The sequence below is a fragment of the Clostridium sp. TJA038 genome (assembly GCF_058310255.1).
The window spans coordinates 115,344-173,014 of the sequence record NZ_JBZEFA010000001.1; the positions used below are offsets into that span (position 1 = coordinate 115,344).

43 protein-coding genes (2 of these 43 cut by a window edge) are annotated in these 57,671 nt (G+C 27.2%); 34 read left to right on the forward strand and 9 right to left on the reverse strand.

Going from position 1 to position 57,671, the window contains the following annotated elements; all coding sequences use genetic code 11:
- The 4 genes in view from nadD to AC4FQV_RS00610 are tightly spaced (at most 22 nt apart) and all read left to right on the forward strand, a layout consistent with a single transcriptional unit that may run on beyond the window.
- Positions 1–420, forward strand: the 3' portion of a protein-coding gene (nadD, locus tag AC4FQV_RS00595; RefSeq protein WP_491139402.1) for a nicotinate-nucleotide adenylyltransferase. It extends 186 nt beyond the left edge of the window; only the last 420 of its 606 coding nucleotides appear in the window; its start codon lies beyond the left edge, outside the window; its stop codon occupies positions 418–420.
- Positions 421–424: 4 nt separating this feature from the next.
- Complete coding sequence (gene yqeK / locus AC4FQV_RS00600) at positions 425–991, forward strand: bis(5'-nucleosyl)-tetraphosphatase (symmetrical) YqeK (RefSeq protein WP_491139401.1); 567 nt, start codon at positions 425–427, stop codon at positions 989–991.
- Positions 992–1,013: 22 nt separating this feature from the next.
- Complete coding sequence (locus tag AC4FQV_RS00605) at positions 1,014–2,312, forward strand: LCP family protein (protein WP_491163758.1); 1,299 nt, start codon at positions 1,014–1,016, stop codon at positions 2,310–2,312.
- The gene (locus AC4FQV_RS00610; protein ID WP_491163762.1) at positions 2,309–3,211 is read left to right on the forward strand and encodes an RluA family pseudouridine synthase; all 903 of its coding nucleotides are present in this window, start codon (positions 2,309–2,311) and stop codon (positions 3,209–3,211) included. The genes AC4FQV_RS00605 and AC4FQV_RS00610 overlap by 4 nt, the downstream gene beginning before the upstream one ends.
- Positions 3,212–3,238: 27 nt before the next feature.
- Here AC4FQV_RS00610 and AC4FQV_RS00615 read toward each other — a convergent pair whose 3' ends face one another.
- Positions 3,239–4,558: a serine hydrolase gene (locus AC4FQV_RS00615; RefSeq protein ID WP_491163766.1), complete on the reverse strand. Its 1,320-nt coding sequence runs from the start codon at positions 4,556–4,558 to the stop codon at positions 3,239–3,241.
- A 188-nt stretch (positions 4,559–4,746) separates the two neighbouring features.
- Between AC4FQV_RS00615 and AC4FQV_RS00620 the strand changes: the two genes are divergently transcribed.
- The 8 genes from AC4FQV_RS00620 (at position 4,747) to AC4FQV_RS00655 (ending at position 15,555) form a co-directional block, all read left to right on the forward strand.
- Positions 4,747–5,433 (forward strand): helix-hairpin-helix domain-containing protein, encoded by a 687-nt coding sequence (locus AC4FQV_RS00620; protein WP_491139396.1) that lies wholly within the window; start codon positions 4,747–4,749, stop codon positions 5,431–5,433.
- Between the two features lie 46 nt (positions 5,434–5,479).
- On the forward strand, positions 5,480–6,511 hold the full coding sequence (gene selD, locus AC4FQV_RS00625; protein ID WP_491163771.1) for a selenide, water dikinase SelD: 1,032 nt from the start codon (positions 5,480–5,482) through the stop codon (positions 6,509–6,511).
- A gap of 18 nt (positions 6,512–6,529) precedes the next feature.
- Positions 6,530–7,921 carry an L-seryl-tRNA(Sec) selenium transferase gene (selA, locus tag AC4FQV_RS00630; protein ID WP_491139394.1) on the forward strand — a complete coding sequence of 464 codons (1,392 nt, stop codon included), beginning with the start codon at positions 6,530–6,532 and terminating at the stop codon, positions 7,919–7,921.
- On the forward strand, positions 7,918–9,822 hold the full coding sequence (gene selB / locus AC4FQV_RS00635) for a selenocysteine-specific translation elongation factor (RefSeq protein WP_491163776.1): 1,905 nt from the start codon (positions 7,918–7,920) through the stop codon (positions 9,820–9,822). The genes selA and selB overlap by 4 nt, the downstream gene beginning before the upstream one ends.
- 178 nt (positions 9,823–10,000) lie before the next feature.
- Positions 10,001–10,429, forward strand: coding sequence for an RDD family protein (locus AC4FQV_RS00640; RefSeq protein WP_491139392.1), 429 nt, complete (start codon positions 10,001–10,003; stop codon positions 10,427–10,429).
- A 27-nt stretch (positions 10,430–10,456) separates the two neighbouring features.
- Positions 10,457–11,812 (forward strand): 23S rRNA (uracil(1939)-C(5))-methyltransferase RlmD, encoded by a 1,356-nt coding sequence (gene rlmD, locus AC4FQV_RS00645; RefSeq protein WP_491163778.1) that lies wholly within the window; start codon positions 10,457–10,459, stop codon positions 11,810–11,812.
- A gap of 139 nt (positions 11,813–11,951) precedes the next feature.
- Positions 11,952–13,811 carry a S8 family peptidase gene (locus AC4FQV_RS00650; RefSeq protein ID WP_491139534.1) on the forward strand — a complete coding sequence of 620 codons (1,860 nt, stop codon included), beginning with the start codon at positions 11,952–11,954 and terminating at the stop codon, positions 13,809–13,811.
- Positions 13,801–15,555 carry a S8 family peptidase gene (locus AC4FQV_RS00655; RefSeq protein WP_491139390.1) on the forward strand — a complete coding sequence of 585 codons (1,755 nt, stop codon included), beginning with the start codon at positions 13,801–13,803 and terminating at the stop codon, positions 15,553–15,555. The genes AC4FQV_RS00650 and AC4FQV_RS00655 overlap by 11 nt, the downstream gene beginning before the upstream one ends.
- A gap of 60 nt (positions 15,556–15,615) precedes the next feature.
- Here the strand turns inward: AC4FQV_RS00655 and AC4FQV_RS00660 are convergent, their stop codons facing one another.
- Complete coding sequence (locus AC4FQV_RS00660; RefSeq protein WP_491139389.1) at positions 15,616–16,476, reverse strand: 50S ribosomal protein L11 methyltransferase; 861 nt, start codon at positions 16,474–16,476, stop codon at positions 15,616–15,618.
- 253 nt (positions 16,477–16,729) lie between these two features.
- On the opposite strand from AC4FQV_RS00660, the gene AC4FQV_RS00665 reads away from it, so the two are divergent.
- From AC4FQV_RS00665 to AC4FQV_RS00675, 3 genes are all read left to right on the forward strand, one after another.
- Complete coding sequence (locus tag AC4FQV_RS00665) at positions 16,730–18,487, forward strand: SUV3 family DEAD/DEAH box RNA helicase (protein WP_491139388.1); 1,758 nt, start codon at positions 16,730–16,732, stop codon at positions 18,485–18,487.
- A 12-nt stretch (positions 18,488–18,499) separates the two neighbouring features.
- Positions 18,500–18,787 (forward strand): DUF503 domain-containing protein, encoded by a 288-nt coding sequence (locus AC4FQV_RS00670; protein WP_491163783.1) that lies wholly within the window; start codon positions 18,500–18,502, stop codon positions 18,785–18,787.
- Positions 18,788–18,864: 77 nt separating this feature from the next.
- On the forward strand, positions 18,865–19,260 hold the full coding sequence (locus tag AC4FQV_RS00675) for a hypothetical protein (RefSeq protein ID WP_491139386.1): 396 nt from the start codon (positions 18,865–18,867) through the stop codon (positions 19,258–19,260).
- A gap of 315 nt (positions 19,261–19,575) precedes the next feature.
- Here the strand turns inward: AC4FQV_RS00675 and AC4FQV_RS00680 are convergent, their stop codons facing one another.
- Positions 19,576–20,355, reverse strand: a complete 780-nt coding sequence (locus tag AC4FQV_RS00680; protein WP_491163785.1) for an EFR1 family ferrodoxin — start codon at positions 20,353–20,355, stop codon at positions 19,576–19,578.
- Positions 20,356–20,522: 167 nt separating this feature from the next.
- Here AC4FQV_RS00680 and AC4FQV_RS00685 point away from each other — a divergent pair, with 167 nt between their 5' ends.
- Together AC4FQV_RS00685 and AC4FQV_RS00690 are read left to right on the forward strand one after the other, a co-directional pair.
- Positions 20,523–22,025, forward strand: a complete 1,503-nt coding sequence (locus tag AC4FQV_RS00685) for an ABC transporter permease subunit (protein ID WP_491163787.1) — start codon at positions 20,523–20,525, stop codon at positions 22,023–22,025.
- A gap of 18 nt (positions 22,026–22,043) precedes the next feature.
- On the forward strand, positions 22,044–22,778 hold the full coding sequence (locus tag AC4FQV_RS00690) for an amino acid ABC transporter ATP-binding protein (protein WP_491139383.1): 735 nt from the start codon (positions 22,044–22,046) through the stop codon (positions 22,776–22,778).
- Between the two features lie 42 nt (positions 22,779–22,820).
- On the opposite strand, the gene AC4FQV_RS00695 is transcribed toward AC4FQV_RS00690, so the two are convergent.
- The 3 genes from AC4FQV_RS00695 to AC4FQV_RS00705 all read right to left on the reverse strand — a co-directional run bounded on the left by AC4FQV_RS00695 (position 22,821) and on the right by AC4FQV_RS00705 (position 25,633).
- Positions 22,821–23,126 carry a PadR family transcriptional regulator gene (locus AC4FQV_RS00695; RefSeq protein WP_491139382.1) on the reverse strand — a complete coding sequence of 102 codons (306 nt, stop codon included), beginning with the start codon at positions 23,124–23,126 and terminating at the stop codon, positions 22,821–22,823.
- Positions 23,127–23,351: 225 nt separating this feature from the next.
- A complete protein-coding gene (locus AC4FQV_RS00700) occupies positions 23,352–24,689 on the reverse strand; it encodes a lipid II:glycine glycyltransferase FemX (RefSeq protein WP_491163790.1) in 1,338 nt (445 codons plus the stop codon).
- 266 nt (positions 24,690–24,955) lie between these two features.
- Positions 24,956–25,633: a DUF624 domain-containing protein gene (locus tag AC4FQV_RS00705; protein ID WP_491163792.1), complete on the reverse strand. Its 678-nt coding sequence runs from the start codon at positions 25,631–25,633 to the stop codon at positions 24,956–24,958.
- 220 nt (positions 25,634–25,853) lie between these two features.
- On the opposite strand from AC4FQV_RS00705, the gene AC4FQV_RS00710 reads away from it, so the two are divergent.
- The 5 genes from AC4FQV_RS00710 (at position 25,854) to AC4FQV_RS00730 (ending at position 34,802) form a co-directional block, all read left to right on the forward strand.
- Positions 25,854–27,593: a cache domain-containing sensor histidine kinase gene (locus AC4FQV_RS00710; protein WP_491139379.1), complete on the forward strand. Its 1,740-nt coding sequence runs from the start codon at positions 25,854–25,856 to the stop codon at positions 27,591–27,593.
- Between the two features lies 1 nt (position 27,594).
- Positions 27,595–29,124, forward strand: coding sequence for a response regulator (locus AC4FQV_RS00715; protein WP_491163796.1), 1,530 nt, complete (start codon positions 27,595–27,597; stop codon positions 29,122–29,124).
- 395 nt (positions 29,125–29,519) lie between these two features.
- The gene (locus AC4FQV_RS00720) at positions 29,520–30,488 is read left to right on the forward strand and encodes an ABC transporter permease (protein ID WP_491163800.1); all 969 of its coding nucleotides are present in this window, start codon (positions 29,520–29,522) and stop codon (positions 30,486–30,488) included.
- Positions 30,489–30,504: 16 nt separating this feature from the next.
- On the forward strand, positions 30,505–31,461 hold the full coding sequence (locus AC4FQV_RS00725) for a carbohydrate ABC transporter permease (RefSeq protein ID WP_491139376.1): 957 nt from the start codon (positions 30,505–30,507) through the stop codon (positions 31,459–31,461).
- Between the two features lie 206 nt (positions 31,462–31,667).
- Positions 31,668–34,802, forward strand: a complete 3,135-nt coding sequence (locus AC4FQV_RS00730) for an alpha-mannosidase (protein WP_491163803.1) — start codon at positions 31,668–31,670, stop codon at positions 34,800–34,802.
- Positions 34,803–34,854: 52 nt separating this feature from the next.
- On the opposite strand, the gene AC4FQV_RS00735 is transcribed toward AC4FQV_RS00730, so the two are convergent.
- Entirely contained in the window at positions 34,855–35,349 is a 495-nt protein-coding gene (locus AC4FQV_RS00735) for a DUF308 domain-containing protein (RefSeq protein ID WP_491139374.1), read from the reverse strand.
- A gap of 375 nt (positions 35,350–35,724) precedes the next feature.
- On the opposite strand from AC4FQV_RS00735, the gene AC4FQV_RS00740 reads away from it, so the two are divergent.
- The 5 genes from AC4FQV_RS00740 (at position 35,725) to fabV (ending at position 43,749) form a co-directional block, all read left to right on the forward strand.
- Entirely contained in the window at positions 35,725–37,173 is a 1,449-nt protein-coding gene (locus tag AC4FQV_RS00740; protein WP_491139373.1) for an ABC transporter substrate-binding protein, read from the forward strand.
- A gap of 242 nt (positions 37,174–37,415) precedes the next feature.
- Positions 37,416–38,300 (forward strand): ROK family protein, encoded by an 885-nt coding sequence (locus AC4FQV_RS00745; RefSeq protein WP_491139372.1) that lies wholly within the window; start codon positions 37,416–37,418, stop codon positions 38,298–38,300.
- Between the two features lie 47 nt (positions 38,301–38,347).
- Entirely contained in the window at positions 38,348–40,588 is a 2,241-nt protein-coding gene (locus AC4FQV_RS00750) for a glycoside hydrolase family 31 protein (protein WP_491163805.1), read from the forward strand.
- A 306-nt stretch (positions 40,589–40,894) separates the two neighbouring features.
- Complete coding sequence (locus AC4FQV_RS00755) at positions 40,895–42,373, forward strand: APC family permease (RefSeq protein WP_491139370.1); 1,479 nt, start codon at positions 40,895–40,897, stop codon at positions 42,371–42,373.
- 206 nt (positions 42,374–42,579) lie between these two features.
- On the forward strand, positions 42,580–43,749 hold the full coding sequence (gene fabV / locus AC4FQV_RS00760; protein ID WP_491163809.1) for an enoyl-ACP reductase FabV: 1,170 nt from the start codon (positions 42,580–42,582) through the stop codon (positions 43,747–43,749).
- 50 nt (positions 43,750–43,799) lie between these two features.
- Here the strand turns inward: fabV and ytaF are convergent, their stop codons facing one another.
- Together ytaF and uvsE are read right to left on the reverse strand one after the other, a co-directional pair.
- Positions 43,800–44,402: a sporulation membrane protein YtaF gene (gene ytaF, locus AC4FQV_RS00765; protein WP_491139368.1), complete on the reverse strand. Its 603-nt coding sequence runs from the start codon at positions 44,400–44,402 to the stop codon at positions 43,800–43,802.
- An 85-nt stretch (positions 44,403–44,487) separates the two neighbouring features.
- The gene (uvsE, locus tag AC4FQV_RS00770) at positions 44,488–45,723 is read right to left on the reverse strand and encodes a UV DNA damage repair endonuclease UvsE (RefSeq protein WP_491163812.1); all 1,236 of its coding nucleotides are present in this window, start codon (positions 45,721–45,723) and stop codon (positions 44,488–44,490) included.
- Positions 45,724–46,395: 672 nt separating this feature from the next.
- Here uvsE and AC4FQV_RS00775 point away from each other — a divergent pair.
- From AC4FQV_RS00775 to recJ, 7 genes are all read left to right on the forward strand, one after another.
- Entirely contained in the window at positions 46,396–47,796 is a 1,401-nt protein-coding gene (locus AC4FQV_RS00775) for a glycosyltransferase family 2 protein (protein WP_491139366.1), read from the forward strand.
- 237 nt (positions 47,797–48,033) lie between these two features.
- Positions 48,034–49,104 carry a tRNA 2-selenouridine(34) synthase MnmH gene (gene mnmH, locus AC4FQV_RS00780; protein ID WP_491163815.1) on the forward strand — a complete coding sequence of 357 codons (1,071 nt, stop codon included), beginning with the start codon at positions 48,034–48,036 and terminating at the stop codon, positions 49,102–49,104.
- Positions 49,094–51,040, forward strand: coding sequence for a DNA gyrase/topoisomerase IV subunit B (locus tag AC4FQV_RS00785; protein ID WP_491139364.1), 1,947 nt, complete (start codon positions 49,094–49,096; stop codon positions 51,038–51,040). Before mnmH ends, AC4FQV_RS00785 begins: the two co-directional genes overlap by 11 nt.
- A 13-nt stretch (positions 51,041–51,053) precedes the next feature.
- Positions 51,054–53,996, forward strand: a complete 2,943-nt coding sequence (locus AC4FQV_RS00790) for a DNA topoisomerase IV subunit A (protein ID WP_491163818.1) — start codon at positions 51,054–51,056, stop codon at positions 53,994–53,996.
- An 11-nt stretch (positions 53,997–54,007) separates the two neighbouring features.
- Positions 54,008–54,583 (forward strand): DJ-1 family glyoxalase III, encoded by a 576-nt coding sequence (locus AC4FQV_RS00795; protein ID WP_491139362.1) that lies wholly within the window; start codon positions 54,008–54,010, stop codon positions 54,581–54,583.
- Between the two features lie 196 nt (positions 54,584–54,779).
- A complete protein-coding gene (locus AC4FQV_RS00800) occupies positions 54,780–55,991 on the forward strand; it encodes a M16 family metallopeptidase (RefSeq protein ID WP_491163821.1) in 1,212 nt (403 codons plus the stop codon).
- Positions 55,992–56,002: 11 nt separating this feature from the next.
- A protein-coding gene (gene recJ / locus AC4FQV_RS00805) for a single-stranded-DNA-specific exonuclease RecJ (RefSeq protein WP_491163825.1) crosses the window boundary here: on the forward strand, positions 56,003–57,671 show its 5' portion. It continues 110 nt past the right edge of the window; the window shows 1,669 of its 1,779 coding nt (coding positions 1–1,669); the start codon lies at positions 56,003–56,005; the stop codon falls past the right edge of the window.

Genomic DNA, 57,671 nt, shown 5'->3' on the forward strand with positions numbered 1-57,671 from the left:
GCTATAGAGCCATATAGCTTTTTTTCCATAAATAATTATGAAATAGAGAAAAAAGGATTGAGCTTTACTTATGAAACTTTAAGATATTTACATGAAAGTTTTAAAGAGGTAGAGCTCTATTTCATAACAGGAGCAGATTGTCTTATAAACTTAAATTCATGGAAAAATATAAAAGAGATTTTTAGATTAAGTAATTTAGTTGTTTTTAATAGACCTGGATTTGATAAAATTAATTTATTAAAAAGGAAAGAAGCCTTTGATAGAGAATATTTTACTAATATAGTATATTTAGATTTATTACACATAGAAATAAGTTCAACTATAATAAGGGAAAGAGTTATAAATTCTTTAGAGGTAAAATTCTTTTTGCCACCAGGTGTAGATGAAATAATAAATAAATATAACTTATATAGGAGATAAGAGTATGTGGTCATTAGATAAAATAAATGATTATGTTAAAGAAGAAATTAAAGGAAGTAGATATATTCACACTTTAGGTGTTGTTGAAACTGCTAAGGAACTTGCTAAACTAAATAAAGAGAATGTTTTTAATGCAGAGTTAGCAGCTTTAGTTCATGATGTAGCAAAATATATTCCCATAGAAAAGCAAATAAGTATTTTAAAAGAGCATGGATATGAGTTAGATGAAATAACTTTAAATTCACCTCAAGTTTTACATGGATTTGTAGGTTCTATTATAGCAAAGGAAAAATTTGAGATTGAAAATCAAGATGTTTTAAATGCGATTAAGTATCATACTTTAGGTAGAAAAAATATGAGTACACTAGAAAAAATAATTTATATATCAGATTATATAGAGCCAAGTAGAGATTTTAAAGGTGTTGAAGAACTTAGAAAAACAACAAGAAATAATTTAGATAAAGGTCTTTTAATGGGGTTAGAAAATACTATTTCTTTTGTCATGAAACAAGGCAATTTAATACATCCTCTAACTATAGAGGCTAGAAATTATTTAATACTTAAAAAATAATTTAATATTTGGAGAGAGTTATATGGGAAAAAGTGATAATAATTACGGTGATGTAAGAGCAAGAAAAGGCTTAATAAAGAAAATAATTTTATGTAGTATAATTTTTATTTTTATTTTTTTTATAAGTGTTTTTGGGTATTTTTACATTAAGTATGGAAGTTTTCTAGGAGAAGTTTTTAGTATAGTTAAAGATGTTAAACAAGATGTTATAAAGGTTGAGCAGCCTATTAACGTTCTTTTATTAGGCATGGATATTGGGGATACACAAAACTTAAACAATAAAGAAGCAAAAAGAACAGATACTATTATATTAGCTAATTTTGACCCTGTAAAAAAAGAAGTTAAATTAATTTCAATACCTAGAGATACAAGAGTTAAAATAGGAGGTAAGTCTCAAAAAATAAATGCAGCTTATCCTATTGGGGGAGAGGCTCTTGTAAAAAAACTAGTAGGAAATATGCTAGGCGTTAAGATTGACTATGTTGTTAAAGTTGATTATGAAGGATTTAGAGGCTTAGTAGATGCTATTGGTGGTGTTGATATGTATATAGACCAAGATATGAACTATGATGACCCAGCACAAGACCTTCATATACATTTTAATAAAGGGGAAACTGTTCGTTTAGATGGAAAAAAAGCAGAGGAATTTTTTAGGTGGAGAAAAAATAATGATGGAACTGGACTTGTAAATGGCGATGTTGATAGAATAAAAAATCAACAAAAGTTTTTAAATGCTTTAATAGATAAGGCTTTATCCTTCTCAACCATTACTAAAATAGATAATATAGTTGATGTTTTAAATAAAAACATAGATACTAATATTCCTTTAGATGTTATTGTAGCTTATGGTCTTAAGGGAATAGAAGTTGATAAAAGTAATATAAATATGATAACTTTGCCAGGTGAAGGTAAATATATAGGAAATGTTTCTTATTACATTCCTAACGAAAAGGCTACTAATGAACTAAAAAGTCATTTAAATAGTAGTAATTTAAGTGGAAGAAAAAATGTTATTCCTAGTGCTGCAAGAGGAGAACTTAAAATAAAGGTTTTAAATTGCACTAAAATAAATGGCTTAGCTAAAAATGTTCAAAAACAATTAAATGAAAACGGATATGAAAAAGTTGATATTGGAAATGGAGATTCTATGGAGAAATCAGAAATTTTAATAAGAGATGAAAGTTCTAGAGCCTTTATGGAAAGTGATTTGAAAATAGATAAGATAAAAAATGGAATTTCTTCTAAGTACGATAGTAATGGAAATTATGATATAGTAATATTATTAGGAAAAGATTTTAAAAATTTCGGAGAGATGCAATGAGTATTTTAGAAAGTAAAATAACTAAAGAGTATGATAAGAGGAAAATAAGAGAATTTTTAAAAGAAGAATTAGGTTTATCCTCAAGATTAATAAGAAGTGCAGCTATAGATAAAAGAATTAAGGTAGATAATGTTCCTGTAAAGATGAATTATGTAGTTAAAGAGGGTGAAGAGGTTAAAATTGAACTTTCAAAAAAGGAAAGTCAAAATATTGAGCCTGAAAAAATAGATATAGAAATAGTTTATGAAGATAGTGATATATTAGTTTTAAATAAAAAGCCTTTTATGGTTGTTCATCCTACAAGAAGTCATCCTAATGGAACATTAGCTAATGGTATATTATATTATTTTAAAGAAAGCAATCAAGATTGTATAGTAAGATTAGTTAGTAGATTAGATATGAATACTTCAGGACTTATAATAATAGGAAAAAATCAGTATGCTCATATGGTGCTATCTAATGAAATGAAAACTGATAAATTTCAAAAAAGATACTTAGCTATAGTTCATGGAAATTTAGAAGAAAAAGAAGGAACTATAAACAAGCCAATTTATAGACCACAAGAAGATACCATAAAGAGAATTATAGATGAGAGAGGTCAGGAAAGCATAACTCATTATAAAGTAATAGAAAGCTATGAAGGTGCTGATTTAGTTGAATGTTTATTAGAAACAGGAAGAACACATCAAATAAGAGTGCATTTAAGTAGCTTAGGACATCCTATCTTTGGTGATTCATTATATGGTACTGAAGATGAAGAATTTATATCAAGACAGGCATTACATGCTTATGGATTAGATTTTTATAGTCCAAAAACAAAGAAATTTTTAAGTTTAAGAGCAGAACTTCCTGAGGATATGAAAAATTTAATAAATAGGATAAAAAATAAACAGTTTTAAGATTTTCTTAAAACTGTTTATTTTATTTTAAGAATATAAATTACTATTTTTTCTTCTTTTAAGTCTTTTTATAGTTGATACAATTCTAATTACAAATAATATTAAAATAACTAAGCCTAAAATTCCTAAAAACATATATATTTTTTTAAAAGAGTTTACTTTAAACATAAGCTTTTCGAAATTTGAATAGGTTATATCTTTACTGTTTACAAGATTTAAAGTTTTATAGTTGTTATTTCCAATTACAAGTGTACCAGTAAAGGAATCTGTATTTTTTAAAATATCAGTACCTCTAGAAATTGGCTTATTTGAAGTAACAGAAAAATCTATATTAAAATTTTTTATTATATCTTCCTTAGATAAATTCTCAATTTCAGAATTTTTAAAGGTCTTATATATGTCTTCAGGCACAACTAGGGATAAGGTATTTTTATCATCTATGTAATATTCCTTAACTACATCATCTTTAGAATATAACTTAATTAATGAAAAATTATCAAAACCATAATCTAAAAGTTTTTTTGTATCTTCATAGTACTGCTCTTTAGTGTCATAGCCTAACAAAGTGAGAATTAATTTTCTATTATTTTTTTCTGCAGCACAAGTAAAGGTATGTCTTGATTTTGTTGTATATCCAGTTTTATTGCAAAATATTTCTTTTTTATAATGAGGACTTGTAGAGTGAATTAATTGATTATTGTTGTTAGCCCATAAAGCTTCTCCACTTACTTTGCTTTTTGGCATTTCATAAGAAACTTTCTTTGTTATTTCAGAGATTATAGAATTTTTTGAAGCTTCATTCATTATTAAAGCTAAATCGTATGGAGTGGTTAGGTGATTATCTTCAAAAAGACCACTAGCGTTAACAAAATTAGTATTTTTAGCACCTAATTCAACGGCTCTTTTATTCATAAGTTTTGCAAATTCTTCCTCAGAACCAGAAATGTGTTCTGCTAAGGCAAGAGCAGCATCATTTGCAGATTGTATTAACATAGCGTTTAAAAGCTCTTCTACTTTATACTGATCTCCTTCTTGAAGTCCAACTCTTGTTCCTTCAACTAAAGGAGGATTTTTTCCAACTGTAACAATATCTTGCAAATCTGTATTTTCAACTGTTAAAAGTGCTGTCATTATTTTTGTAGTAGAGGCAGGAGCTAGTTTTTTATTAGCATTTTTTTCAGCTAAAACCTCACCAGTAGTTCCATCTAAAAGAACCATTCCTTCTCCTTTAATTTCAGGTACGTTACTTTCTGAAAATACAGTAGTACTTAAAATTAAAGTAAATATAAAAGCTAGAGATATTATAAATTTAAGATTTATTTTTAAGGTATTAAACTTTATATTCATAGAGCCTCCAAAATTTTAATTTTAATCGCAATAATTATTATAACAATAATTAAGTATATTTTCTATAAATTTGTATTAATTTGGTAGGTAAAAATTGAAAAATTGTCAATAATGTTAAATAAATATGATTAATTTTAATGAAGAAGTTTAAATTTTTAAAAAAAGTTAAATTGAATAAGGGAGGCATTATGAAAAGAAAAGAAAAAATTATAGGAAGTTTATTTATTGCAATTGTATCAATTGTATTTTTGTTTATAGGATATTCAAAAACCTTTAATGAAAAATTAAGTGAGGAAGATAGAGAAGTTTTATTTTTAGATAATGAAAATAATAATGAGGAAATCTTAGAAGAAAATTTGGAGAATAATAGGAATAATGAAAATTTAGAAATAAATGAAGAAGCTTTAGAAGATGAAAAGATAATAGTTGAAATAAAGGGAGAAGTAAAAAAGCCTAACGTTTATGAAATGGATAAAGGTAGTAGAATTTATGACCTTATAGAAAAAGCTGGTGGACCTAATGAAAAAGCAGATTTAAGTAATATAAATAGGGCTTTATACTTAAATGATGGAGAGTGTATAGTTATTAAAAATATAAATGATTTAGAAGAAGAGGATAATTTAAATTCCAATTTAAAAAATAATAATACAAATTTTTTAAAGGAAGGAAATAAAGGAGATGAAGTAATAAATATAAATAAAGCTTCTAAAGATGAGCTTATGAATTTAAATGGAATAGGAGAGAGTAAAGCTCAAGCCATAATCGATTATAGAGATGAAAATGGAAGCTTTAAAAGCATTGATGAAATTAAAGAAATAAGTGGAATAGGCGAAAAAACTTTAGATAAAATAAAAGATAAAATTTCTATAAAGTAATATGATATAATGAATATTATTATTATTTAGAGAAGAGGTGGCGTTTATGGTAGATAGAAGATTAACAGAACTATCAAAGACTTCTGGCTGAGCAGCCAAAATAGGGCCGGGGGCTCTTTCAGATATTTTAAGTAAATTACCAAAGATGTATGATGAAAACTTAATAGTTGGAATAGATACATCAGATGATGCTGCTGTTTATAAATTAAATGATGAAATGGCAACAATTCAAACATTAGATTTTTTCACACCAATAGTAGATGACCCATATACTTTTGGACAAATAGCAGCGGCAAACTCCCTAAGTGATGTCTATGCAATGGGAGGAAAACCTATAGTTGCTTTAAATATAGTTTGTTTTCCTAATTGTTTAGATATGAATATATTAGGTGAAATATTAAAGGGTGGAGCAGATAAGGTTTTAGAGGCAGGAGCAGTAATTGTTGGAGGTCATACTGTTCAAGATGATGAACCTAAATATGGGCTATCAGTTACTGGTATAGTACATCCAGATAAAATTTTAAAAAATTATGGTGCTGAAACTGGAGATATTTTAATATTGACTAAGCCATTAGGTTTAGGAATTATAAATACAGCGATTAAAGCAGAGATGGCCTCTAAAAAAGCTTATGAAAAGGCAGTTTCTGTTATGTCTTATTTAAATAAATATGCTGGAGAGATAATATTAGATTATAATATAACCTCCTGTACTGATATAACAGGGTTCTCACTAATAGGGCATGCATATGAAATGGCAGAGCCTTCTAAAAAAACCTTTAGAATTTTTAAAGAGGCTATTCCTATTATTGAGGAGGCTAAAGAGTATGCAACTATGGGGCTTATACCAGCTGGTTGCTATGAAAATAAAGCATATTTAAATGGAAAATACATCTTAAAAGATGTAGAGTCTTTTATGGAAGATATATTATTTGATCCTCAAACTTCTGGAGGATTATTAATTAGTTGTAAAGAAAAAGACTACATAGAAATACTAAATAGATTAGAAAAATTAGAAGTTGAAAGTGCTATTATAGGGCGTGTTGAAGATTTTAAGGATGCATATATAATAGTAGAATAAGAGTTTTAGGAGGATAACATGAAAAAAGAACTTCTTAGAGCATTACCTAAAGTTGATGATGTTTTAAATAGTTTTAAAGAAGATTTTTTAGAAGAAAAAGGAAGAGATAGAGTTTTAAAAATCTTAAGAGAAATTATTGAAGAAAATAGGAAAGCTATTTTAAATGAAGAAGTTTTTTTTGCTTTAAGCAAGAAGGAGCTTATAGAAAAATGTTACCAAAGATTATTAAAAGGTGAAGAAAGTGCTTTAAAAAGAGTGATAAATGGAACAGGAATTATAATCCATACTAACTTAGGTAGGTCTTTACTAAGTGAAGAATCTATTGAAGCTATGGTTTTAGTTGCATCTAGTTATAGTAATTTAGAATATGACATAAAAAATGGTAAAAGAGGTTCTAGATATTCTCTTATAGAAGATATTTTAAAAGAAATTACAGGAGCTGAAGCTGCTTTAGTTGTAAATAATAATGCTGCTGCTATTATGTTAGTTTTAAATTCTTTATGTGAAGATAAAGAGGTTATTGTATCTAGAGGAGAGCTTGTTGAAATAGGAGGTTCTTTTAGAGTGCCTGAAGTTATGAAATTTTCAAGAGCTAAGCTTGTAGAAGTTGGTACAACTAATAGAACTCATTTGTATGATTATGAAGAAGCTATAACAGAGGATACAGGAGCATTTTTAAAAGTTCATAACTCAAATTTTAAAATGATAGGCTTTACTAAAAGTGTTGATAACAAGGAATTAAGTAAGTTATCAAAAGAAAAAAATATACCACTTATAGAGGATATAGGTAGTGGGGTTTTAATTGATTTGAGTAAATATGGTCTAGAGAAAGAACCTACTGTAATAGAAAGTTTAAAAGCAGGAGTTGATGTAATAACTTTTTCAGGAGATAAAATGTTAGGTTCTGCACAAGCTGGAATTATACTAGGAAAAAAGAAATTCATAGACAAAATAAAGAAAAATCAATTAACAAGAGCTTTAAGAGTAGATAAATTTACTTTAGCAGCCTTAGAAGCTACTTTAAAACATTACTTAAATGAAAAAGAGGCAATTAATAAAATACCTACCCTTAGCATGATGACGTTACCTTTAGAGGAAATATATATGAAATCAAAGAAGCTATATAGTATGCTAATTGATTTAGATAAGTTTTATGATTTATCAATAGAAAAGGGTAAATCAAAAGTTGGGGGAGGTTCAATGCCAGAGAGCCTTTTAAATACTTATTTAATTAAAATAAATTCTAAAAATTTAAGTGATTCTAATTTAGAAAAAAGATTAAGAGGATATAAAATCCCTATAATAACTAGAATTCATAAGGAAGCAGTTTGTATAGACCTTAGAACTATATTAGAAAAAGATTATGAGGTAATATTTAATGCTTTAAAAGAGATAGGTGAAAATAAATGAAGAATGTAATTATAGGAACAGCAGGGCATATAGACCATGGAAAAACAACTCTTATAAAAGCCTTAACAGGAAGAGATACTGATAGATTATATGAAGAAAAAAAGAGAGGAATATCTATTGATTTAGGCTTTACCTTTTTTGATTTGCCTTCTGGAAAAAGAGCTAGTATAGTAGATGTTCCAGGGCATGAAAAATTTATAAAAAATATGTTAGCAGGAGCTACATCTTTAGATGTAGTTCTTCTAATTATAGCCTTAGATGAGGGAATAATGCCACAGACTAAAGAGCATTTAGAAATTTTAGAACTTTTAGGGGTTAAGAAGTCTTTAATTGTTTTAACAAAAAGAGATTTAGTTGATGAAGAATGGGCTAATATGGTTAAGGAAGAAATTAAGGATTACTTAAAGGATACATCCTTTAAAGATTCTAAATTAATAGAAGTTTCTTCTAAAACAAAAGAAGGTATTTTAGACTTGATAAAAGAGATTGACCTTTCTATAGAAGAGGTTGAGGAAAAGGACACAGAAGGTAATTTTAGATTGTCAGTAGACAGAAGTTTTTCAGTTAATGGTTTTGGAACTGTTGTTACAGGTTCAATATTAAATGGAAGAGTTAAAGTTGGAGATTTAATTAAAATAAATCCAAAAGGAACAGAAGTTAAGGTTAGAAATATTCAAATTCACGATAAAGATGTTGATTTAGGAAAAGCAGGACAAAGATGTGCTTTAAACTTGACAGGAGTTAGTAAAGAGGAAGTAAAAAGAGGAGATGTTTTAAGTAATGTTATAATAAAACCTTCTTATATAGTAGATTGTAAGTTTAAATATTTAAATTCTAATGAAAAAAATTTAGTGAACAGACAGAGAGTTAGAGTTTATCATGGCACTTTAGAGGTTTTTGCAAGAATTATAATTTTAGATAAGGAAGAAATTAAACCTGGAGAAGAGGCTTACATACAATTAAGATTAGAAAGTGAAATATGTTCTAAAAAGGGAGATAATATAGTTATAAGAAATTTTTCTCCTATGAAGAATTTAGGAGGAGGAAAAATAATAAACCCCCTAGCTACTAAAACTAAAAGGTTTAAAGAAGGTTACTTAGATGAATTAAGACTTATGGAATGTGGAGATATAGAGGATATAACTGAAAATATAGTTTTATCTTTAAGTGAAAGTTTTCCAAGTTTAAAGGATATATCTAAGGAGTTAGAAAAGGATGAAGTTTTATTAGAAGAAGTTTTAGAAGATTTATGTAAAGAAAAAAGAATAATTAAAATAGAAATGGAAAATCATAAAAGTTATATTCATAACAAGTTTTTTGTTAAAAAATCAAAGGAAATTTATGAGGTTTTAAAGATTTTTCATAAGGATAACTCACTAAAACTAGGTATTAGCAAGGAAGAACTTAGGAGTAAGGCTTTTTTTAATAAAATTAATCAAAAGAATTTTTATGGATTTCTATTTATAATGGAAGATAGAGACATTATAAAGGAAAATAAAAATTTTATCTCATTAAAAGACTTTAATATAGAGCTAACAAAAAATCAAAGTTTAATTAAGAAGAAATTATTAGAAGCTTATAGCAATAAGAAAAATCCTTTTCCTAAGTTTAAAGAAATTATAGAAAATAAATCTTTAGAAAAAGAATATTTTAAAATTTTAAATTTATTAATTGAAGAAGAAGTTCTCATAAAGCTTGAAGAAGATATTATAATTTACAGTGAGTTTTTTTATGAGTTTAAAGAGAGAATAGTTGATTTTATAAAAAAAGAAGGCTTTATAACCTTAGGGAATGCAAAGGATATTTTAGGATTTTCAAGAAAATATTTAGTAAGTATTTTAGAGTATTTAGACAAAATAGGTATAACAAAAAGAATAGAAGATAAGAGAGTTTTAAAGTAATTTTTAATTATAATTATTAAAAAGGATATTATTTCCTATATTAATAATTAAAATGTAATATTTTTGCCATAATAATACATTATAATTAAATAGATTTGATTTACATAATAGAATAAATATAGTATATTTAATTAATGTATTTCAGAAAATAATATTTTAAGGCTTTTAGGAGGATATTATGGACGATAACAAGGTCAAAGAGCAGGAAGAAAATGCTCTAAAAGATAATAAAAAGGACAAAGAAAACATGGATTCCTATGAAAAGGAAGCGGCTTTATTAGAGGAGATAGCTTTAGATACTAATACAATGCCTGTTGACGAAAATATTATAGATAAACCAAAAGAGGACAAAAAAGAAAATAATGGACCTTCTTTTTTTAAGAGAATATTAGCAGGAATTATAGACCAGGCAGTAATATTATTACTATCTTTAGTAGCACTTTTTATAGTGGACTTAGTAATGAGACCTTTTGGTTATAAAATTTCAGCAGAAGGAAGAGTTCCTTTTTATTTTATAATTTTTGTTATTATGAACATTCTTTATAGAGCTATAATGGAAGGCAAAAAATTTAAAGTAACATTAGGTGAAAGAATTTTAAGAAAATAAATAATTTATTAGTAAGGGAGACAACTAATGAGAAAAGGTAATGAAATAGAATTATTAGTAGAGGGAATAGAGTTCCCTGCTAAAGGATTCGGCTTTGTAGATGGATTAAAAGTTTATGCTAAAAATACCTATCCAGGACAAAAAGTTTTTGGTAGGGTAACTAAAAAGAGAAAAGAATATGCAGAAATTAGAGTTTCTGAAGTGAGAGAAAAAGCAAGTTATGAAGAAGAACAAAAGTGTCCACATTTTGGAATATGTGGTGGATGTTCATCTCAAACAATTCCTTATGATAAACAGTTAGAACTTAAGGTTCAACAGGTTAAAGACTTATTTAAAGAGGCTGAAGTTTCAACTGGTGAATTTTTAGGAATAAAAAGTAGCCCTGAAAGATGGGAATATAGAAACAAAATGGAATATACCTTTGGAGATGAAGAAAAAGGTGGAGAACTTACCTTGGGGATGCATATGAAGGGAAAATCCTTTGGAATAGTTAATGTTGATAAATGTGTATTAGTTGATGAAGATTTTAGAAATATCTTAGATACAACAGTTAAATATTTCAGAGAAAAAGAATTACCTTTTTATAAAATAATGCCTAGAACAGGATATTTAAGATATTTAGTAGTAAGAAAAAGTGTTAAAACAAAGGAAGTACTTGTTAACTTAGTTACTACAACTCAAATTGATTTTGATTTAACAGAGTTTACTAATATCATAAAAGGACTAAATCTAAAAGGAAATTTAAAATCAATAATACATACAGAAAGTGATGCCTTATCTGAAGCTGTTATACCAGAGAAGGTAAATATTCTATATGGTGATGATTTTATAACAGAAAATCTTTTAGGATTAAATTTTAAAATATCTCCATTTTCATTTTTCCAAACAAACTCTTTAGGTGCTGAGAAATTATATAGCATAGTAAGAGATTTTATGGGAAATGCTGATAATAAGGTAGTATTTGACCTTTATTGTGGAACAGGAACAATAGGACAAATAGCAGCTAGTAAAGCTTCTAAAGTTATTGGAATTGAATTAATAGAGGAAGCCGCTATGGCAGCTAATGAAAATGCTAAATTAAATAATTTAAGCAATTGTAATTTTATAGCAGGAGATGTAGGAGAGGTCATAAAAACTATTAAGGATAAACCAGACATAATAATTTTAGACCCGCCAAGAAGTGGAGTTCATCCAAAGGCTTTAGATTATCTTATAAAGTTTGATGCACCACAAATAATATATGTTTCTTGCAATCCAAAAACATTAGTAGTTGATTTAAAGGTGTTAGAATCTAAAGGATATAAAGTTGAAAAAACTGTTCTTATGGATATGTTCCCAAATACTCCTCATGTTGAAACAGTAGTTAAATTAAATAAAATATAAAGTTTAAAAGTGATAGTGCTTATGTGCTATCACTTTTTTTATTAAATAATTTATACTTTTATAAATATTATTATTTGTAACATTATTTAATTTATAGAGTAAATTAAAATAAGAACTAATTTAAAAGAGGTGAAAAGTTATAGAAACTTTGCCACAATGTCCAAATTTTTTAAGTGAAGATTCTCCAGATTACTTAGTAGAATATAGAGGTAATTTAAAAGAGGAATTAGAAAAAATACCATATGCCTGTGGTGATGCTATTACAGATACCATAGGAGTTGTATCAACGCCTCCTCAATATTTAAAGCAACTTAGAAAAGATGTACCTTCTATATTATATATACAAACAAGAGTGCCTTATGTTTTACAAGATATATCTCCACAAGAAACAGATAATATAGGAACTATAGTAAATAATCCTTATCTTGGTTTAGATGGTAGTGAGGTCATAGTTGGAATAGTTGATACTGGTATAGACTATCTTAACAAGGAGTTTATGAGAGAGGATGATACTTCTAGAATATTGACTATTTGGGACCAAAAAAGCACTAAAAAACCAGATGATTCTGTTTATGTAGGTTCTATTTTTAATAATGATGATATAAATGAAGCAATTAGAAAAAAAGAAGAAGGATTAGACCCTTACGAAATAGTAGATAGCAAGGATGAAATAGGTCATGGAACAAAATTAGCAAGTATAATAGGGGCAAGAGGATATAATAGAACTATTAAAGGGATTGCACCAAATTGTGATTTTGCAATAGTTAAATTACTTACTTCTCTTAATTATGAAAAGACCTTTAGAGAAAATGGAATAGAAGATGTTCCAGTTTATAATGAAGCAGAGATTATAGCAGGTATAGAATATCTTAAAAATTATGCATTTAAAATGAAAAGGCCACTAGTTATTTGTCTTGCCATAGGATGTACAGAAGCAAGTCATGATGGTAGAGGTCTTTTTTCTAGATATTTAACAACTATAGGTTCAATAAGAGGAATAGCAGTAGTTGCTGGAGTTGGAAATGAAGGAAGCTCACAAGGTCATGCATCTGGAGTTATAGAGCTAGAAAATGGCATGGATAAAGTTGAGTTATCAGTACCTAGAGAAATAAAAAATTTTAGTTTAGCTTTTTGGGTACAAAGACCTAATATAGTTTCATTAAATATTATATCTCCAAGTGGAGAAGAATCTTCATTTATAGATGCTAAAATTTCTTTAGAGAGAGCTTTTAAGTTTATATTAACAGATACTAGTGTAAATATTAAATATTATGTGCCAGATACCTTTACTGGAAATGAATTAATTTATATAGAATTTAAAGATATAAAACCTGGAATATGGACCTTTGTATTAAGAGGAGATTATATAACAAATGGGAGATATGATGTATGGTTAGCACCAAGTTCTTTATTACCAGAAAACACAAAATTTCTTAAACCTAATCCTTTAAATACACTTACTGTTCCATCAACTGCAAGATATGTAATAAGTGTTGCTTATTATAATAGTAATACTCAATCCTTACTTGCAGAATCAGGAAAAGGTTTTAATATTAATGGATGGATAAATCCTGATATAACAACAGCTGGTAAAGATGTGCTTACTTTATTTCCAGGAGGAAGAGTTGGAAAGATGTCAGGTAGTTCACCAGCTACAGCTATAATTACAGGAGTTTGTGCATTATTATTTCAATGGGGCATAATAAATGGAAATGATAGAACAATGAATTCTAGCAAAGTTAGAAGTTATTTAATATATGGAGCTACTAGGATACCAGGACAAGTATATCCAAATGAATCTACAGGATATGGATATTTAGATTTGTATGAAATATTTAAAAATATAGTAGCAGTACCTTTAGCACCTTATAGAAGTTTAAAGGATAATACTTATGATAGTGAAAATAATTATGAGGATTGTAAGGAATATTACTGTGGAAATTTATTAGTTAGAATTCCTAAGGAATTAACTTTAGGAGGTGATTTAAGTGGAATTTAAGTCTACAGCTCCAAAGAATGTTTTTAACAATGAAAATTATTTAAATTATTTAGTACAATATCAAGGTAATATTATAAAGGAGTTTTCAGGAAAAGAGGGAATATATGCTACATTAATAAACAATAGATATGCTATTATAACAATTGATAAAAATTTACAAGAATATGAAAATGATGTATCAATGATTAAATATAAAAAAGAAGATGGAAAGGATGTTGAAATAGACAGTATTACTTATATAAAAAATCCAGAAGGGTATGTTCTTCAAGAAACAAGTCCACTAGAAGCTGCTAATGTTGAATATGTTCAAATACAATCTTATTTTAATTTAACAGGTAAAGGGGTAATTGTAGGGATTTTAGATACTGGAATAGATTATTTAAATGAAGAATTTATGGATTCAGAAGGTAATACTAGAATTTTAGGTATATGGGACCAAACAGTATTAAATGAAAATTCCCATGAGGATAATTTACCTTATGGAAAGTTTTTTTCAGAGGAGGATATAAATAAAGCTATAAAATTAAGTAGAGAGGGAGGAGATCCATATTCTATAGTACCATCAAAGGATGAAATAGGTCATGGAACAGCTATGGCAGGAATAATTGGTTCCTCAGGTAAAAATCCAAGATTAAAGGGTGTTGCACCTGATTGTAAGTTTTTAGTTGTTAAACTTGCACAGTCTCTTTACTATAAAAAGGAGTATGAAATAGAAATTCCCCTTTACAATATAACTGAAATATTTACTGGAATACAGTATCTATATTCTTATTTTTTAAAAGGTTCTAGTAGCATGATTATATATTTACCTCTTGGAACTAATAGAGGCAGTCATAAGGGAACTAGTATGTTAGAAGAATTTTTAGATTCAATATTAATAAGTAGAGGAATTGCTTTAGTAACTGGGGCAGGTAATGAAGGAACTGCTCTTTTACATGGTTCTGGAATAATAAAGGATAATGGACAGGCTACCACCCATGAATTTAATATTGATGAAAATCAAAAAAAGATAATTTTAGAAATTTGGGTACAAATACCTAGTATAGCTTCCATAGAAATAATTTCTCCAACAGGAGGGACAACAGGAATAATACAACCTTTCTTTGGGAAAGGTGATAGATATGATTTTACCATTGAGCGTACGACAGTTTTGGTAAGTTATTATGTTCCAGAAGAAATATATGAAGATTCTTTAATACTTGTTATATTAGATAATGTGCAACAAGGAACTTGGAGCTTAAAGTTTAGAGGACTAAAAGAGGTTGAAGGAAGATATGATATTTGGCTTCCACCAAGAGGAATAAGTAAGGCTACAACGAGAATGATACCTTCTGACCCTTATGGAACAGTAACAGTTCCTGGGACAAGTGCTTCTGTAATAACAGTAGCTGCATATAATCAATTTAATAATACTCAGCTAAATTACTCAGGAAGAGGATTTCAAGATAATTATATAGATATAATAGATGTCGCAGCAGGGGGAGTTAATGCTTTAACAGTTGCACCAAATAATAAAACAACTTTAGCAAATGGAACAAGTGTTGCAGCAGCTATAGTAGCAGGAATTTGCATATTACTTTTCCAATGGGGAATAGTTCAAGGGAATTACCCATATATGTTTTCTCAAACTTTGAAGGCTTTTATTGCTAGAGGAACAAGAAAAAGAAAAGGGGATACTTATCCTAACGCTGAGTGGGGATATGGTATGATAGATATTTTTAATATGTTTAATTTGACAAATTAATTTTTAAATTTAAGTTTAAAAATACTCTAATTTTATATAAAATTAGAGTATTTATTTATTTTATTTTGAAAATATTGCTGTACACCATTCATTTGTTTGAAATTTTTTATTTAATTTAAATCCTTTTCTTTCAACTTTATCCTTAACCCAATCAAAACTCCATTCAACTAAGCCTGAAACTAAAAGTTTACCAGATTTTTTTATGTGTTCATCAATAAAATCCATAAACATAGAGGTTTCTTCTCCTCCTATATTTATAAAAATCCAATCAAATTTTTCATCTAAAATATATTCTTCAGAAAGAACATTACAAACTACTACATCTATATTATCTAAGTTGTTTAAGGAAGCGTTTAAATAAACTTCTTCTTTTACATCTCTTATATCTACGGCTACTATTTTAGAAGCACCTTTAACACCAGCTGCTATTGAAAGTATTCCAGAGCCTGTGCCTAAATCAAGAAGAGATTTTCCTTTGAAGTCTTCATTAACTATAAATTTTAATATATCTTGAGTAGTTTCATGGAGACCAGTTCCAAAGGCACCTTGAGGATTAAAGAAAATTTCCTTTTTTTCTTCAAAATTATCTTTAGGAGCACATAAAACCCAGTCATCATTTAAATGTATTGGGTCTATATAAAATTCTTCAAATTCATTTTTAACTTCCTCTACTAAAGAAGGAGTTTCATTAATTAATGAAGAAACTTCTTCTTTAAATTTTTCAAAATCTATTAATTCTCCATCAAAAGCTACTTTTAAAGAAACTATAACATTTTCCTTTTCTTTATAGCCATATCCAAACATATCTGTTGTTATGTCTAGAGGGGATTCATAATATACATTGAATATATCATTTATTTGAAGTAATTCTATTTTTTCATCAACAAGTTCTTTTGGTACTTTATAAGTAATTATAAACATTTATTTTATCTCCTTATGTTAAATTTTAAATAATTTATAAAAAGATTATAGCATATAGAAAAGAGGATGAGTTTTAATATAGCAATATAAAATATAATTTTATAAAGACAATAAATATTAAAATATAAATTGAAAAGAATAAAATCTATAGATATATAATTTTCTAAAGTTTGAGATATTTATAGAAAAAGATTACAATTAAAATATATATTAGGTGTTAAATAACTAGAATTTTTAACTCGGAGGAATTTTAATGAAAAAAAATACAGCTCAGAGAGAGTATAAAAAATTAGTAGGACAAATAAATCAAATTGAAAATATAGTAAAGCATTCAAAGGTTTATGCACTTTTTGAGCATGAATCAACTTTAAGAAAAAAAATTTTACAACTAAAAGAAATGGAAAATGAGGGCTTAAAGGGTTATCAGGATATTTATGATAGGTATGAAGAATTGTTAGAGAATGTTGGGAAAAGAATATTAGAAGATTACAATAAAAAAAATAATACTAACTTTGATTTTTATGAGGTATTAAGAAATAATTATAATGTGTTTATAAACTCTGGAATAATGACACTTCTTGTAAAACATCATATTCCAAAGCTTATAGAAAAAGAGTTTGATGAGAAATTTCCTAAAAATCCGAAAGAAGAATATCCTAATACGAGAAGGCTTAAAAGAAAGTTTTATTTACATTTAGGGGAAACAAACACAGGAAAAACTTATACAGCTATGGAAAGACTTAAAAAGTGTAATAAGGGAGTTTATCTATCTCCACTTAGAATATTAGCTTTAGAAAATTTTGAAAAATTAAATAATCAAGGGGTTAGGTGTAATCTTTTAACTGGTGAAGAGGAAATATTATTTGAAGAGGCAACACATGTATCTTGCACAATAGAAAAAGCTAATATACATGAAAGATATGATGTTGCAGTTATAGATGAAATTCAGATGATAGATGATTCACAAAGGGGATATGCATGGACTAGAGCTTTATTAGGATTATACTGTAACGAAATACATATATGTGGTGCTTTAAATGCTAAGGAAATATTAAAAGAAATAATAGAAGATTGTAAGGAAGAATATGAAATTATAGAATATCATAGGGATATTCCTCTTATTGTAGAAGATGAAAGTTTTCATCCTAAAAATGTTCAAGAAGGAGATGCTTTAGTATTATTTTCAAAGAAAAAAGTTCTTCAAATGGCTGAGCAATATTCACAGATGGGAATTAAGTGTTCAATAATATATGGAGACTTACCACCAGAGGTTAGAAAGAAACAGTATGAGGAATTTATAAATGGAAACAATAAAATTTTAATAACTACAGATGCTATAGGAATGGGGGTTAATCTTCCTATAAAAAGAATTATTTTCTTATCAATAAGCAAGTTTGATGGAGAACAAATGAGAGAGTTGACTTCACAAGAGGTTAAGCAAATTGCAGGTAGAGCAGGAAGAAAAGGTATATATAACATTGGTTATGTAGCAACTTATAGAGATAACAAGGCATTTATTGAAGAAAGATTAGAAGAAGAAGATGTTAGTATAAAGAAAGCTGTTTTAGGACCTTCAGATGCAATTTTAGAAATTGATAATCTTCCCTTAAATGAGAAATTAGCTCTATGGAGCACAAAAAAATGTGAGGTTCCCTATTACAGAAAAATGGATATAAGTGAATATTTAATAATATTAGAAAGATTAAAACCTTATAAACTTCTTGAGGAAATTCAATGGGAACTTTTAAAAATTCCATTTGATATATCTAAGGATGATTTAATGAATCAGTTTTTAAATTTTGTTGATCAGTTATTTATAAACAATCAAGAGGAATTATTTAAACCTAAATGTTATTCAGGAACTTTATATGATTTAGAAACATATTATCAAAGGGTAAATATGTATTACTCCTTTAGCAAAAGGTTTAATTTAAATTTTGACTTAAATTGGATTGAGGAAGAAAGACTTTCAGTAAGTGAAGAAATAAATAATATTCTTATGAGAATTTAATAAGGTGATTTTATGATGGTTTTAAATTTAAAAATAACTTTAAGAGCTTCTTGGGTACATTCTTTAAAGGAGAAAAGGATGGTTCTTAGGAGTTTAATTCAAAGATTAAAAAATAAATTCAATATTTCCATAGGTGAAGTTGAAAGCCAAGATATCCACAAGACTATAGTAATTGGAATATCAGCAGTTTGTGGAGAGAAAAAGCAAGTAGATTCAACTTTTGAAAAATTAATTAGTTTTATAGAAAATAATACAGAGGCTGAAATTATAAATATAGAAAATGAAAGCTATTTATTTTAAATAAATTTAAAGATAAAAAGTATAAGCTATTTAAGATAGGAAAGACTAAAATAAAGAAACTTTAGGAGGAATTTATTATGAGTTCATATGAAGTTACAGAAAATAATTATATTTTAGTTATGCCAGATGGAAATGTAGTAGGCTTTGAAGAAACAGATAGAGCGCAGAGATATATTAATAGATACTACCAAGAACAAATAAGCACTTATTGTGAGAAAGTTGATTATTCTGAGTATGACATGACGGAGTGGAAATCTACAGAAAATATTTGTACTGCTATGGGTGCTTATGAAGGAGTTTGTATATTATATAAATTAGATGAACTTATAGAAAGTATTCAAGAATCTTCTATCTTTGAAGAGGAGAAAAAAGAATTAATATCAAAGCTTTTAAATAAAAATATACAGTTAAATGTAAATGATTATCAGATAGACAACATTTTAGCTAATATAGATGGACATATATATAGTTAATATTAAAAATATGAATATAAATTTAAAAAAGGGATAATATAATAATGTAACATGGAGGAGATTAATTATTATTTCTGCCGAAAGTTACTTTAAATTTTAGTGTATGGCAAGACAAAACTTATAAGTTTTGTGTAAGTGGCGTAACTAAAATAAAAATATAAAGCTTAATTTTATCTTAGGCTTTATAAAGCTTTTTAAGTGTATTTCATTTAAAAAGTTTATCTTAAATAAAAATATTAGGTAATTTAAATTTATTTTTAAATTATTAGGTGTTTTTATTTAAGGAAGGGATAAGTTTTTAAAGCTTATCCCTTTTTATTTTTTTAACAATTCTGAAGTTAAAATATAGGGATTTTTATATCTATTTTTCTTTTTAGTTTTTTTACCTATATTTATACATTGGTGTGGACAATTATTTATACAACCCATGCAATCACAACAATTACCCTTCCAAATAGGTTTCTCATCTATGATTTCTATATTATTATTAGGACAAATTCTACAGCAAATACCACAAGCAGTACAAAATTCATTAGTATTAAATTTTTTATCTTTATTTTTAAATTTATCTTTCCATAATTTGTATAAAATCATATTAAAGAAAATAAGTTTTTCTTTTAAAAGTCTTTCCTCTTTATTAATTATAGAGAGGGAAAAAGTTTTTATTTTAAGTTTATTTGCATCTATAACAAGCTTAGCCTCTTCATAATTTTTAGGATTTTTACCAAATCTTATATAGTTTGAATTTAATAAAAATTTTTCCCCATTTTTTAATCTTAGATTTTTTTTAGAAAGAATTTTATTGATCATAAAAAAGCCTATACCTTTTCCACCACCAGTACATTCAGCAGCAAATATATAAGCTTTTTTATTTAATTTTATCTTAGAAATAAACTCCTCTACCATAGGAGGAATTCCTGAGGCATATATTGGATATACAAATCCTATCAAGTTATTCTCATATTCAAAGTTTCCTTTATAATATTCATCAACTATAGATAAGATTTCACAATTTTTTATATGATTACTTATTTCTTTGGCAACATAAAGAGAATTGCCAGAGGTAGAAAAATAAAATATTAAAGCTTTTTCCATAAATAAAGCTCCTTACTTAAAAATTTATTACATACATTTTAATATTAAAAATACATAATTTCTATACAAAGGACAAATATAATTATATAAAAATTATTTAATGTTGACAATTTTGATAGGGATTCATATAATTTAAAATATATTAAAGGGGAAAGAGGTTTAATCTAATGAAAAAGAAATTAGTGGCGTTATTTTTGGCTATTATTGTTTTAATGATGGCATTTATAGGATGTGTGTCTAAAAATAATAGCAAGGAAGGAAGTAGAGAAAAAGAAACTTTAACTGTAGCTACTTCAGGAACTTATTATCCTTTTACATTCTTAGAAGGGGGAGAATTAAAGGGCTTTGAAATTGACCTTTGGAATGAAATAGGTAAAAAGTTAGGTTATAAAATAGAATTTAAAACAGCATCTTTTAGTGGATTATTTGGAATGCTTGAAAGTGGTAAGGTCGATACCATAGCAAATCAAATAACTGTAAGTAAAGAAAGAGAAGAAAAATATTATTTTTCAGTTCCATACGTTTATAGTGGAGCTCAGATTATAGTTAAAAATGGAAATGATTCAATTAAATCCTTTAATGATTTAATTGGAAAAAAAGTTGGCGTTGATTTAGGTAGTAATTATGAAAAGATAGTTAAAGATAAGGATAAAAATAATGAGATAAAAATAATTACATATCAAAATACAGATGCAGCTTTTAATGAACTTTTACTTGGAAGAATTGATGCAGTTGTTATAGATAGAGTTTCTGCTATAGCTGCAATAAAAGAAAAAGACTTAAATCTTAAGCTAGCAGGAGAGCCAATAGATAAAATAGAAAATGCATATCCTTTTGTTAAAGATGAAAAAGGAGAAATCCTAAGAGATAAGGTAAATAAAACCTTAGAGGAATTTAGAAAAGATGGAACTTTAAAAAATATTTCTGATAAATGGTTAGGAATTAATGTAACTGTTCCTAATAATGAAAGTGGAGGAAGTATTTTAGAAGGAAATGAAAGTAACACTTTATCCTTTGACTTTATGTACTCTTTAAAATTAATACCTATGCTATTTAAGGCTGTTAAGGTAACTATTGCTTTATCAGTATTTGGAATGTTATTAGGTCTAATAGTAGGTGTAGTTTTAGCTATTATAAGACTTTACAAGATTCCTGTAATAAAGCAATTAGCTGAAGTTTATATCTCATTCTTTAGAGGGACACCTCTCTTAGTTCAATTATTTTTACTTTATTTTGGTATACCTCAAATAATACCACCACTTCAGAATATGAGTGCGTTTACAGCTGCTTTAATAGGATTAGGATTAAATGCTTCAGCTTATGTAGCAGAAGTTTTACGTTCTTCAATAGATGCCATAGATAAGGGACAGATGGAAGCTTGTTTATCTTTAGGTATGACGAAGGGGCAAGCTTTAAGAAGAGTAGTTTTCCCACAGGCTTTTAAAATAGCAATACCACCTTTAGGTAATATATTTGTAGATACTGTAAAAGGTTCCTCTCTAGCATTTACTTTAGGTGTTGTTGAATTATTAGCTAAAGCACAGATGGAAGCCTCTGCAAGTTATAAATTCTTTGAAAGTTATATAGTAGTTGCTTTAATGTACTGGGTAATTATAGGATTTTTCAATTATCTACAAAAGCTTCTTGAAAGAAAACTTTCTGTTTATTAAAAGGGGGATTAATTTATTATGATAAAGGTTAAAAATCTTAAAAAAAGTTATAAAAATTTAGAAGTTTTAAAGGATGTTAACTTAGAGGTTAATAAGGGGGAGGTTGTTGTAATAATTGGTCCCTCAGGTTCGGGAAAGTCAACTTTTTTAAGATGCTTAAATTATTTAGAAGTCCCAGAAAAAGGTGAGATTACTCTTGGTGAAGTTAAAATAAATGCAGAAAAAGCAAGTAAAAAGGAAATTAATCTTTTAAGGAAGCAATCAGCAATGGTTTTTCAACATTATAATTTATTTAATAATAAAACAGTTTTGCAAAATGTTACTGAAGCATTGATTGTAGTTAAAAAGATGAATAAAAAAATTGCAGAAGAAATTGCAATTGAAAGTTTAAAAAAGGTAGGGATGGACAGTAAAAAAGACAGTTATCCTAAAACTTTATCAGGTGGACAAAAACAAAGAGTTAGTATAGCTAGAGCTATGGCTATAAATCCTAATGTTACTTTATTTGACGAGCCAACTTCAGCCTTAGACCCAGAGTTAGTTGGAGAAGTATTATCTGTAATAAAGGATTTAGCAAAAGAGCATAAAACAATGATAATTGTAACTCATGAAATGAGTTTTGCTAGAGATGTAGCAGATAGAGTTGTTTTTATGGAGGGTGGAGTAGTTATAGAAGAAGGAACACCTAATGAGATTTTCAAGAAACCTAAGAATGAAAGAACAAAACAGTTTTTAGAAAGGTTTATAAATTAAAAATAATGGAGTTAGTTTAATATAAGCTAACTCCATTATTTTTTATTTTATCTTTTTAAATAATTCAAAGGCTTTATTAGTTGCTTCTTCTAGTATTTCATCGCCTTCTTCTGTAAGACTATAATATTTTCTAATTTTACCCTCTATTAATCTATCTTTTCTTAATAATAAGCCATCTCTTTCCATATTATGCAAAATAGGATATAAAGTGCCAGGGCTCATAGAGTAACCATGTTCTCTAAGTTCCTCAATCATTTTTGAGCCGAAAAAAGGTTCGACTTTTGCATGATGTAAAATATGAATGTGTATAAAACCTAAAAATAATTTTCTTAAAACTTTATCCTGCATTATGGTCATCTCCTATAAATAAATATATACGATATCGAAAATAGATTGATAAATTTATATCTTAATTATATTATACTATTTAATTATTCTAAATTAAAATATTAATATTAATGATTAATTTTTAAAATTTATATAAAAATATAGCTTAATATAATTAATTTAATAAATTATAATTTTTAAGAGGGCTTTAAGACAGAGAAAAAAGAGTGCTAATTAGCACTCTTTTTATTGTTTTTTATTCATTAGTGCATTTCTTATCTTTTTAAATTGTGGAAATGCCTTTTTATAAAGATTATATATTCCGTTATCTATAACAATATCAAACTCTCCAATAAATTCTACAAAGTTTCCATTAAATCCTTTTTTGAATTTATAAAGTCCGTATAATGGGTTTTCAGGATTTAAATCTCCTGATACTCCTCTAAAGTCATAAAGGTCGCAACCTAAATCAATAGAATCGCAAATCATAGACCATTGCATTGCAAAGTTTGGCATTGTATCTCTTAGGATATTTTCTGAAGCACCATAAAGATACCATGCTTTATTTCCATAATATAAATAAATTGAACCAGATAAATAAATTTCTTGTCCTTTAAAAGGTTCAATATCAGATATTTTCTTTTTAAATCCTTCTATTTGTCTTTCTGCTTCTTTAAGTCTCTTATCTTGGTCTGTTATTTTCTTTTCGATTCTTGATTTTTTATCTTCATCACTTTCAGCATCAAGTTTTACTTTAAGTTCTTCTATTTTTTTTATTGCCTTAGTTTTTGCTTCTTCTTGTTTTGAAAGTTTTTCAGAAAGTCTGTTAAAGTCATTTTCATAGCTATACTTAACCATGTATAGTCTACAATGTGGATAAAGATAATCTATCATATCCTTAAAATATTCCTTGTGTCTAACTAGGAAATTATCTCTTTTTCCTGTTGTAACCATGATTTCATGAAATCTATCTAAGACAGCATCATTTAAAGTTTCCTTATCATAAACTTCAACAGATAGTCCTCTTTCTTCAGCAACCTTTATATTATATCTAGTTTTGCTAGAGAATTTTTTAAATACTGCTTTTTTAATATCCATTTTATTTCCTTCAGTAGGAAGAGGTAATCTAAAGACAAAGTTTGGTTGTATAGCTTCAAAGTTTTTGCTATCTGTATTTTTGTATCCTAAACTTTTTAAGAAGTTCTTTATTTCAGTTCCCTCTGCAAGAGCTTCTTCATTTTCTTTTAAATGAATATCTGGGTCTATTGTTATGAAGCTTATATTATTTTTTTTAGCAAAATCTCTTAGATATTCAGTAAATTCTATTAATAATTTTTTGTTGTTGTAGTCACATGTAAAACTTCTTGGAATATATCCCATATATTTATTTATGTATGGTGCTTTTCTTAAAAGTATTGTGGCAGTTATAACTAAGTTATTTTCATTATCATATCCTGCTATAAACTTCTTTTTCCAGTCCTTTTTTAATTCAGCCCAATAAGAAGTTTGAAATATGTGGCCTTTTTTATTAGTTTCATTAAATTTATCAATTTCTGATGAATTTATCTCTACAAATTTATACAATTTAGTTTCCTCCTTAAACTTCATCAGTTCTAAACATATATATACATTAAGACATAATAAGTATATTGTAATATGAAATAATTTTCTGTTCAAGTATAACATTGCTATTATACAGGAATATTAGTGCTTTATGTAAGCTTTGTAAAAATTAAATAATTTAATACTTATATAACTAAAAAACTTGTAAAGTTATTAAAAATTTCATAAAAATTTCTTTGAATAACTTTACAAGTTTTATTTAAAATTAGTTTATAAACTATTTATTTTTAAGCAGTAGCGCTTTGGCTTTCTAAACTTTTTAAAAGATTTCTATTTAAAAACATAATTAAATATGAAACTATGCTAGCCATGAAAAGTACTGTAGTTCCAGGACTTATTTCAAATAGCATAAGGGAAAATAAAAATATAACTATATTACCAATAGAAAGCATAGGTTTAGTAAAAGTTAAAATTACGCTAGCTCTTAAAATTTCCATTGAACTCATTGAAAATCTTGATATTAATACAAAAATGTAAGTTGTAGTTAATAGGGTTAAAACCATTAAAACTATAAATAAACAAGCTAAAGGAAAACTATAGTAAACTGTAGAGAAAATTCTTAAATTAAAGCTTAAAAGGAATATTAAAACAAGTTCTCCACACCACATTAAGGTAGCTTGTTTCCAGTTGTATTTTAAACCCTTAATAAAATCTCTAACTAAATCTAAATCCTTATATTTTACTAGTTTTCTCATGCAATAAAGTAAGGCAGTAAAGCTTGCCCCAAATGGAATTAAGGAAACTAAAAATAAAGGAAGATATGTAGTTATATTACTAAGACCTACAAAAAGGAAAAACAAAATTACTGGTATATTTAATATGCAGAAAAATATATTAAGCATAAAAAACCAAAAGATATAATTAAAAAAACTAAGTATTTTTTCAAGATTAAAAAATTCACTCATTTTTATCACTCCATAAAATAATGTAATGGTTTAAATAATGTAATTATAGTTTATGATAAGTGATAAATAAAAACAATTTAAATATTCGTTAATTCGAAAAGAAACCATAAAAAATACATAAAAACCATAAATTATCATTATTTTATAAGCTTTGCAGATTATAAAGAATGTGATTTAATAAAAATTAACTAAGGTAATTTAAGGGGATGGGGAAAATTAAATGAAGTTTAGTAAATCAAATATTTATAAAAGATTATTTATAACATATACAATAGTTATATTCTCTGTTGTAAGTATTTTATTAATATATTTTTTAAGTAAAACTTCTGAAGAGATAAAAAGAAATAATCTTTATATAAATGATAAGATACTTCAAGATGTAAATGAATCTTTAGAGTATAATAGCAATACTTCAAGAAGAATTATGAATATGCTATATGAAGATGAGTTTAGATTAAATGATGTTATAAAATATTTAAATGTAGATTTAGTAGAATATATAAGAGGGAAGTTAGATTATTATACATCAAGTGATAAGCTTTATTATAATGGGATAGAGAGCTTTGTTAAGAACTCTTTTCAATTAAATAATTTTTTAAAGAATATATCTTTTGTAAGTTATTCAAGAAATGAAATTTCTATATTTAATAGAAAGGGAGAGATAAAGAGTTATCCATTTAATTCTAATGAGTTTTTAAGTAAAGAAAATCTTGAAAAAACTATACATAATAAAAATGAATTTACTATAAGTAATGAAATTAGAGATTCAGCTTCTTTAAAACCAGAGGGAATGCTTATGACAACCTATGATATAGGTGGAATTAGCGATGTAATAAAAAGATATAAAGATACTTCATCAGAGGTTTTAATATTAAATAAAGATGGAATGATTTTATATGATTCTGAAAATATTTATGATTATGAAAAGTACCCTTATTTTGACGAATTACAAGTAGGAAGTCATGAGGTTTCTTTAGAAGAAAATTATTATGTTGATATGCTTCCTGACAATAATGGCTTAATAACTGTAGTTAGAATGAAGGCAAATAAAGCAACTAAGGTACCTTTAGTTTTTAAAATTTCTGCTATATTAGTTAGTTTGTTTTTATTTATAATTGCAGAAATTGTTTTATATATAAAGTTTAAAAATTTAAGCAGTAGAATGGATTCTATTGTTTTAGCTATGGAGAAGGTCGAAAATGGAGATTTAAAAACACATATACCAGTAAGTAATGAAAAAGATGAAATAACTTTTATTGCAGATAATTTTAATAAAATGTGTGAAAAGTTAAATGATTATATAAAAAGAAGTTACTTAGCAGAGATTAGACAAAGGGAGGCAGAAATTGTAGCCCTTCAAAATCAAATTAATCCTCATTTTCTTTATAATACTTTAGAATCTATAAGAATGAAGGCTATATGTAATGGAGATAAAGAAGTTGGGAAGATGTTATATAGCTTAGCTTTTTTATTTAGAAGTCAAGTTAAGGGAAATCTTATAGTTTCTATAAAACAAGAGATAGAATATTGCAATAAATATTTAGAGTTATTTAAATTCAGATATAATGATAAATTTAAATATTCAATAGAATGTGAAGAAGATTTATATGATAAGGGAATAATTAAATTTACTCTTCAACCATTAATTGAAAATTATTTTGTACATGGTATAAGGTTAGAGAGAGAAGATAATGAATTAAAAATATATATCTATAAACATTTAGATGATATAATTGTAGAAATTATAGATAATGGTAGGGGAATTCCTAAGGATAAATTAGTTGAGATAAATAAACGAATAATAGAGTGCAACCACTCAGGAAAATCTATAGGAATGCTAAATGTGCATGAAAGGATAAAAATTAAATATGGGGAACCTTACGGGTTAACTGTTACTAGTGAGGAAAATAAGGGAACTAACATGATTTTAAAGTTTCCATGTAGAGAGGTGGAAGAATAATATGTATAGTGTTATGCTAGCTGATGATGAAAATTTAATTTTACAAGGACTTGAAAACATAATTGAGTGGGAAGACTTAGGTTTAAAAATTACAAACAAGGCAAGTAATGGACAAGAGGCCATAGAAAAGTTTAAAGAAAATCCTGTGGATATAGTAGTTACAGATATTAATATGCCACAGGTTACAGGATTAGAGCTTTTAAAGGAATTAAAAAAAATAAATTCTAAGGTTAAGTTTATAATATTAAGTGGTTATGATGATTTTTCCTATGCTAAAAAGGCTATAGAGCTAGGTGTTGAAAACTATATATTAAAGCCTATTGATGAGGAAGAATTAGAAAAAACTTTAAAAAGAACCGTAGAAAAGTTAAATGAGGAAAGAGAGAATAAAGAAGGTAATTCAACCTTAGAAAAGCATAATCTTTTAATTAAAATAATAAAGGGTAAATTATCTAAAGATGAAATCTTTGAAAATAAAGATAATTTAGATATAAGTTTAGAGGAAGAACTTTATTCTTTATGTATAATAAATACTAAAAGTATATATGATAATGGAGAAATTTTAAACAATATAGTTGACATTATAAAAAGAAATTTTAAAAAAGACTTTGAGATAATATACACTTTAGATGAAGAAATAATACTTATAAATTCATGGAAAAAGGTTTTAGATAAAAAAGAAATAAAAAATTATTATGAAAAAATTAAAGAAGAAATAATAAATGAATATGGAATAGAAGTATTTCTTAGTGTTGGTGATTTAGCTTTAGAACTTAAGGATATTAATAAAAGTTATAAAGAAGCAAATGATTTGAAAAAATATGTGCTTACACTAGGATATAATAAATGCATAATAAAAGATGATGTAAAAGATATTCACGAAAATAATGTAAACTTTACTGAAGTTTTAGATAAAATAAATAAAAGAATAATAGCAAAGGATATAGAGGGTGCAGAAAAGATTATAGAGGAAACTGTAGAAGACAAGAATTTAAATCCAAGAAATATATATGATTTATCTGTAAAGATTCTATTTTTACTAGATGGTATTGTAGAAGAATTTAAGGTTTTAAAACAATATACTGGAAATAGCTTAGGCGAGGAAATTGTTGCCCTTTGTGGAGAGGATACAAGGGAAAATATTAAAACTTTATTATGTAGTGAAATTAGAGAAGTTATAGAGCTTATGCACCCTACAACTATAAAATATAGTCCTGTAATTCAGCAAATAATAAGCTACGTAAATGAAAATTATTATGAGGAGGTTAGTCTTAAAACCTTAGCTCAAAAATATCATATAAATACTTCTTACTTAGGACAAATATTTACTAAAGAAGTTGGTTGTTCTTTTTCAGAATATTTAAATAAAACAAAAAATATGAAGGCTAAAGAACTTATATTAAACACAAATATGAAAATAAATGATATAGCTAAAAAGGTAGGATATTTAGATACAAGTTATTTTTATAGGAAGTTTAAAAAATACTATGGAGTTTGTCCATCTACTTTAAGAAATATAAAAAATTATTAGAAAATAAAATAGAAAATTAAGCTGCACTTAAATTTATTAATTTATTTAAATTTAAAATTTAAGTGTAGTTTTTTTATGCAAATAAAAAATAAGAAATTTATTTTAAATTTAATGAAAAATACTAAGATATAATTTCTTAAATCTAAGGATATGAAAAAGAAATAGCTTTACTATTTTAAACTAAAGTAGAGTATTAAAAGGCTTTAATTTAGGGGAATTTTATAAAGAAGTATATAAATTATATATTTTATGGATTTTCTATTGTTATTAAAATTTTTCCACTTTTGTAGTTAAAATTTATACAGTAAAACTAAATATTTTCAACTTTTCCCAATAGATTTTAGGTGATAAGATTAAAATAACAAGAAACGTTTACAACAAAAGGGGGAAAAAGTGTGAAGAGTAAAGCTAAAAAGCTTCCAAAAGAGAAGCTTACAATGAAAGATAGAATGAAACGTTTTAGAAACAATAAAGAATTATTACTACTTACTATACCAGGGGCTATCTGGTTTTTAGTATTTGCTTACTTACCAATGTTTGGGGTAATAGTAGCCTTCAAAAGATGGAGAATTCATGGTGGATTCTTTGAAAGTTTATTTAGTAGTAAATGGGTATGGTTTGATAACTTTAAATTCTTATTCCAAAGTAGTGACGCTTGGCTAATAACTAAAAATACTGTTTTATACAATGTGGTATTTATAATTTTAGGAATAGTACTTCCAGTAACATTAGCAATTTTATTAAATGAGTTATTAAATAAGAAGTTAGCTAAGTTCTATCAAAGTAGTATGTTCTTACCTTATTTCTTATCATGGGTTGTTGTAAGTTATTGTTTATATGCATTCTTAAGCCCAGAAAAAGGATATGTTAACGGAATTTTAGAATCTATGGGTGCTAAGGGAATTTCTTGGTATACGGAGCCTAAATATTGGCCATTTATAATAATCTTTATGAGCCAATGGAAAGCAGTTGGATATGGAACAGTTGTTTATTTAGCATCAATATGCGGTATAGATAAGAGTTTTTATGAAGCTGCTATGATAGATGGAGCTAGTAAGTTCCAACAAATAAGATATATAACAGTTCCACTTTTAAAACCTGTAATGATTATAATGTTTATAACTTCAATCGGTGGTATGTTCAGAGGAGATTTAGGTTTATTCTATCAATTACCTAAGGATTCCGGTGCATTATATCCAGTAACAAATGTAATAGATACTTATGTATATAGAGGTCTTATGAATTTAGGAGATATTGGTATGAGTTCTGCAGCAAGTTTATATCAATCATTTGTAGGATTAATACTTATAGTAGCTTCTAATGCTATAGTAAGAAAAGTAGACGAAGAAAATGCATTCTTCTAAAAAGGTGGTGTAATTTGTGTTAGAAACTATTAAACAAAAAAGGCTTCAGAAAAAATCAGAGCCAAAAGAAGAAATAAATAAGTTTAATGCTGTATCAAAAAAGAGTAACGTATTATTAAATATATTATTTGCAGTTTTAGCTTTCTTAGCAATAATGCCCTTTGTATTTGTTATAGCTATATCTTTAACAAATGAACAATCTCTTCAAGTTAATGGATATAAGTTTATACCAGAGGAGTGGAGCTTTGAAGCTTATAAATATATATTCTCATCAGGAAGTCAGATTTTAACTTCTTACGGAGTTACAATTATAGTTACAGTTTTAGGTACATTAATAGGACTAGCTATAATGTCAATGTATGGATATGCTTTATCAAGAAAAAGCTTTGCTTATAGAAAATTTTTCACTAAGGTAATATTTATACCAATGTTATTCTCAGGTGGTATGGTTGCTTCATACTTAGTTGTTACAAGATTTTTAGGATTAAAAAATACTATATGGGCACTTATACTTCCAATGTGTGTAAGTTCATTCCACATAATTATTTTAAGAACATTCTTTAAGACATCAGTACCAGATGCTATTATAGAGTCAGCTAAAATAGATGGTGCTTCAGAATGGAGATTATTCTTAAGAATCGTTTTACCAATATCTTTACCAGGTATTGCAACAATAGGATTATTCTTAACTTTAGGTTATTGGAATGATTGGTTCAATGCTATGTTATATATAGATGAGCCAAACTTAATACCATTACAATATTTGTTAATAAGACTTGAAAACTCAATGGAATTCTTAGCAAATAATGCAACATCACTTGGTGCAAATGCAATAGAAGCTACTAAGAATATGCCAAAGGATACTGCTAAAATGGCTATAGTTGTTGTTTCAACTTTACCAATAATATTTGCTTACCCATTCTTCCAAAGATACTTTGTAAATGGATTAACAATTGGAGCAGTTAAAGAGTAATTAAATAAAATAATATGACTGTGTCAAGGCACTTAAATAAAACTTATAAATATATTTCGAGGATTACAGGACTTAGCTAAGAATTTATAGCAATAATTCCAAGATATTCTCTCCATATTATTTATAAGTTTTATTATTTTAAGTTTTGATACAGTCTTTTTTAAAATATAGAGATATAAAATAATTAAAATGAGGAGAAAATTAGTATGAGATTTATATCAGAAAGAATAAGAAAGACTTATGAAGAAATAGGAAGATATGTTTATTCTAATACTTTAAACATAGATAATTATAAATTTATAGCAGGAAAATATGATAATATAGATGAAATAAAAAAGGCACCAAAAGAGGGGTGGATAGATTTTAAAACAGGAGATTTATGGGGAGAGGAAAGTCATGGATGGTTTAAAACTTCTATTAAGGTACCAAAAGAGTTTGAAGGACAAACAATTGCTTTAAGTTTTCATACTTTTTTAGGAGATTGGGATAATACAACAAATCCTCAATTTATTCTTTATGTAAATGGAGAACATATACAAGGTCTAGATGTAAATCATCAAGAAACAATATTAACTCATAATGCAGTTGCAGGTGAAGTTTATGATATAGATTTACATGCACATATAGGAAGAATAGAAGGGAAAAAATCAACTTTATATGGAAAGTTAGTAACCATAGATGAGGAAGCAAGAAGACTATATTTTAATTTAAGTGTTCCTCATATAGTTTCAACTAAATTACATGAAGAAGACAAAAGAAGAATTGATATGTTAAATGTGTTAAATGACACAATAAATTTAATAGACTTAAGAAGACCTTTTACTAAGGAGTATAAGGAAAGTTTAAAGGTTGCTAATAAATATATAGAAGAAAATTTTTATGATAAGATGTGTGGTCATGAAGATATGGTTGCTACTTGTGTTGGTCATACACATATAGATGTAGCTTGGCTTTGGACTGTAGCTCAAACAAGGGAGAAGGTTGCAAGAAGTTTTTCAACTGTATTAAAGCTTATGGAGGAGTATCCAGAATATATATTTATGTCTTCTCAACCTCAACTTTATAAATTTTTAAAAGAAGATCATCCAAAGGTTTATGAAAAGGTAAAAGAAAAGGTTAAAGATGGAGTTTGGGAGCCTGAAGGAGCTATGTGGCTTGAAGCTGATTGCAATGTAACATCTGGTGAATCTTTAATAAGACAAATACTTCATGGAAAGAAATTTTTTAAAGAAGAATTTAATGTTGATAATGAAATACTTTGGCTTCCAGATGTTTTTGGATATTCCGCTGCACTTCCTCAAATATTAAAAAAATCTGATGTTAATTATTTTATGACAACTAAAATTTCATGGAATCAATTTAATAAAATGCCTTATGATACATTTATGTGGAAAGGGATAGATGGAACAGAAATATTAACTCACTTTATAACTACAACTTATCCAGACCAAGATCCATTTAAGGAAACTATGACAACATACTCTGGAAATATTCATCCAGGTTCTATAATGGGAGCATGGAATAGATACCAACAAAAAGATATAAATAATGATGTTTTAGTTGCTTTTGGTTTTGGAGATGGTGGTGGTGGTGCTACTTATGAAATGCTTGAAAATGCAAAAAGACTTTCAAAAGGTATACCAGGAGCACCTAAGGTTAAAATAGGAAAGGCAAAGGATTATTTTAAGAAGTTAGAAGATAGAGTAAAAGATAATAATAAACTTCCAAAATGGGTTGGAGAATTATATCTTGAATATCATAGAGGAACTTATACTTCCATGGGAAGAAATAAAAGAGATAATAGAATATGCGAAAATCTATATACATCAGCAGAGAAGTTTAATTCAATGGCTATGTTATTAGGAAAAAAATATCCTTTAGAAAATTTAAATAAGGCTTGGGAAACAATACTTTTAAATCAATTCCATGATATTTTACCAGGTTCATCTATAAAAGAGGTTTATGATGTAACTAAGGAAGAATACAAAGAGTTAATTGAAAGGGGAAATGAATTTTTAAATTCAGCTTTAGATAATATAACATCAGAAATTGATTTAAAAGAAAGAAGCATAGTTGTATTTAACTCTTTAGGTTTTGAGAGAGATGATATAGCTACCTTTGATTTGCCATATGACATAGAAAATCCTGCTTTATTAGATGGAGAAGAAGAAATTATTTGTCAAAAGATAGATGATGGAAAAAAAGCAATATTCTTTGCTAAGGGGATACCTGCAAATGGATATAAAAGTTTTAAGTTAATAGAAGCTAAAAAGATTTCAGATTATGATGTTTCATTAAGTGAAAGAGAGGCTGAAAATGACTTCTTAAGGATTAAATTTAATAAAGAAGGAAATATAGTTTCATTATTTGATAAGAGAGCAGAAAGAGAAGTATTAAAAGAGGGAGCTTTAGGAAATAGACTTCAAGCTTTTGAAGATAAGCCTATGGAATATAGTAACTGGGATATAGATATATATTATAAAGAAAAAATGTGGAATGTTGACGATGTTAGAAGTATTGAAGTTATTGAAAAGGGGCCATTAAGAAGTACTTTAAGAATCGAAAGAAAGTTTTTAGAATCTACTATAATTCAAAAGATTTATATTTATAAGGATTTAGATAGAATAGATTTTAATTCTTATATTGATTGGAAAGAGCATGAAATTTTATTAAAGACCTCTTTCCCTATAGATTTAAATACTACAGAAGCTACTTATGAAATTCAATATGGTAATGTAAAAAGACCAACACATAGCAATACCTCTTGGGACGAGGCTAGATTTGAAGTGTGTGGACAAAAGTGGGCTGACCTTTCAGAAGGAGACTTTGGAGTTTCTTTATTAAATAATTGTAAGTATGGACATGATATACAAGATGGAGATATGAGACTTACTTTATTAAAATCAGGAACACATCCATGGACAGAAACAGACCAAGAGGAACATTTCTTTACTTATTCAATTTATCCTCATTTAGGAACATGGAAAGAGGGAAATACAGTTAAAAAGGCCTATGAATTAAATCAACCTTTATATACAAAGCTTTGTGAAAAAAATAAGGGACTTTTAGACGATACTTTAAGTTTAGTAAAGGTAAATAAAGAAAATGTAATGATTGAGGTTATTAAAAAGGCTGAAGATACAGAACACTTAATAATTAGAATGTATGAATTTTTTAATAGTAGAACCAAGGCAACATTAGAGTTTTCAAGAGAGATAAAAGAAGCTTTTGAGTGTAATTTAATAGAAAGAGACTTAGAAAGGGTTGATTTTTCAAATAATAAATTAGATTTTATTATTAAACCTTTTGAGATAAAAACTTTTAAAGTTAAATTAGTATAAAAAGAAAGGATTCACCAAGAGATTTTGGTGAATCCTTTTTATGTACTAAATTCTATAGTTTAAATCCTAAATAAACTTCAAAGATTGCAATTACTATGAAGTAAACACCTATTATAAATGGTGTAGCAACTAAGAATGACATTGGCTCGAATAATATTAATAAACCTAATATTATTGATAATACAGAATATAATGTTGTAGCATTAAATCCAAATGTTTTATAAGTGAATTCACCTACAAGTAAGAATACTCCGTTTACTAAAGCCCATGAACCGTAGAAAACAACTAATATATCAACACTTTGTAAAGGTACAAAGCATAATATTAATCCAAATAAAATTGAAATTATTCCATTTAATATATATAGTCCCTTTCTTGATGATCTGAATGCTCTAATAATTGAAAGAATACCTGAACCAATTATTAATATTCCAGCTACTATTGTAAAATATAGTAATGATTCCATTGGTTTAATAAAGAATAAAACACCTACGATTGCTAATAGGACTCCGCCTAATATGCAAAATAATTTACTACCTTTTCCCATTTAAATCACTCCTTATGCAAAAAAATTTAGAAATATTACTATAAATAGATAATAACATCTCATAAAAAATTATTCATGTTTTAAATTTAACATATATTTTTTTATTGCTATATAAATTTAATACTTTTAAATTGAATTGATAAAAAAAGTAATAATATATCGAATGAAAAGGTATTTATTAGAAGAATTATGAAAAATTTTATCAAAAAATGAGAAAATAACAAAAAGGATTCTTAGGTTAAAAATTTATAAATAGAGAAAGTCAAATAAATATAAAAAATCTCCACTATGAAAATGTTTAAATGCTCTATATAATAGAGGTGTAAACGATATTAAGGGATTGAAAAACGAAGGTTTAATAGGGAGGAAAACATTATGTTAAAATTTAAAAAACTAATAGCTTTAACCGCTTGTGCTATGGTAACTGCATCTGTTGCTTTAACAGGATGTGGATCAAATAAAACAGCAAATGCTGGAGAAGGAGATACTGTAAATCTTACATGGTACACGATTGGACAAGCACCTAAAGATTTAGAGATGGTTCAAGAAAAAGCTAATGAATATTTAAAAGACAAAATCAATGCTACTATTGATATGAAATTTATTGATTATGGTGATTATACTCAAAAAATGGGAGTTATAATAAATTCAGGAGAGCCATATGACTTAGCATTTACTTGTTCATGGGCAAACCCATACTTAGAAAATGCTAGAAAAGGAGCTTTCCTAGAAATAGATGAGCTTTTAGAGACTAAGGGTAAGGATATGAAAGCTGCAATAGATGAAAGATTCTGGGAAGGAGCTAAAATAGATGGAAAAACATATGCAGTTCCTAACCAAAAAGAAATAGGAGTTGCTCCTATGTGGGTGTTCACAAAGGAATATGTTGATAAATATAACATACCTTATAAAGACATTCATTCTTTAGAAGACTTAGAACCTTGGTTAAAAGTAATTAAAGAAAATGAACCAGATGTTGTTCCTTTATATATAACAAAGGGATTCTCAGCACCAGCTTACTTTGATCAATTAGTTGACCCAGTAGGTGTTGAGTATGGTGATGAAAGCTTAACTATTAAAAATATGTTTGAAACAGACAAAATGAAGAGCGAATTAGAAACATTACAAAAATATTATGATGCAGGATATATAAATAAAGACTCAGCTACAGCTAAAGATGATAAATCAGTTAAGAGACTTGTAACAAAAGCTGATGGACAACCTTACGCTGATGTATTATGGTCAAAAGATTTAGGTTATGAAGTTGTTTCTTCACCAATTATGGAAACTCACATAACTAATGGATCTACTACAGGTTCAATGATAGCTATTTCTAAGACTTCAGAAAATCCAGAAAAAGCTATGGAGTTTTTAAATCTATTAAATACTGATGTATATTTAAGAAACTTAATAAACTACGGTATAGAAGGAGTACACTATGAAAAAACTGGTGATACTCAAATAAAATTAACTGATAGAGCAAAAGACTATTCAGTAGGATACTATACTTTAGGTAACTTATTCATAACTTATACTTTAGATAACGAGCCAGTTGATAAGTGGAAAGAGTTTGAAGCTTTCAATGATGATTCTATTGAATCACCAGCTTTAGGATTTAAATTTAATACTGAAAAAGTAAGTAACCAAATTGCTGCTATAAACAACGTTCTTGAAGAATTTAAATCAACTATCTATAGTGGATCAGTTAATGAAGCTGAATACCTAGAAAAAATGAATAACAAGTTAAAAGAAGTTGGAATAGACGAAGTAATTTCAGAAATGCAAAGTCAAATAGATGAGTGGAAATCTTCTAACGGAAACTAATAAAATTTAATTAAATTTAAGGGCATGTATTAAAATAATTTTTATAAAACTTACAAACATATTTTAAGAATTGCTAGATTAGCTAAAATTTATGATTAATAGTAATACCTAAATAAATCATAAAATTACACTCTAGATATTCTATATATTGTTTGTAAGTTTTATTATTATATTTTGATATAGCCCTTAATTTTTAAAGCTTTTATATATTTATAAAAATAATAAAATTGGGGGAATTTTTTATGAAAAAATATGCAGTTGTAGATATTGGAGGAACAAGTATAAAGCATGCTTTAATGAATGAAAAAGGAGAAATTTTAGAAAAGGGAAGTATAAAAACAGAGGGAGATAATATAGATAAGTTTATTGAATCTATAGGAAATATTGTTGACTTATACAAGGAAAATAATGAAATTTCAGGATTAGCATGTAGTTCACCAGGAGCTGTAGATGTTAAAAGTGGTTTTATAGGAGGAGGAAGTGCAATTCCTTGTATTCATGGACCAAATATTAGAGAATTATTAGAAAAAAGATGTAACTTAAAAGTAACTATTGAAAATGATGCAAACTGTGCAGGTTTAGCAGAAGGATGGCTTGGGGCAGCTAAAGATGTTAAAAATTATGCTTGTATTGTAATAGGAACAGGTATAGGAGGATGCATAGTTATAAATGGAAGTATATTAAGAGGAAAAAATCTTCATGGAGGAGAATTTGGCTATATGTTTACTAAAGATAGTTTAAATAAAACAGATAGAATTTGGAGTGAAGTTGCCTCTACAAATGCATTAGTTAAAAGAGTAAGCAAAATAAAAGGAATAGAAAAAAAAGAGCTTGATGGTAAAAAAGTTTTTGAAATGGCCGAAAAGGGAGATAAAGAAGTTATTAATGAGATAGACTTATGGTATATGGACCTTGCAAGAGGTATATATAATATTCAGTATATAATTGACCCAGATAAAATAGTTATAGGAGGAGCAATAAGTTCTAGAGAAGGCTTTGAGAAGAAAATAAATGAAAAACTTTCTTTATTAAAAAGTGATATAGCAACTTTAGATATAAGTGTTGAAAAGTGTAAATTTGAAAATGATTCAAATTTAATAGGAGCTTTATATAATTATCTTTTTTAATATGAACTTATTATTTAAAGAAAAATATAAACAAAAGGGGATATATTATGACACAGTTAAACTATAGAGAAAATTTAAATATGAAATTTAAATCTTACAAGGGTGGATTAAGAGTTTTTAAAAACTATGAAATTGATGATAACAATATAAATGTTTATTTTTCAAATTTAAAAATAACTTTAAGTATATTTAAAAACAATATAGTTAAGGTTTTTATAGGAGATAAATATGAAGAAAGTATTTCTACTAATGCTGTATTAAATAATTTAGAAAAGGGAAGTTTTGAATTAGAAGATAAGGACAATTTTTTAATTATAAAGGGAGATAAAATTTTAACTTTTGTAAATAAACATACTACAGAAATAAGTTTTAGAGATTTACAGGGCAATATAATAAATGAAGATTTTCAACCTAGTTTTAAGGATGAAGAAGGAAATATATATATATCTAAAATAAATGATTGTATGGCTTATTATGGTTTAGGGGAAAAGGGAGGAGACTTAAATAAAAAGGGATGCTATACAGAAAATTTTAATACTGATGACCCTGAAACAGAGGATAACTCTGTAACCTTTTATAAGACAATACCATTTTATGTAGCTTTAAAAGAAAATGCAACTTATGGAATGTTTTTTGATAATAGTTTTAGAAGTTATTTTGACATGGGAAAAGAGAGAGAGGATAGAATTTTCTTTGGAGCTATAGGAGGACAAATCCAATATTATTTTATTTTAGGTGAAAATATTAAAGAGGTGGTAAAAAACTACACTTATTTAACAGGTAGAATGGAAATGCCTCCTCTTTGGAGTTTAGGATATCAACAATGCAGATTTAGTTATTTTAGCCAAGAAGAAGTTAGAGAGTTAGTAAGAAATTTTGAAGAAAAGGAAATACCTTTAGATGTAGTCTATTTAGATATAGATTATATGGATGGTTTTAGAGTTATGACTTTTAAAGAACCTAATTTTGACAATGCACCTTCTCTTATTAGTGATTTAAAGAATAAAGGAATAAGAACAATTACTATTATTGACCCAGGAGTTAAGGTTGATGAGGAATATGAGGTATTTAAAAGAGGAAAAGAAGGAAATCACTTTACTAAAAAATTAGATGGAGAATTATTTATAGGAGCAGTTTGGCCAGGAGATAGTGCTTTCCCTGATTTTTCAAATAAAGAGTGTAGAGAATGGTGGAAAAGAGAACTTAAAAAGTTTATAAGTGAAAATAAAATTGATGGTATTTGGAATGATATGAATGAACCCTGTGTTTTTAATAATGACCATAAAACAATGTTAGAAAGTTGTCTTCATAATAGTGATAATGGAATTATAGAACATAAAGAATTTCATAATAGGTATGGCTTTGAAATGAGTAGATGTTCTAAGGAAGCTCAAGAGGAATTGCATCCTAATGAAAGAGGATTTTCAATGACTAGGGCTACTTATGCTGGTGGACAAAGATATTCATCAGTATGGACGGGAGATAATATGAGTCTTTGGAGTCAAATGAGAATGTCTATATCAATGAATGCTAACTTAGGTCTTAGTGGATTTTCCTTTGTTGGGAATGATGTTTCTGGTTTTGGCTTAGATTCAGGAGAAGAATTGTTTATAAGATGGATGGAACTAGGGCCTTTTATTCCTATATTTAGAAATCATTCGAATATGTATACTAGAAGGCAAGAGCCTTGGGCCTTTGGAAAGAGAGCTGAAAAAATAGCTAAAAAATCTATAGAGTTAAGATATGAATTACTTCCATATATATATAGTTTATATTATATATCACACAAGGAAGGGCTTCCTATTTTTAGGCCTATGATAATGGAATATGAAGAGGATATTAATCTTTTAAATATGAGAGAGCAGTTTATGTTAGGGGAAAATATGCTTGTTGCACCAGTATTATATGAAGGGGAAAGAAGTAAGACTTTGTATTTGCCAAAGGGAGTATGGTTTAACTACTTTACTAATGAAAAATTACAAGGTGGGAAATGGTATAAGCTTCCTTGTGAGCTAGATGAAATTTTAGTTTTTGTTAAAGAAGGTACAATAATACCAACATATGAGAAAAAATTTAAAAATGTTAAGGAAAGACCATTAGATATTCTTCTAAAAGTATTTGGTGAAAATGCTAAGGGGTTTGTTTATAATGATGATGGTATTTCTATGGAATATTTAAAGGGAAAATTTGATTACATCTGTATAGAAGTTATAGAAGGAAAAGAGAAATTTAATATTATTAATAAGGGATATGGAATAGAGGATTTTAACATTAAAATAATAAAATAAATTTACTTTGAAAGGTTTAAGTTTAAGACAAGACTTAAACCTTTATTTTTTTATAAAATTTTAATAATATACAAAAAATAAAGTAATTTAAAGTTATTTAAAGAAAAATTAGGATGCTTTTGGAAAATAGCTATTATGAATGAAATTCACTTATATTGCTTTAATTTTAATAGGGTGTTAAAATTAGTGTGTAATATTTAACGTTAAAATAATTTATAATTAATTTTCTATTAAATCTTTAAAAAATAAGCTTTTTTTTAAATAATATAGAAAATTTTATTCCCATTGATGATTAGGAGGAAAAACATGGGTAATAGCAATAATGAAAAAAAACTTATGTGGTACAACCTAGGTTTAATGGCCTTTGTATCTGTTTGGGGCTTTGGTAATGTAGTAAATAACTTTGCTACACAAGGGTTAACAGTAGTAACTTCTTGGATATTAATAATAGCCCTATATTTTGTACCTTATGCTCTTATGGTTGGGGAATTAGGCTCAACATTTAGAGATAGTAGTGGAGGAGTAAGTTCTTGGATTGGAAAAACTATGGGACCTACTTTAGCTTACTTAGCTGGTTGGACTTATTGGGTAGTTCATGTACCTTACTTAGCTCAAAAACCACAAGCTGTTCTTGTTTCTTTAGGGTGGGCTGTATTCCAAGATGGAAATACAATAAAAGAAATAGACCCTAAAATTATTCAAGTAATTTGTTTGTTAGTATTTTTATTTTTTGTTTGGATTGCTTCAAGAGGAGTAAATTCTTTAGGAAAAATAGGAACTATAGCAGGAACTGCAATGTTTGTTATGTCAATACTTTATATAATACTTATGCTTGCAGCACCAGCTATTAGAGGGGTTTCAATAGCTAGTCCAAACATGACATCTATAAAAACCTATATACCAAAATTTGATTTTACCTACTTTACTACCATAGCTATGTTAGTATTTTCAGTAGGAGGAGCAGAAAAGATATCTCCATATGTTAATAATATGAAAGACTCTAAAAGAGGTTTTTCAAAGGGAATGATAGCTTTAGCTATAATGGTTGCAGTTACAGCACTTTTAGGTTCTGTAGCAATGGGTATGATGTTTGATGCAAATAATGTTCCTGATGATTTAATGTTAAACGGTGCTTATTATGCATTCCAAAAGCTTGGAAATTATTATGGATTAGGAAATTCTTTATTAATTTTATATGCATTAGCTAATTTTGCAGCTCAAGTTTCAGCTTTAGTATTTTCTATAGATGCACCATTAAAAGTTTTATTATCAGATAGTGATTCAAGATATGTTCCAGTTGCTTTAACTAAAACTAATAAAAATGGAGCACCTATAAATGGATATATAATGACTTCTATATTAGTTGGAATTTTAATAATAGTTCCTGCTTTAGGAATTGGAAACTTTAATGAATTATTTACTTGGTTATTAAAATTAAATGCTGTAGTTATGCCAATGAGATATTTATGGGTATTTTTAGCTTATATAATGTTAAGAAGAGCAGTAAAAGGAAAGTTTAATTCAGAGTATAAATTTGTTAAAAATGATAAGTTAGCAATAATAATAGGAATGTGGTGTTTTGCCTTTACAGCCTTTGCTTGTATTTTAGGTATGTTCCCAACAGATGTTAAAGCATTTTCTGGAGAATGGATATTTAGGGTAGGAATGAATATAGGTACTCCTATAGTCCTAATTGGTTTAGGATTAATATTACCTAAAATAGCTAAAAGAACAAATGGAAAAAACAATGAAAATTCCTTAGGGGATGCAAATCCTACAAATTAAAAAAGAAAAGACATTCTTCTATTTAAATAGAAGAGTGTCTTTTTTTGATATATAATTTTATTATAATGACAAATTATATTAAATATGGTAATATGATAAGTGCAATATACTTTGATAATCAAAGGAAATTCATAATAAGTACATAAAATAGTAATTTTTAATATTAAAATTTAAAAGGTAATTATTAGGAAGGGAGCGATATTAAAATGATAGTAGAACCAAAGTTTAGAGGTTTTATATGTACAACTGCACATCCTACAGGATGTAAAAAAAATGTTGAGAATGAAATTGAGTATGTAAAGGAAAAAGGTAAGATAAAAGGTGCTAAAAAAGTTCTTGTATTAGGATGTTCAACAGGATATGGTCTTGCAAGTACTATAGTTTCTTTAGAAGCTTGTGATGCAGACGTTTTAGGAGTTTCTTTTGAAAGAGAAGCTAAGGGAAAAAGAACAGCTTCAGCTGGATGGTATAATGTAGAAGCCTTAAAAGGCTTTGCAAAAGATGAAGGAAAGAAATTTATTTCAGTAAATGGAGATGCTTTTTCTAAGGAAATTAAAGAAGAAGTTATTGACATAATAAAAAAAGAAATTGGAAAAGTTGATTTAGTTATATATTCCCTAGCAGCGCCAAAGAGAAAAGACCCTGTTTCAGGCGAGGTTTATACTTCTTCATTAAAAACTATAGGAGAACCTTTTACAAGTAAAACTTTAGATTTCCATACAGGAGAAATCCATGAAATAACAATAAATGAAGCTACTGAAGAAGAAATAGAAGGTACAATAAAAGTAATGGGTGGAGAAGACTGGCTTTTATGGATTAAGGCTTTAAAAGAAGCTAATGTTTTAGAAGAAGGTATAAAAACTATAGCTTATTCTTATATTGGACCAGAAGTAACATATCCTATATATAGAGAGGGAACTATAGGAGTTGCTAAAACAGATTTAGAGAAGAAAGCTAAGGAGATTAGTGAAATTTTAAGCCCATTAAAAGGGGAAGGTATAATTTCTGTAAATAAAGCTTTAGTAACACAAGCTAGTTCCGCTATACCAGTAGTATCTTTATATATTTCAATTCTTTACAAAGTAATGAAAGAAAAAGGAACTCATGAGGGCTGTATTGAACAAATATACAGAATGTTTAAAGAGGTTTATGGAGAAGATTTAGTTTTAGATTCTGAAAATAGAATCAGAATAGATAATTTAGAAATGGATGAAGAAGTTCAAAAAGCTATTGAAGAAATTTGGCCACAAATAAATAGTGAAAATGTTTTTGAATTAAGTGATGCAGAAGGATTTAAAAATGAGTTCTTTAAACTTTTTGGCTTTGGAGTAGATGGAGTAGATTACTCAGAAGAAGTTGACATAACAAGAATTTAAAAATAAAAATGCTAGGATTTAACCTAGCATTTTTATTTTTACTTTAAATATTAAAATATAATAAATAGAGATAGTATTATTATTATTAATCCAGCAACTAAATCGCTATTTTTTGAAAGATTTTTTCCTTTTATTTTTTTTGAAAAGAAAAAACCTAAAGAAACAAATATTAAGGAAATAACAAAAGTTATTAAAGTTGTTAATGTTATATCAATTCCAGAAATACTAGCACCTATGCCTAAACCAAAATTATTTAGGGAAAGTGCTAAAGATAAACTTAAAGATTCTTTAAAATCAATATTACCAGAGTTATCTTTATCTGCTATTTCTGGATTATCTAAAAGGAAAATTGGAGAATTACTTTTTTCAGAGTTATTACATATATCTTTTTTTTCTTTAAAATAAGAATATATTGAATAAACGCCTAAAAGCATAAGTACTAAGCCACCTAATATATCTCCTAACTTAATAGGAATTACATCTATTAAAAACTTTCCAATAACCATAGAAATTAATGTACCAAAAGCAGATATTGATGCTATTACAAGGGTGCTAGAAAAATTTATTTTTATGTTCTTTAGCCCATAAGCTAGAGAAACTACAAGAATATCTAAACTTGATGCAATTACAAAAAGAATTATGCTTAAAAACACTTTTATGCCTCCAAAATTTTACTGTTACTTTCAATATATTTTAACAATATTTAGATTGTGACAATTTTAGAGAGTATAAATAAATCTAGAGTTGAGATAAATAGTAAGATAATTTTTTTTCGGGAAATTCTAATTTTTTTATTAGTTTTTTTATGTAATTTCTTGATTTTTCAAAATCTTTCTTTAAAATTAGTTTATTTAAATAATTAAGTTCCCTAGAATTTATATATTCCTTTATATATTCTTTAGCTATAGGAATGGAGTTTTTAAGTAGAGCTTCTCTTTCAGAGAGAATTAAGTCATCTATAAAGTTATAAAATTCTATAATACTTTTAGAAAATTTATTATAATTTTCTAAAAAGTTTTTATCATATTCTCTCCATAAAATTTCGTAATTATTCTTTTCATTTTTTATATCTTCATAGCTTAAAAGATTTTTTCTTTCTTTAATTGAATTTATGCACTTAATAGCAGAAATATCTTTATCCTTAACTTCTAGCATTATATCAGGAGAGAAGCTTTTAACTTCTTCATAATAATTTAAAAATGTGCTTATTCTTATAGTTTTAGAATGAGAACCTATTTTTTTAAATATGTCTTGTTGGCTATAATGTACTTTCATTGGACCATCTATATTAATATTCCATGTTTTAGAAACTAATTCATATATATCTTTAAGGCTTTTAAAGTTATTTCCATAACAAAGATTATGTAAATTATCAAATATTACAGGAACATTTATTTTAGAGGAAATTTCTAAAACATCTTCTAAAGAAAAATTTCTTTCATCATTTTCTATAACTAGTCTTTTTTTTGAGGAATCTGAAAGCATTTTAAAGGTTTTTATAAAATTTTCCTTTGCTAAGGACTTATTATTATAGGTTCCTCCTATGTGAATAATTAATTTGTTTTTATAGTCTAGGTTTAGAGAATCTAAAAATTCACAGTGATATTCAAAATCTCTAATAGACTTTTTTACTACATCTTCTTTAGGACTATTTAAAACTGTGTATTGTCCTGGATGCATTGAAACTCTTATTCCTTCTTTCTTTATTAAATTTCCTATATGCTCTAATTTATCTTTAAAAATTTTTCTCCAATCAATCTCGTTTATAAAATGGGAACCTAAGGGAATAATATCAGAACTTATCCTAAAAAGATAAATATTATTTTTTACATTCCATTTTAATATTTTTTCTAAATCATCTAAATTTTTTTCCGTTAAGGATAAAAATTTATCTTTAGAAAAATCCTTTAAAAGTAGCTTTCTATTTGTTTTTGCATTAGTAGTAATAGGAATACAAGCATAACCTATTTTCATATAAATCAATCCTTTCTTAAAACAAAACAGTTTATTTTAAATTAAAAGAAAAAAGTTAATGAAATGTAAAAATAAGTGAATAAATCTCTTAATTTATAAATTAATAATTTTGTAATAATTCCTTTGTAAGTTGTGTGGCAAAATTATATTAGAGAATGAGATATATTTAGATTTAAGAAGTTTTAATATTTGTAGTTTGGTTTTTTTAGATTAAATATATAAATAAATTTAAATCTAAAAGACAGTAATATTTATGGGAACATAAGGGTACATAAAATGCCTTTTTAAAAAAGGTTTAGAGCACATTATATGGTTAATAGAAAAGATTAGTTATATTTAAAAGGAGAAGTTTAAAATTTCTTAGGAAAATTTAAGAAGAACCTTTGATAATAAGGTTGTTTAAATATTAGTAAAACACATAGGTTTAAGGTCTTTTAAGTAAAAGATTAAAAATTAAGTTTTGATGCAATTGATTCATGAAATAAGGGGTAAGTTGTTTTATGAATCAATTGACATGAAAATTTAAATTTTATTCTCAAATCTTATAGATTTTATTCCATTTTTAATGTTTTTTGATAAATTATTAAAAAATAAAAATAAAATATATTTTACAAAATATATGAACAACTGTTATAATGTCATAGGTTAATTTAAGTTATAGGAGTGGAATTTATGGAAAAGTATATATTTTGGGTAACAGCTGTTTTTCAAATAGGCGTATTTGCTCTAATGCTATACTATTTAATCATAGCGCTATTTGGATTCTACAGAAAAAAAGACAAAAAAGTTTTTGAACCGCAAAAGAAATTTGCAATGCTTGTAGCAGCCCATAATGAAGAAGTAGTTATAGAAAATTTAGTTGAAAGTTTAAAACATTTAGATTATCCAAAAGAATTATATGATATATTTGTTATTGCAGATAACTGTACTGATAATACTGCTAAAATCGCAAGGGAAGCAGGAGCAAATGTATTTGAGAGATTTAACAAAGATAAAAGAGGTAAGGGCTTTGCCTTAGAGTGGATGTTTGATAAAATATTTAAAATGAACACTCATTACGATGGCATAGCAGTTTTTGATGCTGATAATTTAGTCGATAAAAACTTCTTAAAAGAAATGAACAATAAGATGTGTGAAGGATTTAAAGTTGTTCAAGGATATATTGATTCTAAAAATCCTCAAGATTCATGGATAACAGAATCTTACGCTATAGCTTTTACATCAGCTAATAGAATGCTTCAATTAGCAAAGAGTAATATAGGACTATCTGCACAAATCGGTGGAACAGGATTTGTAATAGATACAGCTACTCTTAAAAAGTTAGGTTGGGGTGCAACTTGTTTAACAGAAGACTTAGAATTTAGTTGTAAACTTATATTAAATGGTGAAAAAGTTGGTTGGGCACACGATGCTAAAATATATGATGAGAAACCATTAACTTTAAAAGCTTCTTGGAATCAAAGAAAGAGATGGATGCAAGGTTTTGCAGACGTTGCTACTAGATACGGAATGAAACTTTTAAAGAAATCTATAAAAGACAGAAGCTTAGTTGCTTTTGACTGTACTTTATATGTAATGCAACCTTTTGTTACTTTAGCTATGGGATTAGCAGCTGTTTTAACTTTCATACAGGTAAGAGCTGTAGATGGACTTGGAATATTTGTAATAAGTTATTTATTTAATGCAACGGCATGGCAGTTATTCTGTGTATTCCAATTCTTATTAACACCATTTGCTTTATTATTTGATAAGAAGATGAGTGGAAAGTTATTTGCTGTATTAGCATTATATGCATGTAACGTATTTATACAACCATACCTAGTAAATCAATTAGGTATATTAGATAATATCTTTTTACTAACATTATTTAATGTGGCTTATATAGGAATTTTCTTAATAGGAACTTTATTATTCTTAGGAAAGAGAAATTTCCAAATGTTCTACAGATACTTAATTTATCCATTATACATATTAACTTGGATACCAATAACAATACAAGGTATAATAGATAAAGACAAAAAAGAATGGTCACATACTAAACATGTTAGACAAATCGGAATATACGAAGTTTAATTATTATAAGACATCCAAAATGGATGTCTTATATTTTTTTATGATTATTACATAAGAATTTTGACAATATTATTAGAAGAATTTTATTTAAAAATATATATTTTTGTCTTTTAAAATCTTTTGATATAATTAATAATCGTGAAGCACTATAGAGTTAAGATTTAATGGGAACAAATGTTTGACAATGTATTTTTAAAGAATTATACTATTTTAGTAAATTGAAAGGATGATATATAAATGTTTGGATTAATAAGTTATGAGGAGATATATGGACATGAGGATGAGTATATCTTTATAGATGTTAGAAGTGAAAAGGAAGCCTTTGAAGAACCTATGATAGGTTCTGTAAATATTCCAGTTCTTTTAAATGAGGAAAGAGATGTAGTTGGAACTTTATATGTTAGAGAAAGTGCAGAAGCTGCAAAGGAACAAGGTGTTGAATTTATATCTAAAAGATTGCCAGAGATATTTAAAAAAGTGCAAGAACTTTATAAAAATAAACATGGTAAAAAACTTGTTATCTTTTGTGCAAGAGGTGGAATGAGAAGTGGAAGTCTCCATTCATTACTAAATAGTCTAGGAATAAATTGTTACAAATTAGAAGGCGGATATAAATCTTATAGAAGCTTTATAATAGATAAAATAGAAGAGTTCTCTAAAGCTATTGATTTTATAGTTTTATACGGAAATACTGGTGTTGGAAAAACAGAAATGCTATATAAATTAGAAGAAAAGGGATATGATGTTTTAGATTTAGAAGGATGTGCAAATCATAGAGGATCAATTCTTGGAGGGGTTGGACTTGGAGATTGCAACACTCAAAAAAGATTTGATGCCTTAGTTTATGATAAGCTAAGACATAGAAAATCTAATCTTATATTTATTGAAGGAGAAAGTAAGAGAATTGGTAGAATTTTAATACCTGATTATTTATTTGAAAAGATGTATGAAGGAGAAAAAATTAAAATAAATGCTGATTTAGATATTAGAGCAGAAAGATTAGTTAAGGAATACACAGCTTTTGAGAATGTAAATGAACAGTTAGATGAAGCTTTAGGAGTTCTTAAAAAACATATAAGTCAAGAAAGAGTTGAAAAGTATAAAGAGTTAGTAGATAAGGGAGAATATAAAACAGTAGCTATAGAGCTAATGGAAAAATATTATGACCCTAGATATGGTACAAGTGCAAAGAAAAAAACATTTAGAAATGAATTAGAAATAAATAATATAGATGAGGAATTATATAAGTTAGAGGATATATATTCAGAAATTTCAAAAGAACTAGGAGAGGATTTGCATGAGCAATAAAAATAATAATTATGATGTAACTTCTTTAACCTCTTTAGAAAAATTAGAGCCAGTAAGAGTAAGACCAGGTATGTACATAGGCTCTACAGGAAGTAAGGGACTTCATCATTGTATATGGGAAATATTAGATAACTCTATAGATGAAATATCTAATGGTTACGGAAATAAGGCAAAGGTTATATTAAATAAGGATAAAAGTGTTACAGTAATAGATAATGGAAGAGGTATTCCAACGGGAATGCATCCAATAAAGAAAAAGACTGGTGTTGAAATGGTCTTTACTGAACTGCATACTGGTGGAAAGTTTAACAATCAAAACTATAAAACTTCAGGTGGGCTTCATGGAGTTGGAGCTGCAGTTGTTAATGCTTTATCAAGATGGTTAGAAGTTGAGGTAAAGCAAAATGGGAAAATCTATAGACAAAGATTTGAATATACCTATGATAAAGAGCTTAAAAAAGATATGCCAGGAACTCCAGTAACTAATTTAGAAGTTATTGGTGAGTCTAAGGAAACTGGAACAAAGGTTACATTTTTGCCAGATAGAGAAGTATTTTCTACATCAGATTTTAAATTTGATGTTATAGATGAAAGATTACAAGAGTTAGCTTTTCAAAATAAAGGCATAAGATTAGAACTTATTGATAATAGAAAAGAAGAAACAGTAAGTAAGGAATATTATTCTGAAAGAGGTCTTTTAGATTTTATTGATTATTTAAATGAAAGTAAGACACCACTTCATCAAACACCTGTTTTATTTGAAGGAGAAAGAGAAGTAAATAATATACAGATGTATGGAGAGATTTGTCTTCAATTTACGGATTCCACAACTGAAAATATAGTAAGTTACGTAAATAATATTCCTACAACAGAGGCTGGAACTCATGAAACAGGATTTAAAACAGGAATGACTCGTGCTTTCAAAGAATGGGCTAAAAAGCTTAATCTTATAAAAGAAAAGGATAAGGAATTTGAAGGTGATGATTTAAGAGAAGGAATGACAGCTATTGTTAGGATAAAAATTACAAATCCAGTTTTTGAGGGACAAACAAAAACTAAACTTGGAAACAATGAAGCATATACAATGATGAATGATTTAGCTTACACTAAGTTTGGACATTGGATAGAGGATAATAAAGAGGTTGCAACTATGATTATAAACAATGCAATAGATGCAGCAGCAAGAAGAGAAAAGATTAAAAAGATTAATGATGCAGAAAGAAAGAAAATAGGAAAAGGAACAGCACCATTAGCAGGAAAGGTTGCTGTTTGTACCTTGAAAAATAAAGAAGCTAATGAGTTTATTGTTGTTGAGGGTGATTCAGCAGGTGGTTCAGCTAAACAAGCTAGGGATAGAAGATTTCAAACTATAATGCCTTCAAAGGGTAAAATAATGAATACAGAAAAACAAAAGTTGGAAAATGTTATAGCTTCTGAAGAATTAAAAATATTTAATACTGCTATAGGCACAGGAATTTTAGATAACTATAATGAAGAAGATTTAAAATACGATAAAATAATAATAATGAGTGATGCAGATGTGGATGGTTATCATATAAGAACTCTTTGGATGACATATATTTATAGATATATGAGACCACTTATAGCTAATGGTCATCTTTATTTAGCACAACCTCCTCTTTATAAAGTTGCTAAATCAGGAAAAGGAAAAGATAAAATTGTTTATGCTTATAGTGATGATGAATTAGAAGAAGTTAAGAAAAAGGTTGGAAAAGGGGCAACTATTCAAAGATTTAAAGGACTTGGAGAAATGAATCCAGACCAATTATGGGAAACAACTTTAAATCCAGAAACTAGAACTTTAGTACAAGTTACCATAGAAGATGCTGCAAAGGCTGAAAAAATGGTTTCTTTATTAATGGGAGATGTTGTTCAACCTAGAAAGAAATATATGTATAAGTACGCAGAGTTCTAAAGGAGGAGATTAAATGGCTAAAAAAAATATTGAAATACCAAAAGATAATAATATTATAAGAATGCCTCTTGAAGAGGTTATGCCTGATAACTATCTACCTTATGCAGTTGAAGTGGCTAAGGATAGAGCCCTTCCAGATGTAAGAGATGGATTAAAGCCAGTACATAGAAGAATTTTATATGGTGCATATATGTTAAAGGCTTTTCCTGATAAACCCTATTATAAATCAGCTAGAATAGTTGGGGATATTTTAGGTAAGTATCATCCTCATGGAGATAGTTCAGTTTATGATGCTATGGTGATTTTAGCACAGAATTTTAGTACAAGAGCTCCACTTATTGATGGACATGGAAACTGGGGAAGTATAGATGGAGATGGTGCAGCAGCTATGAGATATACAGAGGCTAGGCTTTCAAGTATATCTATGGAGATGCTTAGAGATATAGAGAAAAATGTAGTTGATATGGTTCCAAACTATTCAGATTCTGAAATGGAACCTAAGGTTTTACCAGCTAGATATCCAAATCTTTTAGTAAATGGAACTTTTGGTATAGCAGTTGGGCTTTCAACTAATATACCTCCACATAATTTAAAAGAAGTAATAGAGGGGACATTAGCTTATATAGATAATAATGAAATTACAACTAAGGAATTAATGAGATATATAAAGGGTCCAGACCTTCCAACTGGTGGCGTTTTAATAGGTGAAAAAACTTTGCTATCAGCTTATGAAACAGGAGAAGGAAAGGTTACTTTAAGAGCTAAAGCTAACATTGAAACCTTAGAAAATGGAAGACTTGGAATAGTTATAACTGAGTTCCCTTATAGAAGGAATAAAGCTAAAATACTTCAAACAATATCAGATATGACTGGTGATAAAAGACATGCTAAAGCATTAGATGGAATAGTTGATATTAGAGATGAATCAGATAGAACAGGAATAAGAGCTGTAATAGAGTTTAAAAAGGCTATAAATTTTGACATGGCTCACAAAGTTCTTAAATATCTTTATAAGAAAACTGACCTTCAAGGAAATATAAGCTTTAACATGGTGGCCTTAGCAGAGGGAAAGCCAGAAACTATGGGATTAAAAACTATAATATCTCACTATGTAAATCATCAGAAGGATGTTGTCACAAGAAGGACAAAGAGAGAGTTAGAAGTAGCTGAAAAAAGATTTCATATAGTTGAAGGATTTATAAAAGCTATAGGTATAATGGATGAGGTTATAGCTGCAATTAGGGCTTCAAATTCTAAAAAAGATGCTCATGAAAATTTAGTTTCAGAATTTTACTTTACAGATATTCAAGCAGAGGCAATCTTAGAATTAATGCTTTATAGATTAACGGGATTAGAGATAAAGGTTTTTGAAAAAGAACATAAGGAATTATCAAGAAAGATAAAAAAACTTAAAAAAATATTAGAAAAGGAATCTGTTCTTTTAGAAGTTATAAAAGAGGAGTTAAAAGAGGTTTCTAAGGTTTATGGAGATGAGAGAAGAACTGCCTTAATAGAAGATGAAAGTGAAGCTAAAATAGATTTAGAAGAGCTAATTGTTGCAGAAGATGTAATGATTACCTTATCAAAGGAAGGTTTCATAAAGAAACTTCCTCTTAAAACTTATAATCGTTCAAATGTTGACGAAAATGAAATAGAGTATAGAGAGGGAGATTACTTAAAATTCCTTCTTAAATCTAATACTAAGGATACTTTAGCTATATTTACTGATAAAGGAACTGTTTATCAAATAAAATGTAATTCTATAGTAGATAAAAAATGGAAAGATAAAGGGGAAAGACTTGAGGATTTAATAAGAGGATTAAATTTAGAGGATGAAAAAATAATTGCTATTGAATCAATTGATAATTTCTTGCCAAATAAATGCTTTAAGTTTATAACTTCTAATGGCTTAATAAAAAAGACTACTTTAGATAAATTTGTTACAGCATATTCAAAGCTTATGGCTATAAAACTTAAAAATGATGATTCATTAAGAAGTGTATCTTTAATAGATTCTCAAGAGGAAGAAAGATTTGTAGAAATAGAAACAACTAATGGTTTAAGTTTTGTTGTTTCTGAACCAAAATTAGATTTTTCAGAAAGAAATTTATTAGGGGCACAATTAGTTCCTTTAAAAAATGGAAATAAAATTAAAAGCATAAGATTTGTAGATAATTATGAATATAAAGAGTTTATTATAGGAATAAATAAAAAAGGAAATATTAAAACCTTTAATAATTTTAATAATAGTTCTTATGAAAAAGTAAAAGTAAATTCTTTTAAAAATGTAATAGCTTTTTCTAATAAGGGAAAGGTATTTAAGTTTCCAGCATATTTACTTCAAAATACAGAAGAGAGCAATATTTCAGACTTAGTAGATGGCTTTGAAAAGGATGAAAATATAGTAAGAGTTTTCCCTATAAATGAATTTGGAAGAATAGGGGAAGATTTATTTGTATATTTCTTCACAATGGAAGGATTAGTTAAAAAGACAAGTCTAAGAGAATTTTTAGGAGATTTTAATAATCAAATAGCTTATAAATTTAAAAATCCAAAGGATGAAGTTATAAATATAGATATAAATCTTGATAATGCCACAATAATTTTAGTAACTAAAAATGCTATGGGAATTAAATTCTTAGCTAATTCCTTAAATCCTATGGGAAAAGTAGCTTCAGGAGTAACAGGAATAAGTTTAAAAGATAATAATAAAGTTATATTTGGTAGAGCTATTCCATCCTTAGAGGTAGGTATTGATGATAAAGTTTTAGAGGCGTATAATGACTATAAAAAAGAATTAACTAGTAATTATGAAAAACTTATTTTAGAGTCTAAGCAAAAAGAAAAAGCTGAGGTAAGCATTGAAAATATTAAGCTACAGAATAGAGCAGGTAGAGGAAGTAGTTTAATGATTCTAGGCTTAGAGGATTATATAAGGGAAGTAATTATTAAGTAGGAGGTATGGTCATGAAAAAAGTTTTAGTATTTTTAGCAGAAGGTTTTGAAACTATAGAGGCTTTATCAGTTGTAGATGTTTGTAATAGAGCTAAGGTTTTATGTCATGCATGTAGCATAACAGAAAATAAAAATGTTAATAGTGCCCATGGAACAACAGTTCTTTGTGATAAGACAATATTAGATTCTGATTTAGAAAGTTATGATGCAATTGTACTTCCAGGTGGAATGCCAGGGGCAACAAATCTTAGAGATAATGAAAAAGTTCAAGCTTTAATAAAAAAATACAATGAAGATAATAAAATAGTTGCAGCAATATGTGCAGCTCCAATAGCTTTAGCTAAGGCTAATATTATTGAAGGTAAGAATGTTACAAGTTATCCTGGCTTTAAAGAAGAACTTGGAAATGTTAATTATATAGAAAATAAAACAGTAGTTGTAGATGGAAATATAATAACAAGTAGAGGTCCTGCAACGGCTTTAGTATTTGGATTAGAAATATTAAAAAGCTTAGGATATGAAAAAGAAGCAAAGGATATAAGAAAGGGAATGCTTATTGACTTTTTCTTAGAAACAGAAGAAAAATAAAGTTTTATATTAAAAAGAGTTATATCAAATAGCTTAAAAAATTTATTTAATGATTTACTATAAATTAAGGTTTAAAGAGTAAATTTAAAATTAATAAATTTTATTTAGGCTTTGATATGGCTCTTTTATTTTTTTATAAGTTTATTACCTGTGTTAAAATATAATATGATTTAATAGTATATCTTTGGAGGGAAATATGAAAAAGATAGTTTTAGATAATGGAGTTAGATTATTATATAAATTTAAAGATATAGAACATACATCCTTTTGCATAAGTTTAGAAAGTGGTGCTAATGCAGAAAAAAAAGATGAAATAGGAATGGCTCATGCTTTAGAACATATGCTTTTTAAAGGGAATGAAAAAATAAGAGAAGATGAAATAAATGAAGAATTAGATGAATTATTTGGTTTTAATAATGCTATGACTAATTTTCCTTATGTTATTTATTATGGAACTACTGCTAAGGAAGATTTTTTTGAAGGCTTTTCTTTATATTCAGAGATTGTTTTAAATTCTAATTTTAGTAAAGAGGGATTTTTAGAAGAAATAAATGTGATAAAACAAGAGAGTGATGAATGGAAAGAGGATTTAGAACAACAAGTAGAGGACATAGCCTTAAATAATGGATTTTTTAATGAGAGATTAGGAAAATTAATAATAGGAGAAAAGGAGAATATAGAGAAAATAAGCTTTGAAGGATTAAAGAATTTTTACAATAGAAATTATTTAAGTGAAAATATTGTTGTTTCAGTTGTTTCCTCCTTTTCCTTAGAGGAAGTAAAGGGAATTGTAGAAAAAAGCTTTATGAAAGTAAAAAGAGGAAAAGTATTTAAGGAGCCTTTAAAAAGAAGCGTTAATTATGGAGTATTTTCTAAGAAAGTTCAAGGAAATAATGGAGTTAAAATATGTTGCTTATTTGATATAAGTGATTTAACTATGGAGGAGGTATCCACACTTAAAATTTTTAATCTTTGGTTTGGTGAAGGAGTAAGTTCAGTACTTTATGACGAAATTAGAACAAAGAATGGATTAGCTTATGAGGTTTATAGTGAAGTTAAATATGAAAAAGGAATAAGATTATTTAAGGTTTATTTAGGAACTTCTAAAGAAAAGGAAGAAGAGGCTTTAGCACTTATTGAAAAGTGCATATTAAAGGCTATAAATATAGAAGAATATTTAAGGGATGAAGGCTTAAAGAAATTAATAAAAAGATTTAAACTTAAAAATTCCTTAGACCTAGAAAAAAGTATAGTACTTGCTAATAGAATGGCTATATATGAAACCATGTTTAATAAGGGAGAATATATTTTTAATGAGTTAAACTTAGTAGAAGATTTAACATTAAAAGATATGAAGAAAATACTTAAGAAAGTTTTAGAAAAATCCGTTGTGCAAATAATTAATTAAGAGGTGAGTGCATGAGAGAAAAGTGGCTACTTAGACAGAGAAAAAGAGAAGATATAGAAAATTTAAAAGAAAAATTAAATATAGATTTATTAACAGCTACTCTTTTAGTGAATAGAGATATAAAAGATGAAAAAAAGGCTAAGGAGTTTTTATGTGGAGAAATTGAAAGTTTAAACAATCCATACCTTATGAAGGATATGGAAAAAGGAGTTAAAAGAATAAAAGAAGCTATAGAAAAAGGAGAAAAAATAACTATTTATGGTGATTATGACTGTGATGGAGTATCAAGTACCTCAATTCTTTACAAGGGATTAAAAAGGTGTGGTGCTAATTTTAACTATCATATACCAAATAGAGAAGAAGAAGGCTATGGAATGAACTCTAAAAGAGTTAATATTTTAAAGGAAGAGGGAACGGAGGTTATTTTAACTTGTGATAATGGAATTTCTGCCTTTTCTGAAATAGAGTTAGCTGAAAATTTAGGGATGGATGTTATTTTAACAGACCACCATGATATTCCTTTAGTTAAAGATGAAAAAGGAGAAATAAATAAAAAAATTCCAAAAGCTTATGCAGTTATAAATTCTAAGCAAGAGGATTGTAAGTACCCTTTTAAATCTTTATGTGGTGCAGGAATTGCCTTTAAATTTATGTGTGCTTTATATAAAGAATTAGGAATACCTAATGAGGAAAGCTTAGAGTTATTAGAAATTTGTGCTATTGCTACTGTATGTGATGTAGTTGATTTATTAGGTGAAAATAGAGTAATAGTAAAAAAAGGTTTGGAAATGCTTAATAATACTCAAAACAAGGGCTTAATTGCTTTAAAAAAATACACAGGTCTTGAAGGAAAAGAAATATCTCAGTATCATTTAGGTTTTGTTATAGGTCCTTGTATAAATGCAACAGGAAGACTTGAAACAGCAGATTTATCTGTAGAATTACTTTTAGCAGAAGATTATGATAGAGCAGATGCTTTAGCAAAAGAGCTTTTTGAGTTAAATCAAAGAAGACAGGAATTAACAAAAGATAGTGTTGATATGGTAATAAAACAAATAGAGGATAATAAAATGGAAAATGATAAGGTAATTTTAGTTTACAACTCCTATATACATGAAAGTATTGCTGGAATTGTTGCAGGAAGAATAAAAGAAAAATATAATGTTCCTACAATAATAATGACTAAAGGAAAAGATATGCCTAAGGGTTCTGCAAGGTCTATAGAAGAATATAATATTTTTGAAGAGTTATCAAAATGTAAAGAGCTTATAAGCAAGTTTGGGGGACACCCTATGGCAGCAGGATTATCTGTAGAAGAAGAAAAAATACCATTATTAAGAAATATGTTATTAGAAAATTGTAATTTAACTAAGGAGGACCTAATACCAAAAGTCAGAATAGATGCTAAACTTTCTTTAGAAGATTTAAATTATGGGTTAATAGATGATTTAGAAAAGTTAGAGCCTTTTGGAAAAGGAAATCCTAGTCCACTTTTTGGAGAAAAGGATGTTAAGGTAAGTAGGGTTTGGATAATGGGAAAAGAGCAAAATGTAATTAAATTTAGGTGTAAATTAAAAAATACTTATAATACTATAGATGCAATAGCTTTTGGAAATAAAGTTGAAGAATTTAAAGAGGATTTTGCTAATAAATATGGAGAAGAAGAATTAATAAGAATAC

What these genes read in the sequence shown, in the direction of transcription:
- yqeK (WP_491139401.1), top strand. Translation starts at nt 425, where the DNA reads ATGTGGTCATTAGATAAAATAAATGATTATGTTAAAGAAGAAATTAAA.
- AC4FQV_RS00605 (WP_491163758.1), top strand. Translation starts at nt 1,014, where the DNA reads ATGGGAAAAAGTGATAATAATTACGGTGATGTAAGAGCAAGAAAAGGC.
- AC4FQV_RS00610 (WP_491163762.1), top strand. Translation starts at nt 2,309, where the DNA reads ATGAGTATTTTAGAAAGTAAAATAACTAAAGAGTATGATAAGAGGAAA.
- AC4FQV_RS00615 (WP_491163766.1), bottom strand. Translation starts at nt 4,558, where the DNA reads ATGAATATAAAGTTTAATACCTTAAAAATAAATCTTAAATTTATAATA.
- AC4FQV_RS00620 (WP_491139396.1), top strand. Translation starts at nt 4,747, where the DNA reads ATGAAAAGAAAAGAAAAAATTATAGGAAGTTTATTTATTGCAATTGTA.
- selA (WP_491139394.1), top strand. Translation starts at nt 6,530, where the DNA reads ATGAAAAAAGAACTTCTTAGAGCATTACCTAAAGTTGATGATGTTTTA.
- selB (WP_491163776.1), top strand. Translation starts at nt 7,918, where the DNA reads ATGAAGAATGTAATTATAGGAACAGCAGGGCATATAGACCATGGAAAA.
- AC4FQV_RS00640 (WP_491139392.1), top strand. Translation starts at nt 10,001, where the DNA reads ATGGACGATAACAAGGTCAAAGAGCAGGAAGAAAATGCTCTAAAAGAT.
- rlmD (WP_491163778.1), top strand. Translation starts at nt 10,457, where the DNA reads ATGAGAAAAGGTAATGAAATAGAATTATTAGTAGAGGGAATAGAGTTC.
- AC4FQV_RS00660 (WP_491139389.1), bottom strand. Translation starts at nt 16,476, where the DNA reads ATGTTTATAATTACTTATAAAGTACCAAAAGAACTTGTTGATGAAAAA.
- AC4FQV_RS00665 (WP_491139388.1), top strand. Translation starts at nt 16,730, where the DNA reads ATGAAAAAAAATACAGCTCAGAGAGAGTATAAAAAATTAGTAGGACAA.
- AC4FQV_RS00670 (WP_491163783.1), top strand. Translation starts at nt 18,500, where the DNA reads ATGATGGTTTTAAATTTAAAAATAACTTTAAGAGCTTCTTGGGTACAT.
- AC4FQV_RS00675 (WP_491139386.1), top strand. Translation starts at nt 18,865, where the DNA reads ATGAGTTCATATGAAGTTACAGAAAATAATTATATTTTAGTTATGCCA.
- AC4FQV_RS00680 (WP_491163785.1), bottom strand. Translation starts at nt 20,355, where the DNA reads ATGGAAAAAGCTTTAATATTTTATTTTTCTACCTCTGGCAATTCTCTT.
- AC4FQV_RS00685 (WP_491163787.1), top strand. Translation starts at nt 20,523, where the DNA reads ATGAAAAAGAAATTAGTGGCGTTATTTTTGGCTATTATTGTTTTAATG.
- AC4FQV_RS00690 (WP_491139383.1), top strand. Translation starts at nt 22,044, where the DNA reads ATGATAAAGGTTAAAAATCTTAAAAAAAGTTATAAAAATTTAGAAGTT.
- AC4FQV_RS00695 (WP_491139382.1), bottom strand. Translation starts at nt 23,126, where the DNA reads ATGCAGGATAAAGTTTTAAGAAAATTATTTTTAGGTTTTATACACATT.
- AC4FQV_RS00705 (WP_491163792.1), bottom strand. Translation starts at nt 25,633, where the DNA reads ATGAGTGAATTTTTTAATCTTGAAAAAATACTTAGTTTTTTTAATTAT.
- AC4FQV_RS00710 (WP_491139379.1), top strand. Translation starts at nt 25,854, where the DNA reads ATGAAGTTTAGTAAATCAAATATTTATAAAAGATTATTTATAACATAT.
- AC4FQV_RS00715 (WP_491163796.1), top strand. Translation starts at nt 27,595, where the DNA reads ATGTATAGTGTTATGCTAGCTGATGATGAAAATTTAATTTTACAAGGA.
- AC4FQV_RS00730 (WP_491163803.1), top strand. Translation starts at nt 31,668, where the DNA reads ATGAGATTTATATCAGAAAGAATAAGAAAGACTTATGAAGAAATAGGA.
- AC4FQV_RS00735 (WP_491139374.1), bottom strand. Translation starts at nt 35,349, where the DNA reads ATGGGAAAAGGTAGTAAATTATTTTGCATATTAGGCGGAGTCCTATTA.
- AC4FQV_RS00740 (WP_491139373.1), top strand. Translation starts at nt 35,725, where the DNA reads ATGTTAAAATTTAAAAAACTAATAGCTTTAACCGCTTGTGCTATGGTA.
- AC4FQV_RS00745 (WP_491139372.1), top strand. Translation starts at nt 37,416, where the DNA reads ATGAAAAAATATGCAGTTGTAGATATTGGAGGAACAAGTATAAAGCAT.
- AC4FQV_RS00750 (WP_491163805.1), top strand. Translation starts at nt 38,348, where the DNA reads ATGACACAGTTAAACTATAGAGAAAATTTAAATATGAAATTTAAATCT.
- AC4FQV_RS00755 (WP_491139370.1), top strand. Translation starts at nt 40,895, where the DNA reads ATGGGTAATAGCAATAATGAAAAAAAACTTATGTGGTACAACCTAGGT.
- fabV (WP_491163809.1), top strand. Translation starts at nt 42,580, where the DNA reads ATGATAGTAGAACCAAAGTTTAGAGGTTTTATATGTACAACTGCACAT.
- uvsE (WP_491163812.1), bottom strand. Translation starts at nt 45,723, where the DNA reads ATGAAAATAGGTTATGCTTGTATTCCTATTACTACTAATGCAAAAACA.
- AC4FQV_RS00775 (WP_491139366.1), top strand. Translation starts at nt 46,396, where the DNA reads ATGGAAAAGTATATATTTTGGGTAACAGCTGTTTTTCAAATAGGCGTA.
- mnmH (WP_491163815.1), top strand. Translation starts at nt 48,034, where the DNA reads ATGTTTGGATTAATAAGTTATGAGGAGATATATGGACATGAGGATGAG.
- AC4FQV_RS00785 (WP_491139364.1), top strand. Translation starts at nt 49,094, where the DNA reads ATGAGCAATAAAAATAATAATTATGATGTAACTTCTTTAACCTCTTTA.
- AC4FQV_RS00790 (WP_491163818.1), top strand. Translation starts at nt 51,054, where the DNA reads ATGGCTAAAAAAAATATTGAAATACCAAAAGATAATAATATTATAAGA.
- AC4FQV_RS00795 (WP_491139362.1), top strand. Translation starts at nt 54,008, where the DNA reads ATGAAAAAAGTTTTAGTATTTTTAGCAGAAGGTTTTGAAACTATAGAG.
- AC4FQV_RS00800 (WP_491163821.1), top strand. Translation starts at nt 54,780, where the DNA reads ATGAAAAAGATAGTTTTAGATAATGGAGTTAGATTATTATATAAATTT.